The 57,340-nt window shown below is 61.8% G+C and carries 55 protein-coding genes and 1 tRNA gene (2 of these 56 only partly in view); 36 read left to right on the top strand and 20 right to left on the bottom strand.

Annotation, left to right across the window (positions count from 1 at the left end; translation table 11 throughout):
• A protein-coding gene (gene tsaD / locus AR689_RS20315; RefSeq protein ID WP_062073095.1) for a tRNA (adenosine(37)-N6)-threonylcarbamoyltransferase complex transferase subunit TsaD crosses the window boundary here: on the top strand, nt 1-541 show its 3' end. It extends 608 nt beyond the left edge of the window; only the last 541 of its 1,149 coding nucleotides appear in the window; the start codon falls outside the window, past its left edge; it ends in the stop codon at nt 539-541.
• A gap of 75 nt (nt 542-616) precedes the next feature.
• Here the strand turns inward: tsaD and AR689_RS20310 are convergent, their stop codons facing one another.
• The gene (locus AR689_RS20310) at nt 617-1,768 is read right to left on the bottom strand and encodes a glutamate--cysteine ligase (RefSeq protein WP_062073093.1); all 1,152 of its coding nucleotides are present in this window, start codon (nt 1,766-1,768) and stop codon (nt 617-619) included.
• A gap of 164 nt (nt 1,769-1,932) precedes the next feature.
• On the opposite strand from AR689_RS20310, the gene AR689_RS20305 reads away from it, so the two are divergent.
• The 3 genes from AR689_RS20305 to AR689_RS20295 all read left to right on the top strand — a co-directional run bounded on the left by AR689_RS20305 (nt 1,933) and on the right by AR689_RS20295 (nt 4,108).
• A complete protein-coding gene (locus AR689_RS20305; protein ID WP_062073091.1) occupies nt 1,933-3,084 on the top strand; it encodes a GTP-binding protein in 1,152 nt (383 codons plus the stop codon).
• Between the two features lie 63 nt (nt 3,085-3,147).
• Nucleotides 3,148-3,270: a type B 50S ribosomal protein L36 gene (gene ykgO / locus AR689_RS20300; RefSeq protein WP_011775528.1), complete on the top strand. Its 123-nt coding sequence runs from the start codon at nt 3,148-3,150 to the stop codon at nt 3,268-3,270.
• 25 nt (nt 3,271-3,295) lie between these two features.
• On the top strand, nt 3,296-4,108 hold the full coding sequence (locus tag AR689_RS20295) for a shikimate 5-dehydrogenase (RefSeq protein WP_082698094.1): 813 nt from the start codon (nt 3,296-3,298) through the stop codon (nt 4,106-4,108).
• Nucleotides 4,109-4,121: 13 nt separating this feature from the next.
• Here the strand turns inward: AR689_RS20295 and AR689_RS20290 are convergent, their stop codons facing one another.
• Nucleotides 4,122-5,351 carry a class I SAM-dependent methyltransferase gene (locus AR689_RS20290; protein WP_062073089.1) on the bottom strand — a complete coding sequence of 410 codons (1,230 nt, stop codon included), beginning with the start codon at nt 5,349-5,351 and terminating at the stop codon, nt 4,122-4,124.
• A gap of 67 nt (nt 5,352-5,418) precedes the next feature.
• Here AR689_RS20290 and AR689_RS20285 point away from each other — a divergent pair, with 67 nt between their 5' ends.
• The 9 genes from AR689_RS20285 (at nt 5,419) to AR689_RS20245 (ending at nt 19,086) form a co-directional block, all read left to right on the top strand.
• Nucleotides 5,419-5,781, top strand: coding sequence for a hypothetical protein (locus AR689_RS20285; protein WP_062073087.1), 363 nt, complete (start codon nt 5,419-5,421; stop codon nt 5,779-5,781).
• 191 nt (nt 5,782-5,972) lie between these two features.
• A complete protein-coding gene (gene groES, locus AR689_RS20280) occupies nt 5,973-6,269 on the top strand; it encodes a co-chaperone GroES (protein ID WP_011775524.1) in 297 nt (98 codons plus the stop codon).
• 84 nt (nt 6,270-6,353) lie between these two features.
• The gene (gene groL, locus AR689_RS20275; protein WP_062073085.1) at nt 6,354-7,967 is read left to right on the top strand and encodes a chaperonin GroEL; all 1,614 of its coding nucleotides are present in this window, start codon (nt 6,354-6,356) and stop codon (nt 7,965-7,967) included.
• A gap of 168 nt (nt 7,968-8,135) precedes the next feature.
• Nucleotides 8,136-9,770 carry a helix-turn-helix transcriptional regulator gene (locus tag AR689_RS20270; RefSeq protein WP_062073083.1) on the top strand — a complete coding sequence of 545 codons (1,635 nt, stop codon included), beginning with the start codon at nt 8,136-8,138 and terminating at the stop codon, nt 9,768-9,770.
• A 153-nt stretch (nt 9,771-9,923) separates the two neighbouring features.
• A complete protein-coding gene (locus AR689_RS20265) occupies nt 9,924-11,021 on the top strand; it encodes a flavin-containing monooxygenase (RefSeq protein ID WP_062073080.1) in 1,098 nt (365 codons plus the stop codon).
• 215 nt (nt 11,022-11,236) lie between these two features.
• Nucleotides 11,237-13,300, top strand: coding sequence for an acyltransferase family protein (locus tag AR689_RS20260; RefSeq protein ID WP_062073078.1), 2,064 nt, complete (start codon nt 11,237-11,239; stop codon nt 13,298-13,300).
• Nucleotides 13,297-15,381, top strand: a complete 2,085-nt coding sequence (locus tag AR689_RS20255; RefSeq protein WP_062073075.1) for an acyltransferase family protein — start codon at nt 13,297-13,299, stop codon at nt 15,379-15,381. Before AR689_RS20260 ends, AR689_RS20255 begins: the two co-directional genes overlap by 4 nt.
• 206 nt (nt 15,382-15,587) lie before the next feature.
• On the top strand, nt 15,588-17,099 hold the full coding sequence (gene guaB, locus AR689_RS20250) for an IMP dehydrogenase (RefSeq protein ID WP_011775516.1): 1,512 nt from the start codon (nt 15,588-15,590) through the stop codon (nt 17,097-17,099).
• 103 nt (nt 17,100-17,202) lie between these two features.
• Nucleotides 17,203-19,086: an ABC transporter ATP-binding protein gene (locus AR689_RS20245; RefSeq protein ID WP_062073073.1), complete on the top strand. Its 1,884-nt coding sequence runs from the start codon at nt 17,203-17,205 to the stop codon at nt 19,084-19,086.
• A gap of 3 nt (nt 19,087-19,089) precedes the next feature.
• Here AR689_RS20245 and AR689_RS20240 read toward each other — a convergent pair whose 3' ends face one another.
• Genes AR689_RS20240 through AR689_RS20230 form a run of 3 tightly spaced genes read right to left on the bottom strand, consistent with a single transcriptional unit; the run spans nt 19,090 to nt 21,309 of the window.
• Nucleotides 19,090-19,740, bottom strand: a complete 651-nt coding sequence (locus AR689_RS20240) for a hypothetical protein (protein WP_062073069.1) — start codon at nt 19,738-19,740, stop codon at nt 19,090-19,092.
• Nucleotides 19,737-20,375, bottom strand: coding sequence for a hypothetical protein (locus AR689_RS20235; RefSeq protein ID WP_062073067.1), 639 nt, complete (start codon nt 20,373-20,375; stop codon nt 19,737-19,739). The genes AR689_RS20240 and AR689_RS20235 overlap by 4 nt, the downstream gene beginning before the upstream one ends.
• Before the next feature lie 49 nt (nt 20,376-20,424).
• Nucleotides 20,425-21,309 (bottom strand): WXG100 family type VII secretion target, encoded by an 885-nt coding sequence (locus AR689_RS20230; RefSeq protein ID WP_062073065.1) that lies wholly within the window; start codon nt 21,307-21,309, stop codon nt 20,425-20,427.
• A 179-nt stretch (nt 21,310-21,488) separates the two neighbouring features.
• Between AR689_RS20230 and AR689_RS20225 the strand changes: the two genes are divergently transcribed.
• From AR689_RS20225 to AR689_RS20195, 7 genes are all read left to right on the top strand, one after another.
• Nucleotides 21,489-22,622: a GuaB3 family IMP dehydrogenase-related protein gene (locus AR689_RS20225; RefSeq protein ID WP_024817526.1), complete on the top strand. Its 1,134-nt coding sequence runs from the start codon at nt 21,489-21,491 to the stop codon at nt 22,620-22,622.
• A 153-nt stretch (nt 22,623-22,775) separates the two neighbouring features.
• Complete coding sequence (locus AR689_RS20220) at nt 22,776-24,530, top strand: glycerol-3-phosphate dehydrogenase/oxidase (RefSeq protein ID WP_062073063.1); 1,755 nt, start codon at nt 22,776-22,778, stop codon at nt 24,528-24,530.
• Nucleotides 24,531-24,577: 47 nt separating this feature from the next.
• A complete protein-coding gene (locus AR689_RS20215) occupies nt 24,578-25,066 on the top strand; it encodes a PTS sugar transporter subunit IIA (protein ID WP_062073061.1) in 489 nt (162 codons plus the stop codon).
• A gap of 55 nt (nt 25,067-25,121) precedes the next feature.
• On the top strand, nt 25,122-25,979 hold the full coding sequence (locus AR689_RS20210) for an SURF1 family protein (protein ID WP_062073059.1): 858 nt from the start codon (nt 25,122-25,124) through the stop codon (nt 25,977-25,979).
• A complete protein-coding gene (locus AR689_RS20205) occupies nt 25,976-26,476 on the top strand; it encodes a DUF3817 domain-containing protein (protein ID WP_017200326.1) in 501 nt (166 codons plus the stop codon). The genes AR689_RS20210 and AR689_RS20205 overlap by 4 nt, the downstream gene beginning before the upstream one ends.
• Before the next feature lie 105 nt (nt 26,477-26,581).
• Nucleotides 26,582-28,171: a glutamine-hydrolyzing GMP synthase gene (gene guaA / locus AR689_RS20200; RefSeq protein ID WP_062073057.1), complete on the top strand. Its 1,590-nt coding sequence runs from the start codon at nt 26,582-26,584 to the stop codon at nt 28,169-28,171.
• Between the two features lie 162 nt (nt 28,172-28,333).
• The gene (locus AR689_RS20195; protein WP_062073055.1) at nt 28,334-32,488 is read left to right on the top strand and encodes a DUF4011 domain-containing protein; all 4,155 of its coding nucleotides are present in this window, start codon (nt 28,334-28,336) and stop codon (nt 32,486-32,488) included.
• 25 nt (nt 32,489-32,513) lie between these two features.
• Here AR689_RS20195 and cpaB read toward each other — a convergent pair whose 3' ends face one another.
• The 3 genes from cpaB to AR689_RS20180 form a co-directional block, all read right to left on the bottom strand.
• Entirely contained in the window at nt 32,514-33,110 is a 597-nt protein-coding gene (gene cpaB, locus AR689_RS20190; RefSeq protein ID WP_231745611.1) for a Flp pilus assembly protein CpaB, read from the bottom strand.
• A gap of 277 nt (nt 33,111-33,387) precedes the next feature.
• Nucleotides 33,388-33,651, bottom strand: a complete 264-nt coding sequence (locus AR689_RS20185) for an FmdB family zinc ribbon protein (protein ID WP_062073051.1) — start codon at nt 33,649-33,651, stop codon at nt 33,388-33,390.
• Between the two features lie 153 nt (nt 33,652-33,804).
• A complete protein-coding gene (locus AR689_RS20180; RefSeq protein ID WP_062073050.1) occupies nt 33,805-34,419 on the bottom strand; it encodes a 5-formyltetrahydrofolate cyclo-ligase in 615 nt (204 codons plus the stop codon).
• 100 nt (nt 34,420-34,519) lie between these two features.
• Here AR689_RS20180 and galU point away from each other — a divergent pair, with 100 nt between their 5' ends.
• The 6 genes from galU (at nt 34,520) to AR689_RS20150 (ending at nt 40,746) form a co-directional block, all read left to right on the top strand.
• The gene (gene galU / locus AR689_RS20175) at nt 34,520-35,452 is read left to right on the top strand and encodes a UTP--glucose-1-phosphate uridylyltransferase GalU (protein WP_181151705.1); all 933 of its coding nucleotides are present in this window, start codon (nt 34,520-34,522) and stop codon (nt 35,450-35,452) included.
• An 11-nt stretch (nt 35,453-35,463) separates the two neighbouring features.
• On the top strand, nt 35,464-36,075 hold the full coding sequence (locus tag AR689_RS20170; protein ID WP_062073909.1) for a GNAT family N-acetyltransferase: 612 nt from the start codon (nt 35,464-35,466) through the stop codon (nt 36,073-36,075).
• A gap of 145 nt (nt 36,076-36,220) precedes the next feature.
• The gene (locus AR689_RS20165) at nt 36,221-37,111 is read left to right on the top strand and encodes a hypothetical protein (RefSeq protein ID WP_062073908.1); all 891 of its coding nucleotides are present in this window, start codon (nt 36,221-36,223) and stop codon (nt 37,109-37,111) included.
• A 9-nt stretch (nt 37,112-37,120) separates the two neighbouring features.
• Nucleotides 37,121-37,921: an SDR family oxidoreductase gene (locus tag AR689_RS20160; RefSeq protein WP_062073048.1), complete on the top strand. Its 801-nt coding sequence runs from the start codon at nt 37,121-37,123 to the stop codon at nt 37,919-37,921.
• A 37-nt stretch (nt 37,922-37,958) separates the two neighbouring features.
• A tRNA-Ala gene (locus tag AR689_RS20155) sits at nt 37,959-38,031 on the top strand.
• A gap of 579 nt (nt 38,032-38,610) precedes the next feature.
• Nucleotides 38,611-40,746 (top strand): acyltransferase family protein, encoded by a 2,136-nt coding sequence (locus AR689_RS20150; protein ID WP_231745610.1) that lies wholly within the window; start codon nt 38,611-38,613, stop codon nt 40,744-40,746.
• Nucleotides 40,747-40,961: 215 nt separating this feature from the next.
• Here the strand turns inward: AR689_RS20150 and AR689_RS20145 are convergent, their stop codons facing one another.
• Both AR689_RS20145 and AR689_RS23445 read right to left on the bottom strand, forming a co-directional pair.
• Entirely contained in the window at nt 40,962-41,369 is a 408-nt protein-coding gene (locus tag AR689_RS20145; RefSeq protein WP_062073044.1) for an Hpt domain-containing protein, read from the bottom strand.
• Nucleotides 41,353-41,628: a hypothetical protein gene (locus AR689_RS23445; RefSeq protein WP_062073042.1), complete on the bottom strand. Its 276-nt coding sequence runs from the start codon at nt 41,626-41,628 to the stop codon at nt 41,353-41,355. The genes AR689_RS20145 and AR689_RS23445 overlap by 17 nt, the downstream gene beginning before the upstream one ends.
• 268 nt (nt 41,629-41,896) lie before the next feature.
• Here AR689_RS23445 and arr point away from each other — a divergent pair, with 268 nt between their 5' ends.
• Nucleotides 41,897-42,310 carry an NAD(+)--rifampin ADP-ribosyltransferase gene (gene arr / locus AR689_RS20135; RefSeq protein ID WP_502686031.1) on the top strand — a complete coding sequence of 138 codons (414 nt, stop codon included), beginning with the start codon at nt 41,897-41,899 and terminating at the stop codon, nt 42,308-42,310.
• A gap of 55 nt (nt 42,311-42,365) precedes the next feature.
• On the opposite strand, the gene AR689_RS20130 is transcribed toward arr, so the two are convergent.
• Complete coding sequence (locus tag AR689_RS20130) at nt 42,366-42,893, bottom strand: hypothetical protein (RefSeq protein ID WP_062073038.1); 528 nt, start codon at nt 42,891-42,893, stop codon at nt 42,366-42,368.
• Nucleotides 42,890-43,204, bottom strand: a complete 315-nt coding sequence (locus AR689_RS20125; protein ID WP_231745609.1) for a PadR family transcriptional regulator — start codon at nt 43,202-43,204, stop codon at nt 42,890-42,892. Before AR689_RS20125 ends, AR689_RS20130 begins: the two co-directional genes overlap by 4 nt.
• 288 nt (nt 43,205-43,492) lie before the next feature.
• On the opposite strand from AR689_RS20125, the gene AR689_RS20120 reads away from it, so the two are divergent.
• The 6 genes from AR689_RS20120 (at nt 43,493) to AR689_RS20095 (ending at nt 47,656) form a co-directional block, all read left to right on the top strand.
• Nucleotides 43,493-43,999 carry a PadR family transcriptional regulator gene (locus AR689_RS20120; RefSeq protein ID WP_231745608.1) on the top strand — a complete coding sequence of 169 codons (507 nt, stop codon included), beginning with the start codon at nt 43,493-43,495 and terminating at the stop codon, nt 43,997-43,999.
• Nucleotides 44,000-44,004: 5 nt separating this feature from the next.
• Entirely contained in the window at nt 44,005-45,708 is a 1,704-nt protein-coding gene (locus AR689_RS20115) for an ABC1 kinase family protein (protein ID WP_082698090.1), read from the top strand.
• Between the two features lie 28 nt (nt 45,709-45,736).
• The gene (locus AR689_RS20110) at nt 45,737-46,258 is read left to right on the top strand and encodes a universal stress protein (protein ID WP_062073028.1); all 522 of its coding nucleotides are present in this window, start codon (nt 45,737-45,739) and stop codon (nt 46,256-46,258) included.
• On the top strand, nt 46,245-46,688 hold the full coding sequence (locus tag AR689_RS20105) for a fluoride efflux transporter FluC (RefSeq protein ID WP_062073026.1): 444 nt from the start codon (nt 46,245-46,247) through the stop codon (nt 46,686-46,688). The genes AR689_RS20110 and AR689_RS20105 overlap by 14 nt, the downstream gene beginning before the upstream one ends.
• On the top strand, nt 46,685-47,056 hold the full coding sequence (gene crcB, locus AR689_RS20100; RefSeq protein ID WP_062073025.1) for a fluoride efflux transporter CrcB: 372 nt from the start codon (nt 46,685-46,687) through the stop codon (nt 47,054-47,056). The genes AR689_RS20105 and crcB overlap by 4 nt, the downstream gene beginning before the upstream one ends.
• A gap of 69 nt (nt 47,057-47,125) precedes the next feature.
• Complete coding sequence (locus AR689_RS20095; RefSeq protein WP_062073023.1) at nt 47,126-47,656, top strand: ferritin; 531 nt, start codon at nt 47,126-47,128, stop codon at nt 47,654-47,656.
• A 41-nt stretch (nt 47,657-47,697) separates the two neighbouring features.
• Here the strand turns inward: AR689_RS20095 and zapE are convergent, their stop codons facing one another.
• The 4 genes from zapE to AR689_RS20075 are packed head-to-tail and all read right to left on the bottom strand — an operon-like array spanning nt 47,698 to nt 50,809.
• The gene (gene zapE, locus AR689_RS20090) at nt 47,698-48,852 is read right to left on the bottom strand and encodes a cell division protein ZapE (RefSeq protein WP_062073021.1); all 1,155 of its coding nucleotides are present in this window, start codon (nt 48,850-48,852) and stop codon (nt 47,698-47,700) included.
• On the bottom strand, nt 48,843-49,838 hold the full coding sequence (gene corA, locus AR689_RS20085) for a magnesium/cobalt transporter CorA (RefSeq protein ID WP_062073019.1): 996 nt from the start codon (nt 49,836-49,838) through the stop codon (nt 48,843-48,845). The genes zapE and corA overlap by 10 nt, the downstream gene beginning before the upstream one ends.
• Nucleotides 49,839-49,848: 10 nt before the next feature.
• On the bottom strand, nt 49,849-50,274 hold the full coding sequence (locus AR689_RS20080) for a DUF1761 domain-containing protein (protein WP_062073017.1): 426 nt from the start codon (nt 50,272-50,274) through the stop codon (nt 49,849-49,851).
• A 19-nt stretch (nt 50,275-50,293) separates the two neighbouring features.
• Nucleotides 50,294-50,809, bottom strand: coding sequence for an Lrp/AsnC family transcriptional regulator (locus AR689_RS20075; protein WP_082698088.1), 516 nt, complete (start codon nt 50,807-50,809; stop codon nt 50,294-50,296).
• A 173-nt stretch (nt 50,810-50,982) separates the two neighbouring features.
• Here AR689_RS20075 and AR689_RS20070 point away from each other — a divergent pair, with 173 nt between their 5' ends.
• Entirely contained in the window at nt 50,983-52,218 is a 1,236-nt protein-coding gene (locus AR689_RS20070) for an MFS transporter (RefSeq protein ID WP_062073015.1), read from the top strand.
• Nucleotides 52,219-52,225: 7 nt separating this feature from the next.
• On the opposite strand, the gene AR689_RS20065 is transcribed toward AR689_RS20070, so the two are convergent.
• From AR689_RS20065 to AR689_RS20055, 3 genes are read right to left on the bottom strand one after another with little or no spacing between them, the layout of a single operon-like run.
• On the bottom strand, nt 52,226-52,732 hold the full coding sequence (locus AR689_RS20065; RefSeq protein ID WP_062073013.1) for an Lrp/AsnC family transcriptional regulator: 507 nt from the start codon (nt 52,730-52,732) through the stop codon (nt 52,226-52,228).
• A 54-nt stretch (nt 52,733-52,786) separates the two neighbouring features.
• Entirely contained in the window at nt 52,787-53,428 is a 642-nt protein-coding gene (locus AR689_RS20060; RefSeq protein ID WP_062073011.1) for a TMEM175 family protein, read from the bottom strand.
• Nucleotides 53,429-53,459: 31 nt separating this feature from the next.
• Nucleotides 53,460-54,689, bottom strand: coding sequence for an MFS transporter (locus tag AR689_RS20055; protein ID WP_062073009.1), 1,230 nt, complete (start codon nt 54,687-54,689; stop codon nt 53,460-53,462).
• A gap of 94 nt (nt 54,690-54,783) precedes the next feature.
• Between AR689_RS20055 and AR689_RS20050 the strand changes: the two genes are divergently transcribed.
• Complete coding sequence (locus AR689_RS20050; RefSeq protein WP_062073007.1) at nt 54,784-55,758, top strand: LysR family transcriptional regulator; 975 nt, start codon at nt 54,784-54,786, stop codon at nt 55,756-55,758.
• Here the strand turns inward: AR689_RS20050 and AR689_RS20045 are convergent.
• Nucleotides 55,733-56,764, bottom strand: coding sequence for an NAD(P)H-dependent flavin oxidoreductase (locus AR689_RS20045; protein WP_197412931.1), 1,032 nt, complete (start codon nt 56,762-56,764; stop codon nt 55,733-55,735). The two genes, AR689_RS20050 and AR689_RS20045, sit on opposite strands and share 26 nt — an antisense overlap.
• 41 nt (nt 56,765-56,805) lie before the next feature.
• On the opposite strand from AR689_RS20045, the gene AR689_RS20040 reads away from it, so the two are divergent.
• A protein-coding gene (locus AR689_RS20040; RefSeq protein ID WP_062073003.1) for an N-acetylglucosamine kinase crosses the window boundary here: on the top strand, nt 56,806-57,340 show its 5' portion. It continues 401 nt past the right edge of the window; only the first 535 of its 936 coding nucleotides appear in the window; the start codon lies at nt 56,806-56,808; the stop codon falls past the right edge of the window.

Raw genomic sequence — 57,340 nt, 5'->3', positions numbered from 1 at the left:
CCCGGGTGGGCCCGCCATCGACAAACTGGCGCGCCAGGGCAATCCCAAATCCATCCGGTTCCCGCGCGGACTTAGCCAGCCCAAGTACATGGGGACCGCCGAAGACAAGGGCCCGCACCGCTATGACTGGTCGTTCAGCGGCCTGAAGACAGCGGTGGCCCGGTGCGTGGAACAGTTCGAGGCCCGCGGCGAGGAAGTACCGGTGGCGGACATCGCAGCGGCTTTCCAGGAAGCCGTGGTTGATGTCATCAGTTCAAAGGCTGTCCTGGCCTGCAAGGAAAACGGCATCACCGATGTCCTGCTGGGTGGTGGTGTCGCAGCGAATTCGCGGCTCCGGGAGTTGACCGGGCAGCGCTGTACCTCGGCCGGAATCAAGCTCCATGTCCCGCCGCTGGACCTTTGCACGGATAACGGCGCCATGGTGGCAGCGCTGGGAGCCCAACTGATCATGGCAGGCGTCGCTCCCAGCGGAATGACGTTCGCGCCGGATTCCTCCATGCCCGTCACTACAGTGTCCGTGCCTGCAAAATATCCGGAATGACAAGCAACGCGGGGTCACTTATGGCCCCTTAGGAAGGGATTTAGGGGCCATAAGTGACCCCGCGTTGCTCTGAAGTCAGGCGTCCGGGCCTTTGCGCATCTGCTGAACGAGGTCCATGACCACTGCCTGCAGATCGCCGTTGTGTTCGGCGGCGACGCGGCGTTGCCGCTGGTAACTGGCGCCTCGTTCAACGATCTTGAGGACGTCCGCCAACTCTTCGGAACACCCCAGCTTGGCGGCCACAGGCTGCAACCGTGCAACCGTTTCCGCGAGGTGTTCGGTGACCAGCTGCTCGTTGCCCTCGGCGTCGAGGATGATGATGGCTTCCATGCCGTAGCGGGCGGCGCGCCACTTGTTCTCCTGCACATGCCATGGCGGCATGGTGGGGATGGTGCCGCCTGCGTCCAGGATGGTGGAGAACTCGTCCACCAAGCACTGGGTCAGCGCAGCGATGGCGCCTACTTCTTCAAGGGTGGCCAGACCGTCGCAGATCCGCATCTCGATGGTGCCCAGGTTGGACACGGGCCGGATATCCCAACGGATCTCAGACGTGGCATCGATGACACCGGTGGTGAACATGTCCTGGACGTAGGATTCGTAGGCTTCCCACGAATCAAACTGGAAGGGAAGTCCCGCGGTGGGCAATTGCTGGAACATGAGCGCACGCTGGGACGCGTAGCCGGTTTCCTCGCCTGCCCAGTAGGGGCTGGAGGCGGACAATGCCTGGAAGTGCGGGAAGTAGTTGACCAGACCGTCCAGGACGGGGAGGACCTTTTCCTTGCGGTCGATGCCCACGTGGACGTGAACGCCGTAGATGACCATCTGGCGTCCCCACCATTGGGTCCGCTCGATCAGCTTGGCGTAGCGCTCTTTGTCGGTGACGGGCTGGAGCAGGGGAGGGCTGAAGGGGTGGCTGCCTGCGCAGAACACCTCAACGCCCATGGGGTCGGTGACTTCGCGGACTGCTGCCAGCGAGCGGCTGAGATCGTCTTTTGCGTCTTTGACAGTCTCACAAATACCGGTGACGAGCTCCACGGTGTTGAGGAGCAACTCGCGCTTGATATGGGGGTGTTCGTCGTCCTCGTTGAGGTCTGGGTGGTTCGCAGCGACGCCCTTGAGGACATCGTTGGCCACTGATACCAATTCCCCGGTGCGTGCATTGACGAGCGCCAACTCCCATTCCACACCCAGTGTCGATTGCCTGGATGGCGCAAAATCAATCTGCACGTAGTCCCCTCATTGTGTTGTCTCAGCCGGACGCGGTTCCCCGCTGCGGGGCCGCCAGCGGTCGGATCAAGTCTAATGCAGCCAGAACGCCGGTGATATCGACGCTTTACGTGGGCAATGAGCCGTCATTTGCTAATAAGAATGATTCTCAATAGAATCAAGGCATGCACCTCTCAGTCGTCAGTTCCCTGGACAGCCAATGCCGTGAGGCAGCCACCAGCAGGCTGGGCCGAACGCACTCCAACCCGGTGGTGGTCCTTCATGACCTCTTGGACGGTTCGCTGGTCCTTCGCCGTGTTTACCGTGGTGGCCGTTTGCTCGAACGTGAAACAACAGTCCTGGAACATGGTTGCCTCAGCTGCACGGTTCGGTTGGATGTGGTCCCGACGGCGGAACGCCTCGCCGCGTGCGGTTTCGACCACGTTGTCCTTGGCCTTCCACCAGGAGTGGCCGCCGGGATGGCAGTTGCGGAGCTTCGCGGTGGCCTCAGTCGCCCGGCGGTGATCGACAACGCGGTGTTGGCACTGGACCCGGCAGATCTGGAGGACCATATTTGGGACCGGCACACGCTGTTCGAATCCGGATTCACCTCAATGCCGCAGGATGACCGCACCAGCGGCGAGTTTCTCATCGGTGAGTTCGGTCAGGTGGACACCGTCATGGTGCATCCGGGCCTCGGAGCCGTGTTGACCGGGGAGCACCGTGAAGGATCTGCACCGTGGGGGACCGGAATGGAGTTGCTGGGCGAGTTGGCGCCCCACGCAGCAAGGGTCGGGGAAGCCGACGAGTTCCGGCCAGGGTGCTTTGATGATGCCGAAGCGGCGGCACGCAACCGGCCCGGCGTCGTGCGTGTGCCTGTCAGCGAGACGCCAGGTTCTTTCCGGACGGTGCTCCACAAAGCGGGTCGGCCGTTACACCCGGGGCGTTTCCGTGATGCGCTGCCGCAACTGGCCCTGGGCACGCACTGGCTGCGTGGCCGCCTCTGGATCGCCTCGGCACCGAAAACGCGGATCGCCGTCCAAGGAATCGGGCCGCGGGTGTGGCTTGAAAGCACGGGAAAGTGGTTGGCTGACTCCGCTGAACCAGCGCCCGGCCATGCGCGCCCTGAAACTACGGGCGCCGATGTCGACTCCCTTCTTGACTGGCACCCAAGCCATGGCGACCGCGGAACTGTCCTGGCCATCACTGGGCGGTCCGAGGATATTGACCCGCAGGAAATCAGTGATCTGTTGGAAGGTTGCCAACTGACGGAAGCAGAGATGGAACAGGATTTCGGCGTCTGGGACGACCCCCTGGAACTTAGCGACGCCCTCTAAGGCAGCAACAACCAGACCAGCAACAACAATCAGGCCTAACACCCAACCACAAGGAGAAACACCATGAAGGTCAGGAATTCGCTGCGTGCGCTCAAGAAGATCCCCGGCGCCCAGATTGTGCGCCGGCGCGGACGCACGTTCGTCATTAACAAGAACAACCCGCGAATGAAGGCGCGGCAAGGCTGAGCACGGGCCGTTGTTTAATGGGTGAATGCCAATCCTGAACAAAGACATGTCCTTGTGCATTTCGCTCGCGGCCCGGCCCAGCAACATCGGTACCCGGTTCCACAACTACCTGTACGATCTGCTCGGCTTGAACTTTGTCTACAAGGCATTCGCCCCTGCTGACATCACCCTAGCGGTGGCGGGCATCCGCGGCCTCCCGATCCGGGGCGCCGCGGTGTCCATGCCGTACAAGGAAGCAGTCATCCCGCTGGTTGACGTGATGGACCCGTCGGCCAAGGCCATTGATTCGGTCAACACCATCGTCAACAACAATGGCGTCCTCACCGCCTACAACACCGACTACATCGCCATTGCCCGGCTCCTGAAGGACCACCAGGTTCCCAGCGGCCACACCGTGCTGCTCCGTGGTGCCGGCGGCATGGCCAAGGCTGTCGCCGCAGCGTTGCGGGATGCCGGGTTCACCGCTGTCACCATCGTGGCCCGCAACGAGGACGCCGGCCGTGCCCTCGCGGACCTGTACGGCTTCGCATGGCAGAACGACGTCAATGGTTCCACCGCGGACCTCATCATCAATGTCACTCCGCTGGGAATGGCAGGCGCGGATGAGACGGCCCAGTCCTTCGACGACGCCACGATTGCCGCCGCGCAGGTGGTGTTCGACGTCGTGGCCTTGCCGTCTGAGACGCCGCTCATCAGCGCTGCCCGGAAGGCTGACAAAAAGGTGATCACAGGCGCTGAGGTCATTGCCATCCAGGCGGAAGAGCAGTTTGTGCTTTACACGGGTGTGCGCCCAACAGCCGGGCAGGTCCGCGAAGCGTCGGAATTCTCGCGTCGCTGACGGCAGGAGCGCGTTAGGACATCACAGGTTCCACAACAACAGTCACTCTCTCTTCGCCAATCCGGGTGAGGACAAGGGTGGCTGTTTTGGCGTCCTTGCCCTTCGCGGGCTTGGCGGGGAGCAACTGCTTCCGCAACTCTTCCGGAGTGACCGCCGTACCGCGCTTCTTGATGTCCAGGACCGTGATGCCGTTCGTTTTCACCCAGGCTTTGAGCGCCTTGACGTTGTACGGCATGACGTCAAGGACCTTGTAGGCGCGGGCAAAGGGTGTGTCGTGTAATTCCGGAGCGCAGATGTAGGCAATGTGCTCGTCCACCAAGTGCCCGCCCAGCCGTTCGGCGACGTCGGCCACCAGCCCGGCGCGGATCACCGCACCGTCCGGTTCGTAGAGGAAACCCTCAACAGGCCCGACGGCGGCAACCGGGCCGGCGTCGAAATCCGCACTGCTGGTGATTTCAGCGGCGCCCTGGCTGCCGATCACCAGTGCCGCGCGACGCACGCCGGGGCGGGACACGGCGTTGAACCACAGGGTCACTTCGGTGACGTCACCGCCGACCGAAACCCACTGGGCTTCGCAGCCTGAGGGCACGGAATCATGGGGAATGCCCGGACCCATTTTGACGCCGATGGCTCGGCCGGTAGCCGCCAGGCGCTCCACGAAGGACAACGGGGGAGAGAAGGCTTCAGGGTCCCAGATCCGTGTGGTTCCGGAGGTGGACGTGGTCCGCCGGGCGGGATCCAGCCACACGCCGTCCATCCCCTCCAGATCCACGGAGGTTGCGTCGGCGTGCACCACGGTTGCGTGGGGGAAGGGCATGAGGTTGATGGTGGCGCAGGCGGCAGTGGTTTCGTCCATCTCTACGGCGGTCACCGAAATGTCCATGGATGCCATGGCCATGGAATCGGCACCCAGGCCGCAGCCGAGGTCTGCCACATGGGCGATGCCGGCCTTCGCGAAACGCTCGGCGTGCCGGGCAGCGACGTTCAAGCGCGTGGCCTGTTCCAAGCCGGCTTGGGTGAACAGCATCTGCCGGGCAAACTCACCGAACTTTGCCTCTGCGCGTGTGCGAAGCCGGGACTGCGTGAGGACCGCTGCTACAAGTTCGGGGGAGTGCCCCGCCTTCCGGAGGTCGGCGTTGACGCTGAATGAGTCGGCCTCCCGGTAGGGTCCCAAAGAGGCAAGAAGTTCCCATCCTTCAGTAGTCAGCAAGGGTGCGATCTGTTCCTGCGGTGCGTGAGACATGGGATCAAGCCTAACGGCGCGGCGCTTGACGGTGTGACTGGCGAATCAGCCGGATAGGGTTGATTTCATGGAAGACAACGCTGCCCCGCACACCTCCGCCCTGACAAAGTTCGCGCGCCCCGCCCTGATAGCGGGTGTTGTGATCGCGGTGGTCTGCATCGGCCTGCTGATCATCATCTTCGCCTTGGATTCCTTTAACGCAGCTACCTATTCGGTGGCCGGCAAGAGCGTCAATGACGCCACCGATGAAGCGCGGGACATCCGCGAACTTTACAGCGGCGCCCGGACCGGTGGAATCATCACGCTGGTGATCTCCGGCGTCGTGGCTGTTGCCTCTGCCGTGGTGCTCTACCTGAACCGCGGCAATGCTCCCCTGGACGAGGATGACGACGGCGAAGACTACGATCTGGACGACCTCACGGGCAGGTGAAGGGCGTTCACCCATGACGAAATGCTGGCACTCACCTTGACCGAGTGCTAACGCTTACATAGAGTCGTATTAGCACTCTCCCCTGGAGGGTGCTAACCACGCCAAGCGTCTTCCGGCACCGCGACGACGGTTGAACGCCCAGGCACCCTAGTTCTTAGTCCATGAATCAGCTCATGAAAAGGAGAGTCCGAGTGTCGGTCTCGATTAAGCCTCTTGAGGATCGTATTGTTGTTCGCCCGCTCGAAGCAGAGCAGACCACGGCTTCCGGCCTGGTCATTCCGGACTCCGCGCAGGAGAAGCCGCAGGAAGGCGAAGTTGTTGCAATCGGCCCCGGCCGCTTCGATGACAACGGCAACCGCGTACCGGTTGACGTAGCTGTTGGCGACGTCGTCATCTACTCCAAGTACGGTGGAACCGAAGTCAAGACCGGCGGCAACGAGTACCTCGTTCTGTCCGCCCGCGACGTCCTTGCGATCGTCGTAAAGTAACTTCCCGGAGCCCCGCACCGCCGTCGCGTTGGAATCTTTCCAGCCGTCAGCGGTGCGGGTTTTCTGTCTTGAAAGGACACAACCATGGCAAAGCAGCTTGCTTTTAACGATGCTGCCCGCCGGTCTCTTGAGGCCGGTATCGACAAGCTCGCCAACACTGTCAAGGTGACGCTTGGCCCGCGCGGCCGCAACGTCGTGCTGGACAAGAAGTGGGGCGCTCCCACGATCACCAACGACGGCGTGACCATCGCCCGCGAAGTTGAGCTTGATGACCCCTACGAAAACCTTGGCGCACAGCTGGCCAAGGAAGTAGCCACCAAGACCAACGACGTTGCCGGCGACGGCACCACCACGGCTACCGTGCTGGCACAGGCCCTGGTCAAGGAAGGCCTGCGCAACGTTGCTGCCGGCGCCGCTCCTGGCGAGATCAAGCGCGGCATCGAGGTTTCCGTTGAAGCCGTCGCAGCCCGCCTCCTGGAGAATGCCCGCGAAGTCGAAGGCACCCAGGTTGCCAGCGTCGCAGCCATCTCCGCGCAGAGCGACGAGGTTGGCGAACTGCTGGCCGAAGCGTTCGGCAAGGTTGGCAAGGATGGTGTCATCACCATCGAAGAATCCTCCACCACCCAGACCGAACTGGTCCTCACCGAGGGCATGCAGTTCGACAAGGGCTACCTTTCCCCGTACTTCGTCACCGACGCTGAGCGCCAGGAAGCCGTCCTCGAGGACGCCCTCATCCTGATCAACCAGGGCAAGATCTCCTCGCTGCAGGACTTCCTGCCGCTGCTGGAGAAGGCCCTGCAGGCCAACAAGCCGCTCTTCATCATTGCTGAAGACATTGAAGGCGAAGCCCTGTCCACGCTGATCGTCAACCGCATCCGCGGCACGCTCAACGTTGTTGCCGTCAAGGCTCCGGGCTTCGGCGACCGCCGCAAGGCCATGCTCCAGGACATCGCAACGCTCACGGGCGCCCAGGTTGTTTCCCCGGATCTTGGCCTGAGCCTGGACACTGTTGGCCTGGAGGTACTTGGTACCGCTCGCCGTATCACGGTGACCAAGGACAACACCACCATTGTTGACGGTGCCGGCACGGCTGAGGACGTTGCGGACCGCGTTGCACAGCTGCGCGCTGAGCTCACCCGGACGGACTCCGACTGGGATAAGGAAAAGCTGCAGGAACGCCTGGCCAAGCTGGCCGGCGGCATCGGCGTGATCAAGGTTGGCGCAGCCACCGAGGTTGAGCTGAAGGAAAAGAAGCACCGCATCGAGGACGCCGTTTCCTCCACGCGTGCAGCCCTCGAAGAAGGCATCGTTTCCGGTGGCGGTTCCGCTCTCATCCACGCGCTCAAGGCACTGGACGAGTCCCCGGCCGTCAAGGCGCTGGAAGGTGACGCAGCAGCTGCTGTGGGCATCGTCCGCCGCGCCCTGGTCCAGCCGTTGCGCTGGATCGCCCAGAACGCCGGTTTCGACGGCTTCGTAGTTGTTGCCAAGGTTTCCGAGCTGGAAGCCAACCACGGCTTCAACGCAAAGTCCGGCGAGTACGAGGACCTGATCGCCGCTGGCGTGATCGACCCCGTCAAGGTCACCCGCTCGGCTCTCCGCAACGCCGCTTCCATCGCTGCCCTGGTTCTCACCACCGAGACCCTGGTTGCCGAGAAGCCGGCTGAGGAAGAAGACGCACACGCAGGCCACCAGCACTAAGCTGACCGCCTGAAAAGAACCCCGGCCACGTTGCTTCGTGGCCGGGGTTCTTTGTTGTCTGAGGCCGCTTCCGGGCGGCTCTTGTGAGCGTACGACGGCGGCGGTAACCTGACGCTACTAGGACGGCTTGGGTGCGCCAACGGGCTGTTCCCGGTCGCAAGGTGAACCATGACAGTTCCGGACACAGACTTGGATTTGGGGCGCTCGGCGTACCACGAGCGCCGTTGGCGCGAGGCGCTTGAGTGCCTCTCCCGCGCCGACTCAGAGGGCGGGCTCCCTCCACAGGACATTGAATTGGCGGCGTCCGTGGCGATGCTGCTTGGCTTGAATAGTCAGAGCATCGAGTACCTGGCCAGGGCTCATGACGAATTTCTGACGGTGGGAGACACGGACAGCGCCGCGAGGTGTGCGGCCTGGCTGGTCATGTTCCTGATGGACATGGGGGAGGCAGCCCGCGGCAATGGGTGGTTGTCCCGCGCCAAGCACTTGCTGGAGGGGATGCCTGGCCCTGGTGCGGCCGAGGGGTACCTCCTGATCCCGGTCGCCCTGGGGTTGTTGCGCAGCGGAGCCACGGAGGCCGGACAGGGCCTGTTCGCAAAAGCATTGGAGCTGGGTACCTCCTTCCACGATAAAGACCTCCAAGCCTTGGGCCGGCTTGGCATCGGAACGTCGCGCGTTTCCCTTGGACGCGTGGAAGAGGGGTTGCAGCTCCTGGATGAAGTGATGGTTTCGGTCACCGCAGGGGAAGTCTCACCCATCCCGGCGGGCATCATCTACTGCGCCGTCCTGGGCAGTTGCCGTCTTTCCAACGACGTCCGCCGCGCCCACGAGTGGACTGCGGCATTGGAACGCTGGTGCGGGGACCGTCCGGACATGGTGATGTTCAGCGGACAATGCCAGGCCTACCGCGCCGAACTCCTGATACTCCATGGAGCGTGGGACGATGCACTGGCTGTTGCCCGGGCAGCCGAAGGAAGGGTGCGGAAGGGCGATCCGGATGCAACGTTCGGATCCTGGTACCAGCAGGGTGAAGCCCTCCGCCTGCAGGGGTTCGTGGAGGAAGCGGCCGAGGCCTACGCCACAGCCGCCGGAACCGGTTTTGAGCCCGTTCCCGGCATCGCGCTCCTTCAGCTCGTCCAACGTAAAACGGCCCGGGCCCAAGCCACCATACGGCGCGCGATGGCGGGCGCCGACTCAGCCAACCGTCGTCGCTTGCTGCCCACCGTCGTCGAGATTGAACTTGCCGCTGGAGACGTGGCTGCGGCCAGGCTTGCACTGGACGAGTTGTCTGGGCCTCTTCAAGACAATGGCCGGCCTCTGGAGCTGGCCCTGGCCGCCCACGCCGCAGCGCAGGTTCTGCTGGCTGAAGGCCAACCCCAGGATGCCCTTCGTGAGTCCAGGCGTGCGTGGAGGACCTGGTACAGCCTCGAGGCTCCCTATCAGGCCGCCCGGTGCAGGGTACTCGCCGGGCGTGCGTGTGCCTTGTTGGGCGACCCCGACTCTGCCGCCATGGAGTTCGAAGCTGCCAGGGCCGAGTTTTCCGATCTTGGGGCGACCCCGGCAGTAGCCGACGTCCTGGAACTCACGGGCGAGAAGGGCAAGGGCAGCTCCCCTTTGACAAGCCGGGAAGTGGAGGTGCTCCGCCTCGTGGCTGGAGGGCACGCGAACCGGACCATCGCCCGGGAGCTGTATCTCAGTGAAAAGACGGTGGCCAGGCACGTGAGCAACATCCTTTCCAAGCTGGCCGTGCAGTCCCGGGCGGCGGCCACCGGTTACGCCTTCGAACACGGACTGATGCGCTGACGCCCTGCCGCACCCTGCGCAGAAATACCCATGCCTCTCTGGGCACGCGTGGCTCATTTGGCCGATGCGTCGCCACGGTCCGGGCACCTAGCGTGGCTCCTATCAGATCACTGCGAACTCAGTGATTCACGGCAAGCGAGATAGGAGTCGATGATGTCCACAAATCGGAATCCAGAGATTGACACCGTCATTGTGGGAGGTGGCCAGGCCGGGCTCGCCCTCGGATACTGGTTGGCCAAACAAGGCAGGAAGTTCCTCATCCTGGATCAGCATCAAAGGCCGGGGGATGCTTGGCGTCAGCGCTGGGATTCCTTGCGGCTGTTCACGCCGGCCAAATATGACGGCCTTCCAGGATCGCCTTTCCCCGGCGACCCCTTGGCCTTTCCCACCAAAGATCAACTGGCCGACTACCTGGAGGACTATGTACGCAGCTTCGACCTTCCCTTCGTTTCCGGCGTCAGAGTGGAGGACATCAGCCGTGACGGTGAGGCCTTCCTGCTCAAGGCGGGGAACCGTGAGTGGAGCAGCAGGAATGTGGTGATTGCCACCGGCGGGCATCGCATCCCCAAGGTGCCGGCGTTTGCAGGGGAGCTGGAGAGCGGCATCGTGCAACTGCACTCACAAGATTACAAAAACCCCGATCAGCTGAAGGATGGCCCTGTGCTGGTGGTGGGGCTGGGAAATTCCGGGGCAGAGATCGCCCTTGAAGTTGCCCGCTTCCGTCCCACGCTTCTTGCGGGCAAGCCAAGCGCCGAGATGCCCATGCGGCACGGCCGGGCCGCTGCACGTTTCGCCTTGCCAGTGGTCCGGTTCCTGGGCCTTTACGTCCTCAACCTCAACACCCCCATGGGACGAAAAGCCGCCCCCAAGTTCGTATCCATGGCTGCGCCGCTGATCCGTACCAAAACCAAGGACCTGGCTGCCGCTGGCGTCCGCCTCAACCCCAGGCTGGCTGGTGTTCAGGATGGACTCCCGGTGCTGGAAGACGGGACACGGGTGGAGGCCGCAAACGTCATCTGGTGCACGGGCTATCACGAGGATTACTCGTGGGTGAACCTGCCGGCCTTTGACGCCCACGGTGAACCGGAACAGACCAGGGGAGTGGCCAACAGCGTCCCGGGCCTGTACTTCATTGGCCAGGAGTTCCTGTTTGCGGCGGCCTCGGCAACGCTTCCGGGGGTGTGCCGGGACGCCCGCTACCTTGCCGGGCGGGTCACGGCGCCGCGTTCCAGCGGACTCGTCAACGTGTGATAGCTCACGATGTGGAGGGCAACGCCAAACCCCACGATTGACGGGCTTGGGAGTATCAGCACAGGTCACGCTCAGGTTTGGGTGGCAGAATGTATGGCTGGACCTGTGCTGATGGGGCATCGAATGGCGGCCAGGAACACTCTCCCACATGGGTTGCGCGACTGAAAACGCGTACTATTGATGCTTTGTGCCACAGCTTTGAGGAACTGCCTACCGTGACGACGCCAACGATTCCAGCCCCTGCCCACCGCGGTAGGCGAGCTTCCGGACCCGTTGCGAAGTCTAAGTTCCGCCCCGAAATCCAAGGGCTTCGATCCTTGGCCGTCCTCATGGTGGTGAGCTACCACGTCTGGATCGGCAGGGTCTCCGGAGGCGTTGACGTCTTCCTCCTGATCTCAGCCTTCCTCATGACACTCCAGTTCACGGGACGGTACAAACAGGGCCGCCCCATGGACCTGGTGCGTCACTGGCTGCACCTCTTCAGGCGGCTGCTGCCCGCCGTCGTTGTGGTTCTCGTGGCAACACTCGCAGCAACCTTCATTTTCCTGCCGGCCACACGCTGGTTTGAGATCGTCCAGCAAACCTGGGCCTCGCTGTTCTACTTTGAAAACCGGTTGTTGCAGGACCTGGCGGTTGATTATTACGCCACTGACCACAGCATGGCCAGCCCGGTGCAGCACTTCTGGTCGCTGTCCATCCAAGGCCAGGTGTTCATTCTGTGGCCCGTCATCTTTGCCACTGCAGCGCTGGTGTGCCGCCGTTTTGCCCTCCGCTACCGCGCCACGCTGGTGTACGTGTTCGCGATCATCTTCCTGGTCTCGTTCGTTTACTCCATCATCTTCACTGCCAACAACCAGGCAGTGGCGTACTTCGATACCTTTGCCCGTTTGTGGGAGTTCGCCCTGGGCACCCTGGTGGCCTTGATCCTGCCCGCCCTGAACTTCTCCAAACCTGTCCGTATTGTGATGGGCTGGCTGGGGGTTGCCGCGATGCTGACTTGCGGCATTCTGCTGCAGGTACAGACGGCGTTCCCCGGATTCGTTGCCTTGTGGCCGACGCTGGCTGCGGTGGCAGTGATCGCTGCCGGGCAGACCGGGAGCCGTTTCGGTGTGGACCGGATCCTGAGTTCCAGATTCCTGGTCCGGCTTGGTGACAATTCCTACGCCCTCTACCTCTGGCACTGGCCCATTCTGGTGATTGCCCTGGCATGGAGCGGCAAGGACCACGCAGGCTGGCTCTCTGGTGCGGCCATCATTGCGCTGTCACTCATCCTTGCTTTCCTGACCACCAAATACGTGGAGAAGCCGTTCCGGGAATGGAAGTGGCCCGAGGTGAAGCGGCGCCGCTCGATCATCGCGATTGTGGCGTGCCTGGCCGTTGTTTCTGCACCGCTCATGGCTTTCCAGTACCGCTTGGACCTGGACCAGCAGGCGGCCGAGGCGCGGATGGTGTTCGATAACCCCGGCGCCAAGGCCCTGCTGCCCACCTATGTCAATGAAGCGGCTCCGAATGCGCTCACTCAACCCACCGCGGAAAGAATTGGCCGTGACTGGGCCAATCTGCCCGACGGGTGCTCCGGTGACACGAAACCTGAATCGCAGCTGCTGCAGGACAACTGCAAACAGAACGGCGTCGGATCCGATGCCACCAAAACAGTCCTGGTAGTAGGTAACTCCCATTCCCAACAGTGGCTTGGCGCCCTGGAAGTGCTGGCGGAGCAACACCATTGGCGCCTCTACTCCTTGCTGTACGGGGCGTGCCCGTTCATGACCGAAGACCCCGAGTCCGAGCCGGCCTGTAACGAGTTCAACAGTGAAGTGCGAAACCACATCCGGGAACACACTCCGGACGCCATTTTCATGGTGGGGACAGCGGCTGTCTCTTCCCTGCCTGATGAAAGACTGACGCATGGTTTTGAGGACCTCATTCCCGAGGTCACAGGGCTGGGCATCCAGGTGGTGGCAGTGCGGGACAACCCAAGGTTTACGTACAGCCTGACGGACTGCACCCTCTCCAAGGGTGTGGACAGCCCGGATTGTCGCCCGCTGAAGGCCGATGTCCTGGCTGAACCCAGCCCCTTTGAGGCGGTGGAGGGTAAATACCAAAACCTGTCCCTCTTGGATATGACAGACCTGATCTGCCTGGGAGTCTATTGCCCGCCGATCATCGGTAACACGTTCGTCTACCTGGATGACAACCACTTGACCAAAACCTACGTCAAGAGCATGGCAGGCATGCTGGATGAAAGGTGGTTTGCCGCGACAGGGTGGCAGCAATGATGGAGACACGCACCGCCGCAGCGGCCGCTTCTGAAGAAAAGCCCGCGACCCGGGCAAAACCCGGCTTCCGCCCTGAAGTCCAAGGCCTGCGTGCACTTGCTGTGCTCATGGTTGCTGCCTACCACATCTGGCTCGGCAAGGTCTCTGGCGGCGTGGACGTTTTCCTGCTGATCTCGGCCTTCCTGCTGACATTGTCCTTCACGCGAAAGCTCGAAAACGGCAAGCCACTTCGGCTTTTGCGGCACTGGCTCCACGTGTTCAAGCGTCTGTTGCCCGCTGTCGTCGTTGTCCTGCTGGCGATCCTCGCCGGGACCTGGGCGCTCATCCCGCAGAGCCGGTGGCCCGATGTCCTGACCGAAGCGTGGGCATCGCTGATGTACCGGCAAAACTGGCAGCTTGCCGCTTTCGCGGTGGACTACTACGCCCAGCAGCACGTGGACGCCAGCCCCCTCCAACACTTCTGGTCCCTGTCAGTACAAGGCCAGGTGTTCATTCTGTGGCCGTTGATCTTCGCCGGAGTCGCCCTGATCCAGCCGCTGTCGGCCAGGCTGTTTCCGCAGCGTAAAGCCATGGGTCACCGGCAACTACTGTTCATCGCCTTCGGTGCGGTGTTCCTGGCATCGCTCGTGTTTTCCATTGAGCAAACAGCCACAAACCAGGCCTACGCCTACTTTGATACCCGTGCCCGCCTGTGGGAGTTCGCCCTGGGATCCCTCCTCGCCTTGGCCATCCCGTACCTGAAACCCGGGCGCAGGCTCCGTGTTTTCCTGGGCTGGGCCGGCATTGCAGCAATGCTTGCCTGCGGACTGGTGCTCCCCGTTGACCGATCCTTCCCTGGGTTCGTGGCTCTTTGGCCTACCCTTGCTGCGGCTGCCGTGATCATCGCCGGGCACAGCGGAAGCCGCTTCGGCGCCGACCGTCTCCTGAGTTCGCGCCCGCTGGTCATGCTGGGAGATAACTCCTACGCCTTGTACTTGTGGCACTGGCCGGTCTTGGTGTTCTTCCTCCTGGCATCTGGCACCACTGCGCCCAGCCTTGTTCAAGGCCTGGGAATCATGGCGGTTTCCCTGCTGCTGGCTGTCGCCACCACGAGGTATGTGGAAGTGCCGCTGCGCAGCTGGAAGTGGCCGGACGTGCGGTCCTGGCGGGCCGCCGTCGTGATTGTCTCCTGCGGTGCGCTTCTGGCGTTACCAGTCACGGCGTGGCAAAGCGCCATCACGGCGGAAGCGGCAGCCATTGCGGATCAGCCCCACGAGCTGACGCCTGGCGCTGCTGCGCTGTCCCCGGAATACGCCGGCAAGCCCAGCGAAGAAGCCCTCATTATCCCGGCGCCGGCGGCCATGAAAGACGAGTGGGCCAACGTGGACGGGGCCTGCACCGGGGACAACGTGCCCACCGACCCGGTGCTGGAGGGATGCCTGCAGAACGAGGAACCCGAGGTGGTTACCAAGAGGATTGTTGTGTTGGGTGACTCCCACTCCCAGCAGTACATGGCTGCCCTCGGCCCGATTGCCAAGCAGCACGGCTGGGAAGTGGTGACCCTGCTCAAGGGTGGGTGCCGCTTCGGCGCTCAATCCGAGGAGCGGGCAGATTTCTGCAACGAGTTCAACAAGGCAAGTTCTGCTTACGTTCTGGAGCACAAGCCCGACGCCGTGTTCACCGTTGCGTCGCTGACGCACGTGGACGCACCCTTTGAAACTGAAGTGCCCGGGTACCTTGAAGGCATCAAACCTTTCACTGACCTGGGGATCGAAGTGGTGGGTGTCCGGGACAACCCGCGTTTCAGTTTCAACATGCCGGAATGCGTCCAGAAGAAGGGCAAAGATTCTCCGGACTGCAATGTGCCGCTTGAAGAATCCCTGGCGGAGTCCTCACCACTGGACGATTACATCGGAAAGGTGGAGGGGCTTTACCTGATGGACATGAGCGACTTCATCTGCGAGCAGGGGACGTGTCCGGCCGTGGTGGGGAATGTCTATGTCTATAAGGACGACAACCACCTGTCCAAGACCTATGTGCAGACCATGATCCCGATGTTTGAAGAGCGGCTGCTGGCCGCCACCGGATGGTCCGCCAACTAGTTTCCTGGCGTGCTGTTACTCACACTCAGGCCTCCCGGAATATGGCGATCGCCGCGAAGGTTCTAGTATTTATCCAATACCTTCTGCGCAGGTAATTCCTGCACAGGTACCTTAATGCACAGGCCAGTCCCGTAATGACGGGCTGGTCATCAGTTGCAACCCCTACCAGTTAAGCCCCCGGAAACCCAGGTAAGAGGCGCACACTCATGACCCAGCCCGAACACGACCCCTTTGGCTTTGTTGGCCTGACCTACGACGACGTCCTGTTGCTTCCCGGCCACACGGACGTCATCCCGTCCGACGCTGACACATCGTCCCGTATCTCCAAGCGCATCTCCGTTCAGACTCCGTTGCTTTCAGCAGCCATGGACACCGTCACGGAGTCCCGGATGGCCATCGCCATGGCACGCCAAGGTGGTCTGGGCGTGGTTCACCGCAACCTGTCCATCGATGACCAGGCCGAGCATGTTGATCGCGTTAAGCGCAGCGAATCCGGCATGATCACCAACCCGTTGACCATTGGCCCGCAGGCAACGTTGCAGGAACTGGACGAGTTGTGTTCCCGCTACCGTGTCTCCGGCCTTCCCGTGGTGGACACCGACGGACGTCTGTTGGGTATTGTCACCAACCGCGACACCCGCTTCATTCCGGAATCGGAATTCCCGTTGCGCAGCGTCAGCGACGCCATGACCAAAATGCCGCTCATCACCGGTCATGTGGGCATCAGCCGTGAGGAAGCCTCACACAAGCTGGCCACCAACAAGATCGAGAAGCTTCCCCTCGTTGACGAACAGGGCCGCTTGATGGGCCTCATCACCACCAAAGACTTCACCAAGGCCGAGCAGTACCCGTTGGCCACAAAGGATGACGAGGGCCGCCTTCGCGTGGGTGCCGCAATCGGCTTCTTCGGTGACGGCTGGGAACGCGCCATGAAGCTCATCGACGCCGGTGTGGACGCATTGTTCGTTGATACGGCCAATGGTCACTCCCAGGGCGTGCTGGACATGATCCGCCGCCTCAAGTCCGATCCCATTGCCGCGCACGTGGACATCATCGGCGGCCAGGCTGCCACCCGTGAAGGTGCCCAGGCTTTGATCGACGCCGGAGCTGACGGCATCAAGGTGGGTGTGGGTCCGGGATCCATCTGCACCACCCGAGTGGTTGCCGGTGTTGGCGTTCCGCAGATCACCGCCATCTACGAATCTGCCAAGGCGGCAATCCCTGCCGGCGTTCCGCTGATTGCCGACGGCGGCCTCCAGTACTCGGGCGACATCGGCAAGGCACTAGTCGCCGGCGCTGACACCGTGATGCTGGGCTCCCTCCTTGCCGGCTGCGAGGAGTCTCCGGGCGAGCTCATCTTCGTCAATGGCAAGCAGTTCAAGAGCTACCGCGGCATGGGCTCCCTGGGCGCAATGCAGTCCCGCGGCAAGAACACGTCCTACTCCAAGGACCGCTACTTCCAAGCTGACGTCTCCGGAGATGACAAGCTCATCCCCGAAGGCATTGAGGGCCGGGTTGCGTTCCGGGGCCCGCTGGCTTCTGTGGCTTACCAGCTGGTCGGCGGCCTCCGCCAGACCATGTTCTACACCGGCGCCCCCACCATTCCGGAGCTGAAAGCACGCGGCAAGTTCGTCCGCATCACCCCGGCCGGGCTCAAGGAATCGCACCCGCATGACATCCAGATGACAGTGGAAGCGCCCAACTACGGTTCCCGCTGATCCGCCACCTTTTCTACAGTTGTTCCCCGTGGAAGTTTCCACGGGGAACGCCTGTTTAACAGGACGCGGCAGAATTGTCGGTCCCTAAGAATAGGCTGAGCACATGTCAGAAATGCCCGCGCAACCGCGGCACCCGGAGTCTGTCCGGCTGAACTCCGGCAAGCCACCGCCCCGCAAGCTGGCCTTGCGGCCGTACGCACGCGCCGTCGGGCAGGTCCTGAAGGTGAGCTTCAAAGCCTCACCCGGCGCGGTCATCATGAAGGTGGCAGGCTCGTTGATCTCGGCCACCCTTCCGCTGGTGACCACCTACTTCGCCGCTTTGACCACCACGGCGTTGGCGGCCGGATACGCGGGGGACCCCGACGCCGGCCCACGGGCCATTCTGTACGTCATCATCACTGCCGCACTGGGATTGCTTTGGGGAGCCTTCAACAGTGTTGACCGGTACATCCAGCAGCTGATGAGCTTCAAGGTAGGTGCCATCGTGGGGGACATGATGTACCAGCGGTTCCTGGCGCTGGAGTTCTGGCGCTATGACGACAAGGAAACGGTGGATCTTTACGACCGCGCCAAGCGGTTCTCCGATTCCTACGCCCGCGTGCTGGACCGGATAGCTGCCATATTTACGCAGTTCGTTTCCGTGGTCCTGGCCATCGGAGCTTTGCTTCTGGTGAGCTGGTGGATCGCGGTCATTGTGTTGGTGGCCATCGTGCCCAGTGTGTACCTGCAGTTCAAACTGTCCCGTGAACAGATTGCCCACTGGAATACGCAAGTGGATTCGCGGCGCCAACGCCGGATGATCGAACAAAATCTGCTCCGTCCCCAGCACATCGCGGAAATGCGACTTTATGGGATTGTTGGGTACCTCATGGACCTGCGGTCGAGGTTGCGCGACGCCGACGAGCGCAGACGTTTGGACTTCCAAAAGCGTTATATCCCCAAGCAGCTTGCCGCTGATTCCCTACAGTACGGAGCCGAGGTGGTGTCCTTGGTGTGGGTGGTTGGACAAATCATCGCAAGGGCGCAGCCGGTGGGACAGTTCCTCTACGTCCAGCAGATTGTGAGCCGTGCGCTTTCCACCGCCAACAGCCTGGTCTCCTCGCTGAGTTCCATAGATGAGGACCTGGCCAACCTCAAGGACTATGAGCTTTTCATGGCCCTGCCCGTCCCCAGCGGAAAAGAGGAGCCCCTCCCAACATCGCCAACCACCGTGGAAATGCGGGACATCCGTTTCAGTTACACGGGGAGCGACATCGAGGTCATCAAGGGCATCTCCATGACCATTAGAGCCGGTCAGCACATCGCGATTGTAGGGGAGAACGGCGCCGGCAAGTCCACGCTGATCCGAATCCTGGCCGGGCTGTACCGGCCGGATTCCGGCCAAGTTCTGCTGGACGGTGTGGACCTCGCCGGGGTTGAGGTGACCAGCTGGCACCGGCACCTTGCTGTTCTGAGCCAGGAGTTCCTGAAGTACGAGTTCGCCACGGCCGCGGAGAACATCTATCTGGGAGATGTGGACCAGCCCCGGGACGATGACCGCATCCGGCGGGCGGCCGCTGACGCCGAAGCCATGGAATTCATCAACAAGTTGCCTAACGGCCTGGAGAACCACGTCAGCAACTGGATGGAAGACCCTCGGGGGCGCAAGGGAAGCGGGCTATCAGGTGGCCAATGGCAGCGGCTGGCCATGGCGCGGAACTTCTATCGCGACGCCTCGTTCATGGTCATGGATGAGCCCACATCCGCCATTGATGCTTTGGCCGAGCACCGGATCTTCACCAGGCTGTTCGCGGACCGGAGCAGCACCATCATTGCCATCAGTCATCGCCTGGCCACCATAGAGAAGGCTGACATTGTGTACATGCTGGAGGATGGGCGCATTGCGGAGCAAGGCACACACAAAGAACTCGTGGCGTTGAGGGGACGGTACTTCCGGATGTTCGAATCCCAGCTCTCCGTGGATGAGAGCAGTCAGAACACACCCTGAGGCTTAGAGCGGGCCGTATCCTGCGTTGCCGTAGGGATCACGCCACGTGGCGAGGTCCTGCTCCAGCAGCGCCCGGAAACGGGGATCAGTTGCAGCCTTGCGGCGAAGCGACTCCCTCGAACGGCCTGCGATGGTGGCCGGGATGATGATGCCAACCACGAGGAGGCAAACGATGAACCCAAGAATTGTGGCCAGTGTCAGCAGCGCCGCAGGATCCTGCCAGGTGGACGGTTTGGCAGTGAACGCGAACAGTCCCGTGAAGACGAGCAGGACGAACGCCACGAAAGAAAGCGCCCCCCGCAAACTCCCGGGCCCACGATTGACCAGCGCCCGGCCCGTTCGCGGCAACCGGTCCCGTGCCCGCACATAGAAGACGGAGCAGAGCACGGCGATGGTCGCACCGGGAAGGCCGAGGGCAGGAATCAGTGCGAACGTGCCGACTCGAACAGCCAGTACTACACCCAGGAGGACGAGGCTTGCGCCGATCCCGATTCCGGCAGCCCAGGCTCCCATGTAGGAGCCGCGCGCGCTGGCGATTTCGCGCAGGCGGGAGCGCGCATTCGCCGGAGTAACGGCGGAAAGCTCTGTCGAAAGCCAATATTCCAGGGGGCGGGCAGGATAGGACAGCGGAGTGGGGCCTGACTGGTAGCTCACCCGGGATACTGCTCCAACCCTGCGCGGATGCGGTCGTTGAAGTGCTCAGGGGACAAGGGTGACGCCTTCAGGTTCTCGCCTTCACCTGCTGCAATCGACAGGGAGCCGCCAGCCTCCGCCTTAACGTGAACTGCACGGGAGGTTCCGTCAATGAAGTGCTGGCGGGTTGTGGCGGCGGCAGGGAATCCGTCCGGCGCTTGGTTGAGATAATAATCGGCCATCTGCACTGCCGTGGCGATCATGCCTTCGGAGCCCGTCAGGGGATGCAGTTCGTGAACGCCGTACTTGTTCAGGTTGAGCAGCAGCGCACCCTGTTCTGCGCCGAACATAAAGGACACGTGCTCGGAGGAGGGGGTCACAAGAGCTGTTTCCAGCCACGAGGTGGCGTCCGCCAGGACAGCCGTCACCGTTGCGGCCGGACCGACCGGCTGGAGTGAGTCGTTGTCAATCTTCATCAACCCACGCTCCAGCAGCGTGGAGACACCGGCCTGTTCCAGTGGGGCGCCGGCGGCATGGTCGAGGCGGAACAAGGTCTGGCATCTCAAGGCGGCATCCGTGCCAGCTAGAGCAATGAGAGCGATGAGCTCATGCTCGGTGATGAGCAAAGCCGGGATTTCTTCGGTCTGGGTGGTCATTTCTGCCTTCTGTTCAGCGGTTCTGTATCCAGTCTAGGAAGTGGCGCCATTATGTGAGCCATCCCCAGACCTTCTTTGCACCGTCGGCTACAGCCTCGCCAACATCCTGGGCGCCTTCCCACACGTGCTTGGCGCCGTCAGCCACCATGGAAGAAGCGGAGTCATAGCCCATGTTGGTGGCCAAAAGGCCCAGCCCGCCCCAAGCGATGCCGGCGATGGCGCAGGCGGGGCCAATAACCGGCACAAAGCTGCCTACGGCCAAGGCAGCGGAGATGCCGCCGTCCACCGCGACCCCGGGATGTCCTGTCTGGATGCCCTGATAGACCTGCAACCCACCAGTGACAAGACCCAGGGCTCCGGAGAGACGCCCAAGCATCGCGCTGCCGTTGAGTACTTGGGTGCCCTTGACGTAACCGGCACCGGCGCTTTGACCGTATTGGGCGCTCAGCCACGGCCATTTAGTCAGCTCCGTGACCAATCCGCCCCTGGCCATCTGTGCCAGGAGCGAATCTGCCAGCACGCCGTTCGCGGTCACGAGGGCGTTTCCGGCCCACCATTCCGTGCTGCCGGTGACGTTGAAGAGTCCTTCAAGTCCGGTGGCAGGAGTGTCCTGGCTTCCATTGCTGCCAGGAACCTGTGAACTATTCGGTCCGCCAGGGCCTCCTTGGGCGCTGGCCTTGTGCTGTTCGTCGGCTTGGGTGCGGAGCGTCTTGGATACGTCATCCAGGGAACGTGACGCCTTGTGCAGCATGGGCCGCAGTGTGCCGCTCCATTCGCGGCGGAAACGCTCGCCGTCTGTTCCTTTCCATGCAACGCTGGAGATCAGCCCATTAATTTGGAGCTCCTGGTTGTGGAGCTGGCTTCCGGCCTGTCCCATTTGTTTGGATAACGACCGGAGCTGTTCAATATCGGCTCCGAATAATCCAGGCGCCATGGGTCCCCCTTGCATGGTTTGTGTGTCGTGGCAGGCTATCGGATACGTCCGGGGATCTGCCATGGGCACCCCTGCCCATGGGGAAAGCTGCGCGGCACACGCGCGGATGCCTCCCTCGCCGGGGACATACTTCAGCTGTCGAATCGGGGTTACGGGAGGGGTCCAGTAAAGTAAGAGCCGTGACTTATGAGATTGAGATTGGCCGTGGCAAGCGTGGGCGTCGTGCCTACTCCCTGGATGACATCGCGATCGTTCCGAACCGCCGGACCCGTGACCCGAAGGACGTCTCTGTCTCCTGGCAGATTGACGCCTACAAATTCGACATGCCTGTCATCGCTGCGCCGATGGATTCGGTGATGTCCCCGGAGTCCGCCATCGCCTTGGGGCGCCTGGGTGGCCTCGGCGTCCTTGACCTCGAAGGGCTGTGGACCCGGTACGAGGATCCGCAGAAGGTCCTTGACGAGATCGCCGCCCTCGCGGACGAGACCAGCAGCCCTGCCGTGACGCGGCGCATGCAGGACCTGTACCAGGCTCCCGTGCAGCCCGAACTCATCAGCTCCCGCTTGGCCGAGATCCGCGCCGCGGGCGTGACCGTCGCTGGGTCCCTCACGCCGCAGCGCACCCAAGAGCACTACAAGACCGTGGTGGCAGCCGGCGTCGATATCTTTGTTATCCGCGGAACCACTGTTTCGGCAGAGCACGTGTCCAAGAACCACGAACCGCTGAACCTCAAGCAGTTCATCTATGAACTCGATGTTCCCGTGATCGTTGGCGGCGCAGCCGGTTACACCCCTGCCCTCCACTTGATGCGAACGGGCGCCGCCGGCGTCCTGGTCGGATTCGGTGGTGGCGCCACGTCCACCACACGCCGTGCCCTGGGCATCCACTCGCCCATGGCTTCGGCCATCTCGGACGTCGCTGCCGCGCGCCGCGACTACATGGATGAGTCCGGCGGACGTTACGTCCACGTCATTGCCGACGGCGGCATGGGCAGCTCCGGCGACATCGTCAAGGCTATCGCCATGGGTGCCGACGCCGTCATGCTGGGCAGCGCCCTTGCCCGCGCCGAAGAAGCCCCTGGCCGTGGCTGGCACTGGGGTCCCGAAGCCCACCACCTGGAGTCCCCGCGTGGTGACCGCGTCAACGTAGGTACCGTTGGTCCGCTGGAAGAGGTCCTCTTCGGACCAGGCCACCACACCGACGGAACGTCGAACCTGATCGGTGCCCTGCGCCGCTCGATGGCAACCACCGGCTACTCGGACCTGAAGGAATTCCAACGGGTAGACGTGGTCGTCTCGCCGTACCTCGGCTAAACCTCAACCAGGTCCGGCCCGGGAGGAGACCACTCCACCTTCCGGGCACCCTGAGAGTCTGTGCTCACGATCCAGCAGTTCGAGCCCTGCCCAACGAGGCAAGCAGCAAGTAGGGTAGGGGACTACCAGCTGTTGCGTTTGAGGAGGGGTCCGATGAGCAATGTCGCAGGCGGTCCGCAGGTAAATTCACCGGGAGCACTCAGCCCGGAATCCCGCGCCGCATCAATCGAAGTCCTGAAGGCTACTGCTCAGGCGGGTAAAGAGCTCGACATCCTGATAGTCGGAGGCGGCGTCGTCGGTGCCGGCGCGGCCCTGGATGCCGTCACCCGTGGCCTCACTGTGGGCATTGTTGAGGCCCGGGATTGGTCCTCCGGAACGTCATCCCGGTCGTCAAAGCTCATCCACGGTGGACTCCGGTACTTGGAGATGCTGGATTTTGGCCTGGTCCAGGAAGCCCTCCAAGAGCGGGGCCTGCTGATCCAACGCATCGCCCCACACCTGGTGCGTCCGGTCCCTTTCCTCTACCCGCTGACACGCCGTATCTGGGAGCGCCCCTATGTGGGCGCGGGAATCATGCTCTATGACACGTTGGGTCTGACGTCCGGCAACAGCCGTGGCGTCCCCATGCATAAGCACCTGTTCCGGCGCGGAACCCTCCGCGCAGCTCCAAGCCTCAAAGAAGATGCCTTCGTGGGCTCCATCCGCTACTACGACGCCCAGGTGGATGATGCCCGTCTGGTGGTCAACCTTGTCAGGACCGCCGCTCACTACGGAGCCCATGCGGCCAATCGGGTCCGTGTGGTGGATTTCCTGCGTGAAGGGGAACGCGTTGTCGGGGCCAAAGTGGAGAACCAAGAGGACGGCAGCGTCTTCGAAGTAAGGGCGAAGCAGGTGGTCAACGCCACCGGCGTGTGGACCGATGAAACGCAGGCCATGGTGACGGACCGCGGCCAGCTCAAGGTCCGTGCCTCCAAAGGAATCCACCTGGTAGTTCCACGGGACAGGTTCCAGTCCACCGTCGGTCTGATTCTTCGCACCGAAAAGTCGGTGCTCTTTGTGATCCCCTGGGGCCGGCATTGGATTATCGGCACTACTGATACCGACTGGACCTTGGACAAGGCTCACCCGGCGGCTTCCAGCAAGGACATCGACTATGTTCTGGAGCATGTGAACAAGGTCCTCAAACGCCCGCTGACCCGCGAGGACGTAGAAGGCGTGTATGCAGGGCTTCGGCCTCTGCTGGCCGGGGACAACGACTCCACTGCCAAGTTGTCCAGGGAACATGTGGTGGCACATCCGGTGCCGGGACTCGTTGTGGTGGCCGGCGGGAAGTACACCACCTACCGCGTTATGGCCAAAGACGCCGTTGACGAAGCAACCAGGGCCATGGACGAACGCGTGCCATCCAGCTGTACGGAAACCATTCCGCTGCTCGGAGCAGAGGGATTCAAAGCTGCTTGGAACCGACGGGGCAGATCAGCAGAACAGTCCGGGGTTCACGTGGCCCGGGTGGAACACCTGCTCAACCGCTTCGGGTCCATGACCCCGGAAGTCCTGGAGATCATCGCTGCCCGGCCGGAATTAGGAGAACCCCTTCCCGGAGCAGACGACTATTTGGCCGCCGAAGTTGTTTATGCAACAACCCACGAGGGCGCCAGGCACGTTGACGACGTCCTGACCCGCCGCACCCGGATCTCCATCGAAGCCTGGGACCGGGGTGTGTCTGCGGCGCCCGTAGTAGCTAAGCTGATGGGAGAAATCCTTGGCTGGAGCGAGACTCAGCGCGAAAGCGAAATCAAGCACTACCTGGCGCGTGTGGAAGCTGAACGGCTTAGTCAGCAGCAACCCGATGACGAATCGGCAGATGCTGCGCGTATGGGAGTGGATGACATCGTTCCCCTTCGCTGACCAGTTCAAGGGACTGAGGCCGGCAGGCCACACGAAGGGAACACAACTTGGCTGAACCACTCGACCGGTACGACGCGGAACTGACAACCCCGGATACGGTCATCCTTGAACTTGTCGCCCGGGACAAGATCGATGCCGCAGCTCAACTGGCGCACAGGCTCTCCGCAGCCGGCAGGATTTCCAACCTTGAGGGCTTCCTGGGACAAGTGCATTCGAGGGAGCACCAACTTGCCACCGGTCTGCCCGGCGGGATCGGTCTTCCGCATGCCCGCAGTGAGTTCGTGGACAGGATCTCCATAGCGGTAGGCGTGACCAAGTTTGGCCACGCCCTGGACTTCGGCGCCACCGACGGTCCGGCAACCTTGATCCTGCTCATTGCCACGCCCGCCAGTTCCTTCTCCGACCACCTGGAGGTTCTGGCCACGTTGGCCCGTTCCCTGTCCAAGGAGTCGTTCCGGGAGTCCCTGCGCCGGGCCCACGATACCGAGGTTATTTCCGAACTCATCAACTCCAGCCTGGTGTTCTTCGACCACTAAGAGTGGGGGAGGCCTCGTTTCGTTGTTCTACAGCCGGACGAAGTACGGTTAAGGGGTGTTGAAAACCGCGTTGAAACCCCGCTGGATCGCAGGACTGGTCTTTGCGCTTCTGTTGTCCGGGGTGTTTGTGCTGCTCAGCCAGTGGCAGCTCAGCCGGTCTGCCCAACATGAGCCCCCGGCGCCGTCCAGCATCGAAGAAGTAAAACCACTGGTGGATGTCCTCCAGCCGGGCCAGTTCTTCCCCGGTTCGGTCTCGGACCAGATGGTCACGGCCACAGGAAGCTACGATCCCCGGAAGCAGGTTCTTGTTGAGGGGCGTCTCTACGACGACCAAAAAGGCTTCTGGATCGTCTCCGCTTTCGCGGTCACCAACGCCCCGGCCCTGAAAGGTGTCGGCGCCTCGCCGCAGACCTGGATCCCTGTGGCCCGCGGCTGGGTGGCTGAGGCCGACCAAGCCGGCCCGCCGCCGTCGGGAACCATCACGCTGACCGGTCGCCTCATCCCCTCTGAAGCTCCGGTTCCAAACGTCGACGCCGGTCCAGGCCGGGCGTCTGCAGTCTCCGCGGCGGAACTCATCAACACGTGGGAAGTGTCCAGTTATCAAGGCTTCATCGCCGCGACGTCTGAAGTTTCGGGCGGCGTCGCGATTCCCCTCGGAGACGACGTCAAGGCACTGAACATCCCGCCGCAGCCCCCTGCGGAGCAGGTCAACTGGCTGAACCTCTTCTATGCAGTGGAATGGGTTGTTTTCGCTGGGTTCTCGATCTTCATCTGGTGGCGGCTGGTGAAGGACGACTACCGGCGCGACCTTGAAGAAGACGAGGACGAGGATGACGAGTTCGACGACGACGGCCATCCCGGGGCAACCACAGAACCCACCAGCCCAGAGCCAGAACAAAAGGTGCAGCAATGATTGAGCCAAAACCGGCCATCCAGCCCGAACAATCCGGACCCAAGCCCAAGAAGCGGCGCTTCGGTGGGACAGAAGCGCAAATCCGTTCGGCGTTGAAGTTCTACAAAGTCATGGCGTACCTTACCGGTGCCATGCTTCTCCTGCTGTGCGCCGAACTGATCGCCCGCTACGGCTTCGGCGTCTCGCTCTTCGCTGGCGGCACGAATGCAGTTACGGGCCAGCCGTTCGGCTTTGGCTTTGCCGAATCCGAACCCAAGGGAGTCATTGGCGGCTTCAACATCTCAACCTCGGTGCTGATTGTGCACGGTTGGATGTACGTGGTCTACCTGGTGTCCAACTTCCGCTTGTGGTCGCTCATGCGCTGGCCTTTCTCCAAGATGGTCCTTTTGGCGCTTGGTGGAGTCATCCCGCTGCTGTCCTTCATCGTGGAGAAGAAATTCCATGCGCAGGTGGAAGCGGAACTCGCAGCCAATCCGCAGGCGTCCAAGCGCTACTAGCACCTGCGGCATCCACATGTGAGATGCCTAACGGCGGGGCCTTTTTGGGCCCTGGACGCCTTCGTCAACGTGCGTCCGGGCAGCCCGGCAAAGTAGTCTTGTCTGGTGACTACTCCCACCGCACCCCAAACTTCCCAGAAGCCGGTGCTGGTTGTTGACTACGGTGCCCAGTACGCGCAGCTGATTGCCCGCCGCGTCCGCGAAGCGAATGTGTATTCGGAAATTGTTCCGCATACCTTCACCACCGAGCAGCTTCTGGCCAAGAACCCGGCAGCCATCATTCTCTCCGGAGGGCCCTCAAGCGTTTACGCAGAGGGCGCCCCGAGCGTTGGCGCTGACCTCTTCGAAGCCGGGGTGCCCGTTTTTGGCATCTGCTACGGCTTCCAGGCCATGGCCAACGCCTTGGGTGGCAAGGTGGCGCAGACCGGTCTCCGGGAGTACGGCGCAACCGAAGCGCTGGTTGTAGGCGACGCGCGCTCCATCCTGGACGGCGTTCCTTCTTCCCAGAACACCTGGATGAGCCACGGTGACTCCGTTCACGAAGCCCCTGAGGGCTTCGAAGTGCTTGCCTCCACGGCCGGTGCGCCGGTAGCGGCTTTTGCCAATGAAGAGAAGCGCCTTTACGGTGTCCAGTGGCACCCTGAGGTCAAGCACTCCGTGCACGGCCAGCACGTCCTGGAGAACTTCCTGTTCAAGGGTGCGGGCCTGAGCCCCAACTGGACTACGGGCAATATCCTCGAAGAACAGGTGGACCGGATCCGCCAGCAAATCGGCGATTCCAAGGTTATCTGTGGCCTGTCGGGTGGCGTTGACTCCGCTGTAGCTGCAGCTCTTGTGCAGCGCGCCGTCGGTGACCAGCTGACCTGTGTCTTCGTCGATCACGGTCTCCTGCGTGAAGGTGAAGCCGAGCAGGTTGAACGCGACTTCGTGGCAGCCACCGGTGTCAACCTGTACGTTGCCAACGAGCAGGAACGCTTCCAGTCAGCATTGGCCGGCGTCAGCGATCCCGAGACCAAACGCAAGATCATCGGCCGGGAGTTCATTCGCGCCTTCGAGGAAGCGGAGAGGGCCATCATCGCCCAGGCCGCTGCCGAGGGTGAAAAGATCAAGTTCCTCGTCCAAGGAACCCTGTACCCGGACGTCGTTGAATCAGGCGGCGGCGAAGGTGCAGCAAACATCAAGAGCCACCACAATGTGGGTGGCCTTCCCGAGGATCTGCAGTTCGAGCTCGTCGAGCCACTGCGCGCCCTGTTCAAGGACGAAGTCCGCGCCGTGGGGGCCCAGCTCGGCCTGCCTCAGGAAATCGTCGGCCGCCAACCGTTCCCTGGCCCCGGCCTCGGAATCCGCATCGTGGGCGAAGTGACCAAGGAGCGCCTGGACCTGCTGCGCAAGGCTGACGCTATTGCCCGTGCAGAGCTCACGGCCGCAGGTTTGGACAACGACGTCTGGCAGATGCCGGTGGTCCTCTTGGCCGATGTCCGCAGTGTTGGTGTTCAGGGAGACGGCCGTACCTACGGTCACCCGATCGTGCTGCGTCCGGTGTCTTCCGAAGACGCCATGACAGCGGACTGGTCGCGGTTGCCGTATGACCTGCTTGCCCGGATCTCCAACAGGATCACCAATGAGGTGGACGGAGTTAACCGCGTGGTGCTGGATGTCACCAGCAAGCCACCGGGAACCATCGAGTGGGAATAGCATTCTGAGTGGCCGGCCTCCTCCGGGAGGCTGGCCACTTTCTTTGAACCCGGTGGCGTCGTCATCCCGGTTATGGCCCGCACGTGCGAAATGGCCGCTAATTTCGCAATGGAACAGCGTTGCGGAGCGAGCTGTCCGAGGATTCCCGCTACCCTCGAAAGTATGCCGGTATGGTCCAAGGCGTCTAAAGCTAGTACAGAAAAGAAGGCAGAAGTCGTGTCAGTAGGTCAAGGCCAGGAAGAGGGCTCCGAAGAGCTCCGCAAATGGCTGTCTGGTCTCAAACCCGTTACCGGGGCAGACACAATGCTGCGCTTCGTCAAGACGCCTGAAGGCGCCATCGATCTCAGCAACGCTCATCCCTCCGGGCTGGCGCAGTTGCTCGCAGGCCGGCGAACACGGCTGTCTACGCTCATCAGGGATCGCCAGCAGTATTTGGTGGCGGCCAGGGCTGCCCGCAACATCCGATCCAAAATCTTCGAGCTCAGCAACGACCGCGGCATCGAGGCAGGTTACCTGTCCGCCGGGACCGTGGTGTGGACCTCTGCCGTTGGCGGCAAGCCCCAGCGCGTTTCTGCACCAGTGATGCTGACCTCCATCGTCCTTACCGTCAGGCCGGGCGAAGACGACTTCGAACTTCAGCTCACCGAGCAGGCACGAATGAACCCGGCCCTGGTGCGCCATCTGAAGTCAGTTCATGGCATCGTCTTTGACGTTAATGCTGTGGCACGCATGGCCTACAACACTGCCCGGTTTGATCCTCAGCCGGTATTGGATCGTTTGTCCACGCTGATTCAGCCGATTCATGGTGCAGAGGTTGAGTTCAACCTGCTGGTCACCACCTTGGCTGACCTCTCGGGCAACCTTGATGATCCATGGATCAATATGAACAACCCCACGGTGGCGGCGCTCTCTACTGCAGCCAACGGTGGCGACATCGAGCCGGAGCCGATCAAGGCGGGCCGGTTCCCCAGCCTGGACCTGCGGGATCCAGCTGATGAGCTTCTTTTGCTCGATGCCGATACGGATCAGCAGTATGTGGTGGATGCCGTCCGTGCCGGCGACTCTCTTGTTGTCAGCACCCCGCCTGGAAGTGGCCAGACGCAGACCGCAATCAACGCGATCGGTGCGTTGGTCAGCGAAGGCAAGTCCGTGCTGGTGGTGGGGGACAGGCAATCCAGTCTTGGAGGACTTTCCGGGCACCTTGAATCGCTGGGCCTCGAGTCAATGCTTTTCCGGCCCGGCAACGGCACCACCCCCCAGCAGCTCAAGGGCCAGCTGGTGAGGGCCATCATGCGCAATGAGAAGGCGCTTGAGCCACAGCTTGGCAATCTGCACCAGACACTGACCGGCCACCGTCATGCCCTGATGGACCATGTTGCCTCTCTGCATAATGTCCGTGAACGTTGGGGTTGCTCGCCCTACCAGGCGATGCAGTCACTTGCTGAGCTGACGTCCATACACCCGGCACCCTCCACCACGGTGCGCCTGAAGCGAAGCGTCCTGGACAACATTAAGGACCGTGAAGAGCTCGCCGGCCGGCTGCGTCGTGCTGCCGAGCTTGGCAGCTTCAGCCGGTCGTCCACCTCCAGCCCTTGGTATGGCGCCCGCTTGGTGACCCGCAAGGAGACCGAAGAAGCACAGCAGCTTGCCCGCTTGGCCGAAGAGAAACTTCCTGCCCTTCGGGAGCGCATGAAGAAGGTCTCCGATCACGCGGAGATTCGTCTGGGCGAGACTTTTACAGAGTGGGGTGCCCAGCTTGAACTGCTGATCGCCGTGCGGGAAAGCCTGGATAAGTTCACTCCGGACATCTTTGATCGGCCGGTTCATGATCTCATCTCCGCCACCGCCAGCTCTGCTTGGCGCCGTGAACGCAATCTTGAGATGCCCTCAATGCAGCGTTCGCGCCTGCGCCGGGTGGCCAAGGAGTATGTGCGGCCCGGCGTCCACATCGCGGATCTTCACAGCTCCCTGGTTCTGGTCCAGGAGCAGCGGGCATTGTGGGCTGGCTATGCAACAACCCAGAGGCACCCGGCGGTTCCCTCCGGCCTTGCCGATCTCGGGTCCCTCTACCGGGAACTCGACGGCGAGTTGCGTCGCCTTGGTGATGCGCTCAAGCACACATCCGATGGCGGCTCCCTCCACGGGACGCCGTATCTGCAGCTCATGGAACGCCTGGAGCGGCTTGTCGCAGACACGGCCACGTTGGAGACACTTCCCGAGCGGACGCTCCTCATTGAGGAAATGCGCGAGCACGGCCTCGGTGAGCTGTTGGCGGACCTTGCTGCCCGCGAAGTCCCAGCGGAGTCCGTAGCCGCTGAGCTGGATCTGGCTTGGTGGCAGTCCGCTTTGGAAGCCATGATCAGCGGTGACGATTACCTTGCCATGTCTGACGGTGACTCGTTGCGCCGCCTCGAAGCCGAATACCGGCTGGCAGACCAAGCTCATATTGCCAGTGGTGCAGCCCGCCTCAGGTGGCAGTTGGCCCAGAAATGGCGTCAGGGGCTTCTTGAACATCCACGGCAGGCGGAGTTGCTCCGTGCCCTGTTGAAGGACGGCCGGGTGACGTTGCCGGCCCTGAGCGCCCAAGCACCGGATCTGGTGCCCCTGCTGGTCCCGGTGTGGTCCGTCAGTCCTTACTTGCTCACCGGTGTGCTGCCTGCGGAGCAGAAGTTCGACGCCGTGGTGATCATCGACGCCGAATCCACTTCTCTGCAGGCCGTTCTCCCGGCCATCGCGAGGGCGGGGCAGGTAGTTGCCTTCGGTGATGCCAAGATTGCGCACGCACGTACGTTCAGTGTCGCCGTGGAGCCGCCGGTTGCCGGGGTGGCCAGCCATGAGAACGTGGACAGCGCCTTCAAGGCACTGGCCAGAGTCCTTCCGACGTGGCAACTGAACTGGGTCTACCGCGCGGTAGACGAGGACCTGATCCTTCAGCTGAGCAAGAACTACTACGACGGCGGTCTGCGTCGTTTGCCCGACGGCAATTCGGTCACCGGCCTGGACCGATCCATCCACGTGGAGTACATCCCCGACGGCACCGGGCTGCCCGGCGCGGACCACGAGGGCGTCGAGTCTGTCACTGCCGAGGTCAACCGTGTGGTGGATCTCGTCTTCGAACATGCCAGGCTCCGGCCCCGCACCTCCCTGGCGGTGGTGACCGCAAGTTTGCGCCATGCGGCCAGGATTGGCGAGGCCATTAGGCTCCAATTGCCTAATCACGCTCTGTTGTCCAGCTTCTTCGGCGCAGGCTCTGAGTCCTTCCGAGTGGTGGACCTTGAGCGCGCGCAGGGCTTGGTGCGCGACCACGTCATCTTCTCGCTGGGCTATGGGCGCACACCGCATGGCCGTGCGCTCCATTCCTTCGGTCCGCTGTCCACCGAGGGTGGTCGGAACCGTTTCGCCTTGGCAATGACCCGGGCCCGCCGTTCCATGCATGTTCTGTCGTGCTTCCGGCCCGAGGACCTTGACTTGGACCGCCTCGCCCATGGTGCAGTGGACTTCTATGAACTGCTGGACCGTGAGCTCTCCGGAAACAGTAACCTCGGAACACCTGCCTCGCGCGCTGTAGCCAGTGAGCAGGCATTGGGCGAAGATCCGCTGGTGGCCGACCTTGGCGAACGCCTGCGCGCCCGTGGAGCCCGGGTATGGCATCTTTACGATGGCGTGCTGGATATCGCTGCAGCTGCCGACCCCGTCCACACCATTGGCCGGGAGGGTGCCGAAATCCCCACCCCTGTTGCCATCGAATCCGATGGCACCGAACGGTACCGACGGATGAGCGTCCGTGAACGGAGCCGGTTGCGGCCGCAACTGTTGGAGCGCATGGGATGGCGTTACATGTCGCTCTGGACCATCGAGGTCTTCACTGATCCCTCGTCGTGCGCGGACCGGATCGGCTCGTACCTGGGGCTTGAGAACCACATCGCCCAGTCGGCGTTGGCCCACCAGGGTTTCCTGCACGCCGATGGGGAACACCTGAATCCGGGGAATGACCAGCCATTGCTGGCTGCCGGTGCTGATGAGGATGCTGGCAGGGAACCTCAACACGACGTTCATGAGGCAGAGAATGCGAAAGAAGCACCATTGATGGATCAGGAAACAGGCACTGAGGATACCGCTGCTGAGGAATCCGGCGAGACGGTCACCAGCAGTTCTGCTGAGGATGGCGCGGATCCGAAGTCCGCCGCAACCAAGACTGGGTCCACCGGGATCCTTCCCACCAAGGCCGCTGAGGATGATCCCCGGCGGTGGGGCGATGATTCCGGCTATGACCATGAACAGTGGCTGAAGGAACAGAGGCCCCCACACTGGGGTTGAGCAGCCAGAGATAGTTGTGCATCCACTATGGGCTGACCAAAACAAAGAAAAGCTTGCCTTGCGTTGATGCGCCGGCAAGCTTTTCTACTTGTTGAGGATTGGCCGCCACCACCACCAGACCATCAGTGTCGCCTGTGCCCAACCATTCGCCTGGCTTGCCGCCCAGGGCTGACGTCCAGAGGACTGGTACCGGACCTGCAAGGACCTGGCTTGGCCTTGCCTCGTCATAGGACCCCGCTGATGTAAGGACCACAGTTACCAGTTGGCCGGGGGAGAGTAGCTGGATGGACGAGGCATCGGCCATCCTGAGGGGGACCGCTGCCGATCCCGGTGGTGATCCCGTCAGAAGGCCCGGGCCCAGCAGGCTCGACTCCGAAGGAATCTGCCCCTTGGCAAGTGGCGATGCGAGCTGACGGCCAACCAAAGTGCTGATGCTGTTCGAAGATCCACTGATGGCGAGGTCGGGCGGCACTTCCATAGTGGTGAAATCAGATGCAGCAAGGCCGGTACCCGGTGGAAGGTCGCGTGCTGCCACAAGGACGCTGACGCGCTTCTCCGGCGCAGGGGTGAGTTGCTGGACTGCGATGCCCGTAGCCACACACAAGAGGAGCGCTACGGCCAAGCGCCGGTTGCGTGCAACCCAAGAGCCTATTTTTGTCCGCTGCCCCCGTTGACCAGAGCGACCTCTTGGACGATTCCCGCTCAACCGCGAACTGGTACGGGCGCCGGAAGAACGTGGCGTGGACGGCGGATGGTTCAGCGGTGGCCAATTACTGGCGGGTCCTGATGAGCGTTCGGCGCGGGCGAGGAGGGCGCTGCGTGACATGTGTGGCATGTCGCCACGTTAGCCAGCTTCAAGGGCCGCAAACAGCGCCCTGATGTCCTATGTGGAAAACCGCTTAGCTGCTTGCAGCTGCGGTTGCCGGTGCCGCAGCGGGGGCCGGCGAAGGCGCTGCAGGAGCCGCTGAAACGGTGCTGCCCTTAGCATCCCGGGAATCAGTCCGGTAGAATCCGGAGCCCTTGAACACGACGCCCACGCTATTGAACTTCTTCCGCAGCGCGCCCTTGCACTCGGGGCATTCCGTCAGGGAGCTGTCAGAAAAGGACTGGACGATGTCAAAGGCATGGTCACAGTCTTTGCAGGCGTATGCGTAAGTGGGCACTGAGTTCCTCCTTTAGGACAAAATTCAGGTCCTGTGCGCCATCGGTGGAAAATCCGCCTTAGCAGTCGCAGGGCCTGAGTGCCAATTCTATCATCGGTCCAGGCCGGGTGTACCAGTGGTTGTGCCGGACCTCACCCGATAAGCCAGCCTGGGTCAGGCGTGCTCGACAGCGTCGTGGAGCTGCACTACGCCGGAAGGGGTAAGGACCTGACGCACGGGGCGATCAAATGCCTCGGCGGGTATGGAGCCTGAAGGCAACAAATCGTCGTCGAACACCACTGCAATGGTGGGCGGCTGACTGCTGGCAGCATCGAGGCCCTGAAGCAGCCGATCGTAGTAGCCGCCGCCTTGGCCGATCCGGTTGCCATCCCGGTCCACCGCAGTGGCGGGCATGAAGATACCGGCGGCTCCGGCTACCACCGAGCTTTCAAGGCGTTCCCCTTCCGGTTCGTCTATGGGCGCATACGAGGATCGTACAAAGGCCGTTTCAGGTGTCCAATACACCCAGCTCAAGAGGTGCCCCGGTTCGCAAACGGGCAGAAGAATTCGGTGCCCGGCCTCGTACAGTGACCTGATCAAGGGGCTGGTGGGTGGTTCGAAGGCTACGCCCAGGTACACGGCAAAGGTAGCGGAGGCGCCGGAGGAAACCTTGGCTGCCCACGCTGTCCCGTGCTGTGCAAGTGACTCGCCTGCGCGTGCCAAGTATTCGGGAGTGAGGGTCCGCCTGTGCAGCCGCCGGCTGCTGCGGATGTTTTCCTTGGATGCCATGAGTGTCCGATCGTATGGTTTTCGGGTGCGTGGAAAGCAACAGGGTTATCCACTCCGGAACCCAAATGTGCTAATGACGCGGCGAGGGGTTTAGCCGTTGATGTGTTCTGTCCGTTACATTAGTCCGGTGACTCTAGAAAACAACGCAGTCCGTAAGGCCGTCATTCCCGCAGCAGGCCTTGGCACCCGGTTCCTTCCCGCAACGAAGGCGATGCCTAAGGAAATGCTGCCCGTGGTGGACAAGCCTGCCATCCAGTATGTTGTCGAAGAGGCAGTCAAGGTGGGCCTGCATGACGTCCTGATGATCACGGGGCGCAGCAAGCGGGCTCTGGAAGACCACTTCGACCGTGTGCCGGCTCTTGAAGCCACTTTGGCCGAGAAGGGCGACACCGCCAAGCTTGAAGCCATTCAGTCCGCCACCAACCTCGGTGATATTCACTATGTTCGCCAAGGCGACCCGAACGGCCTCGGTCACGCCGTCCTCCGTGCAAAGCAGCACGTTGGCTACGAGCCCTTCGCCGTGCTGCTTGGCGATGACCTCATCGATGCTCGTGAGGACCTTTTGAGCGAAATGATCGCCGTTCAGCAGAAGACCGGCGGTTCCGTGGTTGCCCTCATCGAAGTGGAGCCTTCCAAGATCAGCGCTTATGGCTGCGCCGATGTTGAAGATATTGGCGAGGATGGCTACGTGCGCATCAAGCAGCTCGTTGAAAAGCCCTCCCCGGAAGAGGCGCCGTCAAACCTTGCCGTGATTGGACGTTACGTCCTTCACCCGGCCGTGTTCGACGTCCTGGAGAAGACAGCCCCCGGGCGGGGTGGAGAAATCCAGCTGACGGACGCCCTGGAGGTGCTGGCCGCCGGTGAAGGCGAAGGCTACGGGGTTTACGGCGTTGTCTTCCGCGGCCGCCGCTACGACACCGGTGACAAGCTCAGCTACCTCAAGGCGTGCATCGAGCTTGCTTGCGAACGCGAAGACCTTGGTCCTGAGCTTCGTGAGTGGTTGCCCAACTTCACAGCCACACTGCCCAAATAGACAAATTCATGATGTACGGCTCTGCGATCTGGCCGGTAACGCTGGAGAGCGGAGACCTGCTGCTTCGGCCCATCCGTTACCGTGACAAACGGGAATGGTCCGAAGTCCGTTCGCGGAACAGCGAATGGCTGGCGCCGTGGGAGGCGTCCAACCCTGCGCCGGGTGGTCGCCTGCCCAGCTACCGCCAAATGGTGGGTTCCCTGAATGACCAAGCCCGTCAGTCAACAGCTTTGCCGTTTCTCATTGTTGAGCGAACCTCAGGCTTCCGCGAGCCGCAGATTGTTGGCCAACTGACGGTCTCGTCCATCGTGTGGGGATCGGCCATGATGGCTACCCTCGGCTATTGGGTGGATAAGGACCGCGCCGGGCGGGGTATTGCGCCCACAGCGGTTGCGATGGCAACCGACCACTGCTTCCGGGTGCTGGGTTTGCACCGTATGGAAATCAACATCCGGCCGGAGAACTCTCCGAGTTTGAGGGTTGTGGAGAAGCTCGGATTCCGCGATGAGGGGTATCGGGAGCGCTACCTGCACATCAATGGCGAATGGGCCGATCACCGGTCCTTTGCGTTGACGGCTGATGAAGTGCCGGAGGGACTCCTGCGCCGATGGCTCAGGGGATAAACGAGCAGGTCATCGGCCTTTTCGTCCATATCTCCAGTCATTTGTGGACTCGGCCACGACACACCGGCCGCAATGCCGCCGCACCCGGCGATTTGCTTCTACGGTTTTGAATGTGGACTTCCCTCTCAGCAGCTCAGTGATACTCGTGGTCACTGTTGCGCTGTGGATGGTCTGGGTGGCGCCGTACGTTCTGCGGAACAGGCGGCAACAAGTCCAAACAGCCGCTGGTCCAGCAGAGGCATTTGATGACGAACCAGACGAAACGCAGGCAGGGGTGGTACTGACTTTGGCACCTCAGCAGGAGAAACCGATGGAGACCATGCACAGCAAAGCACCGGCGTCGCCCCAGGAATCCCCAGCGGCTGAACCCGTCCTCCGGAAGGCTCCCACTACGCCCTTCACTATCCGTTATGCCCGGCTCACGCTGGCCTTGGCGGGCCTTACCCTGCTGGTAACGGCAGCGGTTTCCGGGGTTCTAAGAATTCTTGGTATCGGTTCTGTGTGGTTGCCGCTCGTGTCGCTTATTGGCGCGGTGCTCGCCGTCGTGACCTTGCGGAAGCTCGCTCTTCGGGACCTTCGTGAACGGAGGGCGCGCCGTGCGGCGCAGGCCTCGCCCATTCCAACACCGGCGCGGTACCTGCCCAAGGAACCGGTTGCCGACACGAAGGAAACCAAGGTTTTCGACGCCGAAGCCACTAGCCGTGAAGCTGCCCGGTTGTCCGCGGTGGAACTGCGGCAGGCAGCGCTTGCTGTTGCTGTTGCAGCCGGTGATGAATCCGCTCAGGTTGCCACAGACTCCAAGGGTGCCAGCTGGCAGCCTGTGGAGGTACCGAAGCCCACATACGTTGCTGCCGCCAAAGCGCCGCGTCCGGCTCCTGAGCCCTTGGATCTACCCGAGGCGCCAAAGCCGGTTGGCAAGCCTGTGCTGAAGCAGAACGTTGAACAGGCTGAGGCCTCAGCTGCTGTAGCTGCAAGTGCCAAGGGCCACAGTGCCCTGAGCAACTTGGACGACGTTCTGCAGCGTCGCCGCGCCTAAGACGAACCCATGGCAACCATGTGCGTTGCGGGCGGAACCGGTCACGTGGGTCGTGAGGTTGTCCGGCTCGCACTGGCAACCGGCCACAAAGTTTCGGTCTTAAGCCGCCACGTCCCGCCTGTTGGCTCGCCTCAGTACCACGACGGCGCCACGTACGTCGCGGGCGACGTCACCACGGGGAACGGATTATCGGACGCCATGGCGGGTGCCGACGTCGTTATTGATTGCCTTGAGGGGCAGTTCGGTAAAGCCCAAAAGCAGTTCGCCGACGGCGGCGGCCGGCTACTTGCCGCCGCTCACCTGGCCGGTGTTCGCAAAGCGGTGGCACTGTCCATCATCAACTGTGATCTCAGCTCTTACGCCTACTACGCCTCAAAGGCTGCCAAAGAACGGAAGTACGCCGGTTCTCCTCTGCAGACCGAGGTGGTCCGGGCCACCCAATTCCATGGTTTAGTTGCGACGATCTTCGCCGCTGGTGCCAAAGTGCGGCTGATCCCGACATTCAAAGGGGTCAGCTTTCAGTCCATTTCTCCCGTGGACGTTGCATCTGCAGTGATTCAAGCAGCTCTGGATGATTCGCAGCGGGAGAGGCACCGTGTGGTGACAATAGCGGGGCCGCAGGCTCTGACCATGCGGGAGATGGCAGAGTCTTGGAAGTCAGCTACGGGCGCGCGGGGCAGAATTGTTCAGCTGCCACTACCCGGACCGATGGGTGACTTTCTTCGTGCCGGACACAACCTGACTCCGGAGCAGCCGTACGGCCAGGAGACGTTCGTGTCGTGGTTGGAAAAGCGTCGGGAAAGTTTGTAGCCTAAGGACACTGGCCGGGCAGTTGAGGCTCGGTCCAGGGGCTATAGCTCAGTTGGTAGAGCGCTTCGTTCGCATCGAAGAGGTCAGGAGTTCGAATCTCCTTAGCTCCACAACGAAAAGGCCCGCCTGACCCGCGTTTGCGCTGGTCAGGCGGGCTTTACTTAAGTTGCTTGCTTCACCGCATACTGCAAACATACCGCAACGATTCTCGTTGCCAGTTAGAACACTTGAATCCTGGTAGCCTTGACTTCCGCCTTTCCGTACAAGCCCTGCCGCTTGGCGGCTTCCCGGAGATGGCGAGTGCCATTGACTTCCTTCCAGACGGAAGTCGAGTACTCGCGCAGAATTGTCCAGTTCAGGTCTTCCTAGGCGCGCAATAGAGTGAGTACGACGAAGGTTTGGACCCTGTCTGAATAGAACCATTTACAGTCTTCGTACTCAGTCTCCTCGCTAGCAGCATTAACAATCCTGACCGGCATATGGCCCCCTTCTAAATGCGTGCCATACCCTGCAGCGCTGCCATTGGTCAGAGTACCTAAGCATGGAGATAAAGGGAAAAGAGTTCAGTGAGCGCCAACTCATCCCGGATGGCTTCCGCGCGGTTGTTACCCGCACGGCGAACTGAAAATCCTTGGGAGGATAAACCGTCCCATAGAATGTGGCTAGTTTGTTCAAATAATGGGGGAATCATGGGGCAACCGACGCTGACTACAACCAGGGCGTCACGGTCCAGCGCTACCGACCATTCAGGTAAGCGATTGGACATTCAAGGACTAAGGGCAATTGCCGTTCTGGCCGTTGTCGCCGACCATCTTGCATCATGGCCTCGAGGTGGGTTCGTCGGCGTCGACATATTCTTCGTCATCTCAGGGTTCCTCATCACCGGGCAGCTAATCAGGGCGCGGGAAAGGAACCCGCTCGAATTGGCGAGTTCCTTCTTTAGGAGTTTCTACGTAAATCGCATCCGGAGAATTCTTCCGGCGTCTCTGGCCGCCCTGCTTGTCACAATCGGCGTCGGATGGGTTCTGTTCCGCAACGAGCGGGCTTGGTCCACGACGGTGGACGGCGCCTGGTCCGCACTGTTCTCAGGGAACTGGCGCTTCGCCCTGAACGGCACAGATTACTGGGCGCAGGACCAGGCCACTTCACCTCTCCAACATTTCTGGTCCCTTGGCGTTGAAGAGCAGTTCTACTTCGTGTGGCCGTTTGTTATCTTCGCCGGGATTGCCGTTTTCAAGAGCAGGCGGGCCCTTGGATGGATCATGGGTGCAATTGTTGTCGCCTCGTTGGCGTGGGCGCTGATGGAGACAGTGTCGAATGCGAGCATTGCTTACTTTTCAACTTTCACGCGTGCGTGGGAGCTTGGAATTGGAGCGTTGCTGGCCATCGTCGCTCCTGTTTTCCAACACATCACTAGGCTTGTCCGTACTATTCTTGCCTGGGTCGGCCTTACGGGCATTGCCGCGTCTATAGCCCTGATCAACCCGGACATGCCGTTCCCTGGGCCTTGGGCAATCTCGCCGGTCCTCGCAACAGCCCTGGTCATTGCGGCCGGCACAGGGGGTAGCGGACGTTTCCTCGCACCCCTGACCAACCCTGCAATGTCCTACATCGGAGACCTATCCTTCTCGCTATATCTGTGGCATTTCCCTGTGATCATCTTCCTCGAAGAGTTCATATCGGAGTGGCACTGGACCTACTACCCAATTGTTTTCGGGCTGATGCTGCTACTCTCTGTGGCCAGCTATCATCTGATTGAAGAGCCCATTCGTCATTCACGACTGCTACTCAATGACAAGGGGCGCGAACGTAAGAAGCTCATTGTCTTCACCGAAAGGACCCAGCTCACGGCTGTGGCCGCGCTGGTGGTCACATTTGCGGGGGCGCTGTTGACAACCTTTACCGGGCCGCCACTGAAGTACGAGGCATCCGCGCCCTCCGTAGTTCGCCCCTCCATGGGCTCATCCGGCACGAATCCTGTGCCCGCGTCCGCAGACCGTCCAGCCCTCGGCGCACTACAGGCCCAGATCCTCACAGCCTCACAAGCAGCTGCATGGCCTGTGCTTTCGCCCTCACTCGATGAAGTGGCCTCCAAGGGATCCCCTGATGAGCGCCGATCCGGCTGTGCTGAACCTCGGATTGGACCTGATGTTTGTAACTTTGACTCTGGCAAAGACAAAACTGCTGTGGTGTTCTCCGACTCCACGGGCGTTGCGCTCATATCGACCATTCGCGCAGCTATCGGGGATCAATACAACGTCCGAGGATTCTCCATGGCTGGTTGCGTCAGCATTGACCTCACCACGAAAGATGACCGCGAGCAGCTGCAGCGTGACTGCGCAAACTACAAGGCGAGCGCCGTGGAAGAGATAAACCGGATGCAGCCGGACTTGGTCTTCATTACCAACACCACGGCCGTCCTAGGGGACGTCATACCGGCCGCTGATGGGCTGACCGGAGAGCCTGCCTGGAAGGCGGCGACACAGCGCACCGTTGATAAGCTCCAACCCTCAGGATCGCGCATTGTGCTTGTTACAAGCGCCCCTGTTGGCAAAACCATCACAGCATGCGCCACGCGAGTGAGCGTGCCCTCGAACTGCGCCTCCAAGATCGACCCCAACTACAACACTCTGGCCGTCCTGGGCTCTCAGATCGCCGGTGCTGAGGCTATAGACACGCGCCTCATGTTCTGCACTGAGTCAGGTTATTGTCCGGCGTTTATCGATGGTGCACCCATCAAAATGGACACGGTTCACGTGACCGAGGAATTCAGTAGGAAAATGGCTCCCGCTTTCAGGGAGTCCGTGACCGCGCTTCTGGGTTAACCCACCGCGAAAAAGCGCCCCACATCCTTAAGAGATGTGCGGGCGCTTTTGTCTGCAACTGCTGCCTTAGACAACCGTTCCGGACACGTGCCGTTGGACCATAGTGGCTTCTTGAGGCCCTGCATTGCGCGTTCCGTCCCCGTTGTGTGGTTGTTCCGTGATCCAGTGTGCCCAACCGGCTTCAGGAAGAACCTTGGTGAACACTCAAGGTCCGCTCAAGAACGGAAGAAGCCACCACGGCGGGTCAGGCAGGTGTGGGCTGCGTGGACGAGCTCGGACCGTGAAGCTACGCAACGGTCCGTGGACCGCCGCAGGGCAGGGAGGGCGTGGGTGGCGTCCTCGAAGAGGTTTGCCCGGATCATTGATTCGATGGCCCGGCACTGATGCTCTGTCTCCACAGCGCCCACCATGGCGGAGCTGATCTTCAGGCTAAGGAGGGCTGTGGTGGTCTCTTTGGCGTCGTGGTCATCCAAGGCATGGACGATCCGTTCGACCCGGGTGGGGAGCATGGCGAGGTACTTGGTGAGGAACCGCAGTGCCGGTTCCGGGCTTCCGAGTTCCTCGGCGAGGGATTGGAGCCGGCTCAGGTCCAGTTCGCCTCCGGGGTTACGCTGAGGCTTCATCGCGAGTCTCCACGGCAGCTCCCGGCGTGGTCCTGGCAGGGTTTTTGTTCCAGATGGGGGCGAGCATTCCAATGACCTGGATGGCGGGCGCGCCATCCATGAGGGTGTTCATGACGATGGGTTCGCGGAGGGCGCGGATTGCGTTGCTGATGCCGCCTGCTTCGACGTCGAAGAGAGCGGGGACGGTGACGACGGCGGTACTAGCTGCCCGGGCGGAACGCCGGCCGTGGACTGCGGGGGTGGTGATCAGTGAGCTCATGCCGGGCGTTCCTTTCAACTCTTGCTCAGGAATTGGGCCGGGGACCGGCCTGAAGGGCAAACAGGGCCGGCCCCCGGGGCCTTGGGGAGAGCCTTGAGCTCCCTCTGTTCAGCCTGTGTGGCTGACGAGAACTACTGTGCCGGGCCTGGATCAAGAACGAATCCTGTGTACCGTCAACACTTCCTCAGGAAAACCTCAAGACTCCCGCATCGCAGGAATAAGGGCCCTGATTCTCCCCGACAAGTAGGCTGTATCCGTGAGTCAACCGCTGGTCAGCCCGTTGCCGGACGAGGGCCCCTTTTATCACGGCACCAAAGCCACTCTTCGCGTGGGTGATCTCCTGACCCCGGGCTTCAGGTCGAACTACCGTCCTGAAGTGGTGATGAACCACATCTACTTCACGGCTCTTCGGGACGGTGCGGGTCTGGCCGCGGAACTGGCGGCCGGTGATAGCGAACCGCGTGTCTACGCTGTTGAGCCCACAGGCGCATTCGAGAACGACCCCAACGTGACCGACAAGAAGTTTCCTGGCAACCCCACCCGGTCGTTTCGCAGCAGCTCCCCGCTCAAGGTTATTAGCGAAGTGAAGGAGTGGGCGCGCCTGACTCCCGAGGCGTTGCAGGAGTGGCGGGCACGTTTGGCGGCAATGGTTGCGGACGAACGCGGAGAAATCATCAATTAGGGACGCGATGTCCTGGGTGGCGTGCTGTGGAAGCGGCTCTTTGACATCCTCGCGATCATCGGGAAGTGGTGATCCGCCAGGATCGTGCACCCAGAAGAAACGCGACGGCGCTTATGACGGCGGGGACTGCCAGCCAAGCCCAACTGCTTGTCCACCCCAAACCTATGGAGTCGGCCGAAGAGAATGCGGTGACCTTGACGAACAGGAATGTGGCGTGGGCCTCCATGGGGGTGTTTGAGTCGACGGCGGCAACCATGCCGAAGCTGAAGGTCAGGAAGAGTGCCCAGTAGAGGAGCAGTGCCAACCCTGCGGTGATGACGCCGATGGACCATGGCGGCCGGAGGTCGTCGTCGCTGCCGTACTGCCGGGCGAGCGTTCTGGGCGACCCTAGGTCTCGTAGACTCGACGTTGTATCCCGGGGGTCGCTGGCTAGTGCTTGCCGCAATTCCTTGACCGTTGCCCGACGTTCCTTGCCGGTTAGTACGGCTTCAAGGTGCCATTGGAGCCTGGTGAGGTACAAGTCGGTGAGTAGCCGGTCCTTAAGTGACCTGCGGGGCGATGCTGCCGGTTCTACGATGTTCATGGCTTGGGGGAGTCCTTTTCTGTGGCGTTCCGGACGGCAGAGGCTACGAGTCGCCACTGTTCCATGGCAGTTGCTTTCGCTGTTTCTCCGGCCGTTGTCAGGGCGAAGTATTTTCGTGGCGGACCGTTGGGTGATGAAACCATCCGCGTGCTGACCAGACCGTCGCGTTCAAGCCTGCTGAGGACGGGATAGACCAGGCCTGTTGTGACATCAAGGCCCATGGCGGCAAGACGCTCCACCAGGTGGTATCCGTAGGATTCCTCCTCCGCGATCAAGGTGAGTGTCAGCAACGGCAGCACTGAACGAATCATCTGTGCATCCTGCTGCGCCTGAATTCTGGACATAGTATTAATGAAACATTAATAGTGGTGCTTCGCAAGCAACGAGTCCTGCCTCAACGCCGGTAGTGCACGCTTCGCGGGCAGCAGGACGTCGAGTGACGGTTACTCGTGCGACCGTTCGTCCGCCCATCTCCGGACTCGGCGCACGCGAGCCATTGTCTCCGCGCCCAAGCGTGTATATCGTTAACTATCGTTCAGTATCGTTCGCGACCTACCGAGGTGAGCTTGATGCACAATTCATTCCCTGCAAATGGTTTTATGGGAAACAACTTGGACGGCATGTGGCAGGCCGTGGAGGAGTTTCGATCCCGGTTCGAAAAGCGCTCGGGTACCCGGGCAGGCCGCGGAGAGTTGAGGACGGCCATTCTGGCTCTCCTCGCTGAGCGCCCCATGCACGGCTATCAGATCATCCGTGAAATCGAAGAGCGCAGCGGTGGAAGTTGGAAGCCAAGCGCCGGTTCGGTGTACCCAACCCTTCAGCTGCTGGCCGATGAGGGGTTTGTGAGTACTGAAGAATCCAATGGCCGAAAAATATATTCGCTCACCGAAGCGGGGCGCGAAGACGTTGCCAGCGCTGAAACGTCGGCGCCGTGGGAATCAACTGGTAGCTCCTCAGGTTTCGCCGCCCTGCCCAAAGCCGGGGTGGAGCTGGCCCAGGCCGCGGCGCAAGTGGGGCGGACCGGAACTCCAAAGCAGGTGCAAGAGGCTGTGACGGTGCTGGAAGAAGCTCGTCGTCGGCTGTATTCGATCCTCGCCCAGGACTGAAGGGAGTGACGTCGCCTCGACGCGACCAGATGGATCCCATGGCCGGGGAAGCCCGTGCCCGCTATCGTCGAATCCTCAGGTTTGCCGCATGGCACTTGGTGGTGACCTGGTGGTTCGAGTTGTTCCTGCCTCGTGTAGGCCTCCGGAGACTGACAGAGCGTAACCGCTCACAAAGGATGCGGCGATTTGCCCGCCGGTTCCACGGACTTGCTGTTGAGCTCGGTGGCTTAATGATCAAGGTGGGCCAGTTCATGTCCTCCAGGCTGGACGTGCTCCCGCCTGAGATTACGGCTGAGCTGGAGGGTCTCCAGGACGAAGTGCCGCCGGTTCCGTTCCCTGCAATCAGGGCCCTTGCCGAGGCGGAGCTGGGCGCGCCCTTGGAATCCGTGTTCGCTTCGATCGAGGAGGTGCCCATAGCCGCGGCTTCCCTCGGGCAGGCGCACCGGGCGAAACTCCTCGCCGGCAATGCGGAGGACACTGGCCTCAGCAGCGTGGTTTTCAAAGTGCAAAGGCCGGGCATCGACACGATCGTGGATGTCGATCTGGCCGCACTGCGTCGCGTAGGAGGCTGGCTCAGCCGTATCCGCATCGTCTCAAACCGTGCTGATGTTCCGGCGCTGATCAAGGAGTTTGCCCAGACCAGCCTTGAGGAGATCGACTACCTGAACGAGGCCGCAAACTCAGAGCGTTTCGCAGCCGACTTCGATGATGACAACCGGGTGACGGTGCCGGGGGTTGTCTGGGAACGGACCACGCGCCGGGTGCTCACCCTCGAAGACGTCACTGCCATCAAGATCACCGATGCCGAGTCGCTTCGAATGGCTGGGATTAACCCGGCATCGGTTGCCCCCGTCTTCGCTTCGGTGATGTTTGACCAGTTGTTCACCAAGGGTTTCTTCCACGCCGATCCACACCCGGGCAATATCTTTGTCACTCCCGATTCCGCCTCGGCGGAACGGCCATGGAAGCTGACGTTCATCGATTTCGGCATGATGGGGGAGGTGCCGGCGAAGACCAGAAGCGGATTGCGCAAGCTCCTGATTGCGGCTGCCTCGCGGGATGGAAAGGGTCTTGTTGCCGCTATCAGCGATGTGGGTGTTCTCATGCCGTCGGCTGACACGGCCGAGCTGGAGCGGGCCATGACGCAGCTCTTCGCACGCTTTGGCGGCATGGGCTTTGCAGAGCTTCGCGAAGTGGACCCGCGGGAGTTCCGTGATTTTGGTGCGGAGTTCGGCAACGTCATCAGATCGCTTCCGTTTCAGTTGCCGGAGAATTTCCTGCTCATCATCCGTGCCATGTCACTGACGTCGGGAGTTTGTAGTTCCTTGGATGCCAGATTCAACTTGTGGGACTCTGTGGAACCGTACGCAGCACAGTTGCTTCGGGATGAACGCGGCAACCTCGTCAATGACGTCGCGGGGCAGGCCTTCGACGTAGTTTCGGTCGCCTTGCGTTTACCGAAACGGCTGGACGGGCTGATCACCAGATTCGAAGACGGAACGCTCCAAGTATCCAACCGGCGGCTCGAACGCCAAATGAGCAGGCTCATCGTCTTGGCCCGGCGGGCTGTGGCTGCGGTGATCTTCGCAGCATTGTTAGTGGCTGGCTCGGTGATCCGATCCGAGGACCTCGTGTTCGGCAACCTGGTGATGATCGCGTCGGCAGTTCCGCTTCTCTACGGTCTATGGCCCGGCCGCGGCAATCTGTGAGCGCACCCCGTCGTCGTAGAATGGCGCTGTGACTGAGACCCCCGCATTACATCCCGAGGCCTCCGGCAAGACGTCCGGGCCCATCCTGGTAGGCGTAATGCCCGGGCAGCAGCCCGCGGTCCTGGAGCAGGCAGCGCAGGTTGCTGTACGTGCGGGACTCCCACTTGTTTGCGCGTATGCCGATGCCACGGTGTATCCGGTCGATGGAACCACCGGTGGGCCGGCTGCGCCGATCGACCCGGATGGTATTGCAGGAGCCCAGGGGATCCCGGAATTACTGTCGTCAACCATTGCCGAACAATTGGCTGGTTGGGACGTTGAATGGTCCCTCGTGCCGCTTGCCGGTGAACCGGCGCACGCTTTGGCCCGCGAAGCCGCGAGCATCGGCGCTTTCATGATTGTGGTGGGAACACGTGAGCATAAGGTGACGGCCGCGCTCAAAGAGCTGACGGCGGGTTCCGTGGCCCGGCGCCTTTTCCATCGCCAAGACGTGCCGGTCCTCGTGGTTCCCGTGAACCCCCGTGTCCCGGACGACGATGACGACGACTGAGGCGAACAGGCCACTTCACCGTCATTGGGGCTTCATCGGCATAGTGGCGGCTGGCGGCGTGTTCGGAGCGCTCGCCCGGTACGGCCTCGGATTGGTGATCCCAGCCCCGGAGGCTTGGCCGCTACCTACCTTGGTCATCAATCTGTCAGGCGCGTTGGCGCTGGGGGCACTGTTGGAGGGGCTCTCCCGCAGGGGGCCCGACGTCGGCAGTCGCCGGGTTGTGAGGCTCGCCCTGGGTACGGGGTTCTTGGGCGCTTACACGACGTACAGCACTCTGGCTTTGGACGCAGTCCACCTGTTCATGGCGGAGGCTGCACCCGGAGCTGCCGGGTACCTCGCAGCGAGCTTGTTTGGCGGGGCTGTGGCCACTACGGCAGGCATCTGGTTGGGTGCGTGGCATCACCGTCGCGTTACCGGGCGTGTGCAGTGACGGTGATATTTCTTGCCCTTGCTGGTGGAGTCGGTGCAGCGGTCAGGTTCATGGTGGATGGTTTGATCCGGCAGCGCATCAAGACGGCCTTTCCCTGGGGAACCGCGCTGATCAACGTCACGGGTTCGTTTGCTCTGGGGTTCCTTGCCGGATTGGTGATGCGGGGCCATGCGCCTGAGTCACTGTTCCTGATCCTGGGGACAGGTTTCTTGGGCGGGTACACCACCTTCAGTACGGCGAGCCTGGAGACCATCCGGCTGATCCAGAGTGGAAGGACGGGCCTGGCGCTCGTCAATGGATTGGGTTCCATGGCAGCGAGCGTTCTTTCTGCTGCGGCCGGCGTGGGTATCAGCCTGGTGCTGCCCTGACCTCGTGGCCCTTCAGTAGTGGCCAATCTCACCAACAAGAGTGTCTTGGCCCGCCTGTAGGATCGTGCCATGGCTAAGAAGACTTTCAATGAGCTGTTGTCCGCCCAGGTCGCCAATGAGTTTGCGGCCTCCCAGCAATACATCGCAGTAGCTGTGTACTTTGATGGCGAAGACTTGCCGCAGCTGGCCCGTCACTTCTATCGCCAGTCCCTCGAGGAGCGCAATCACGCCATGATGATGGTCCAGTACATGCTGGACCGTAACGTGCACGTGGAGATTCCGGGTATCGCCCCGGTTCGTAACAACTTCAACAACGCCAAGGAACCCATCGCGCTCGCCTTGGAGCAGGAGAAGGAAGTTACCCGCAACATCGAGGAGATGTTCCGTGTTGCCCGTGCAGAGGGGGATGCCTTGGGTGAGCAGTTCATGCTGTGGTTCCTGAAGGAGCAGGTTGAGGAAGTTGCCTCGATGACCACGCTGCTGAACATCACCGAACGTGCCGAGAACCTTTTCGACATCGAGAATTACGTGGCCCGCGAGACTGTAGGCGACGGCGGAAACGACGCCAGTGCTCCCTCCGCTGCCGGCGGCGTCATCTAGCACACTGCCACGGGTACGTGCTTCAGGAGGCCGTTGGAAGCTTAGCTTCCAGCGGCCTCTTCGCGTTTCAGGTCTTCGTCCGGATGGGAACGGCTGAGCAGGGATAAACGGCTGGCGATGCGTGCGAGATCCACGGGCAACACGTTCCCGCTCCCCTCAACGTCGAAGTCGAGGGGCACGCTGCCGATCAGGAACAAGGTGATGTCCTGGTCGTAGAGCACATCCACCACGTTGCTGAACCGTTGCCAGGCAGGTGCGGAGGCAGCATCAGCGTCTGTTGGCGATGGAACGTCGTCAATGACCCACGTCCTGAACATTCCGCCCAGGACCAGAAAGTCCGACGTCGAGGACAACCCGCCGCACAGTTCCTCAAATCCAACCCACAGAAGGTCCGGGTCGGAGTTCTTGACGACTATCGGCTGGGTTGTCGGCTGCAAGACGCGGCCTTGGGATGGCGTTGGCCGGAAGAGACCGAGGCGCCCCAACTGTCCGGGTGCGCCGGGGGAGATGATGCGTCCTGATCGGAAGGCCCCGGCCCCGGTGGAGGGGTGTGTTCCCGCCGCCGGATAGCGGCGAAAATCCGAGCCGCCGTTGATTTCCACCACGTCCATCATGTCCTTGATGGCCTCGATGGTGGGCAGGAAATGCTCATGCCACAGGGGATTGGGCAGAAGGTCATCCGGCGCGTAATTGGAGGTGACCACCAGAGCAACCCGGCGCTGCGCGGCTGTCCGGAGCAGGCGGGAAATGAACATGCCGTCGCCGATGTCGTGGACGTGGAACTCGTCAAAGAACAACACGTCAACATCGTTCAGGACGGCGTCCACCGACTGCTGGATCGCCGTGCCGTTGCCTGAGTCCAACCCATGGGTGCCGCCATGAAGCCTGCGGAAAAAATCGTGGAAGTGGACACGCCGTTTCCGTGCTTCAAGCCGTCCGTAGAAGCTGTCCATCAGCCACGTTTTGCCGCGGCCCACCGGTCCGTGAAGGTAGAGGCTTCGTGTCGGCTTTCGTGGAAGCGCCCGACGGCGGCCGGTCAGCTGGGCACCAAAGGTGGCCAACCGCTGGGCTGCTTGCCACTGACTGGGTTCAAGCTCAAAACCGGACCGAACGGCGTCGTGCGCCATGGCCTCAAGCAGGGTCCTTGCGGTGTCCCGCTGTTTACGGGGAGGTCCCAAGGACGGCGTCACAGCCATCCTTTGCGTTTGAAGATGAGGTACATGAGCAAGGCAGCGCCAAACATCAGACCCACGGCAAGGGGATAACCGAAGTCCCAGTGCAGTTCAGGCATATGGTCGAAGTTCATGCCGTAGACGCCCGCTACGAAGGACGGGGCGAAAAGGATGGCAGCCCAGGATGAGATCTTCTTGACCTGCTCGTTCTGGGCAGCGCTGGCCTCGTTCTGCCGGTTGGCTGTCAGCGTGCCATCAAGGGTGAGGGCATTTTGCAACAGATCCCGGAAGGAGTTCACACGGGAGATGACGCGCTGCACGTGGTCCTCGACGTCGCGGAGGGAGCGCTGCAATTCAATATCCACGCCATACTTCTCAAAGCCCCTCTCCAGAAGTGCCATCATGTCCGGGAGGGGCTGGATGGCCCGCTGAAACTGGATCACCTCACGGGCGAGCTCGTAAATGCGGCGCGACACAGTGCTGTCGCCGCTGAAGAGCTGGTCTTCGATTTCATCAATGTCGTTCTCAAGCCCGGCCACAACGGGAGCGTAATCATCCACCACTTGGTCCAGGAGAGCGTAGAGCACGGCTTCAGGCCCGTGGCAGAGGAGGTCAGGACGTGTTTCCAGCCGGTGGCGGACCCTGGCAACCCCACCGGTTTCAGCGTGCCGGATGGTCACCACAAAGTTTGGTCCGGTGAAGACGTGGAGTTCGCCGAATTCCACCGTCTCGGTCTCATCGAGGTATCGGGCCGGCCGGAGGACCGTGAAGAGGTTGTGGTCGTAGCGTTCCAGTTTGGGCCGCTGGTGCGCGGAGACGGCGTCCTCCACGGCGAGATCGTGAAGCCCGAATTCCTGGGCAACGGCGGCCATCTCGTCCTTGGTGGGACGATACAGCCCGATCCACGCCATGCCGCCGTGTTCTGACAACGTCTCAAACGTCTGTTCGAGGTTTTGAGGGGTGGCAGTGCGGACGCCGTCCACGTATACGGCGTTATCGATGATAGTCACTGGTTGAACGCTACTGCATGGCTCCGATGATGGCGCCCGCAATGACCATGGCCACGAGGTCGTGGCCGGAGTCGATGAGGGTCACTGCGAATGGCCGCCCGGCGAAACCATTGTGAATGACATGGCCGCCGGCACGGAATACCAGGGCAACAATGAGTGCGAAGAAGCCACCGGCAAGGAAGGTATTGAGTTCCAGAGCGCTGATGAGGACAGCCAGGAGGATGCTGGTCACGGCCGCTGCAACCATCATGGGGACCCAGATACCTGCTCCGCCTTCTATGTTCTTGAGGTCGTCTTCGGTTTTGCCGATCGCCTGCATCCATCTGCGGCCCAGGACGGCCGGCATGTACCAGACGAAGCCGATCACCATGCTTGAAACGAAAGCCAGAAGTACGGCGAGCCAGTTGATCTGGGAGATGTGTGAGAGCCAATCCATGCATGAAATCCTAGTGCGTTCAGGCCCCGGGACCGGCGCTCCGGACCTCCTGCCTGGACCGTGTTGGTGTGGCCGCCATCCTGCCGATGAGCGGCTCAGTGCGGTAGGGGATATGGGTGTGCAGTGCCAGCACGGTTTCGGTCCTGATGACTCCCTTGGTGCGTAGCACTGCGCGCAAGGCTGACTGCAGGTTGTGGGTATCCGTTGCCACCACCCGGCACCACAGGTCGCCGCGACCGGAAATTTCATGGACCTCCAGCACTTGGGGGATCAGGCGCAAGGCGCCGATGACGCCGTCGAGTTCCCGGTGGGTGACTTCAATCGTGACGAAGGCTACGACGTCGTAACCCACCTTTTCGAGGTCCACTTCCCGTCCCGCAGCGTGAAGCACCCCGGACCGGAGAAGGCGCTTGACCCTGCTTTGGGCCGTGTTGCGCGCGATGCCCAGTTCGTCGCTCAACTCGGCGATCTGGATGCGGGGATCCTTGATGAGTTCCAGGAGGATCTTCAGGTCCATGGGGTCAAGGGTGTTCAAATGGTCACTCCAGCTCACTTGGCTCGCAATACTTTGAGTATTTTGCTCAATTCTTGCATCTCTATGGCCCTTTGAGATCAGCTCCATTGCATTCTGTTGCCATCAATAATGAGCGGGGTTGCGTTTCCCACAAGGAAATCTGCAGCCCGGCCACCTAGCCCGAAGGCAATGAAATGACTGTCTTGAGCGAACTCCGCATGCGTCCGGCTACCGCCGATCGCTGGGGATGGGATGCCTCCACCACCGCCCGGCTGGTCCTGGCCGGAATGGTGATCTTCACACTGTTGGTCGGCGCCAATCTCGCCACACCGCTGTATCCCTTGCTCCAGTCCCGCCTTGGCATGTCCTCGCTGGGCGTCACTGTTGCCTTCTCGAGCTACGTCCTTGCTTTGATAGCGGTCCTCATGGTGGCAGGTCATTGGTCGGACCACATCGGGCGGAGGGCAGCGCTGGTCCTTGCTGTGTTGGTCGGCCTGGCAGGTGGGGTGATCTTCGCGAACGCGGATTCTCTGGTCTCGTTGTCCCTGGGCCGGGCGCTGCAGGGCGTGGCCGTTGGGCTGGCCACGGGAGCCAGCTCCGCGGCACTTCGCGAACTGCTTCCCCAACGGCCCGACTGGGCTTCCCGTTTTACGCTGCTTTCTTCAGCCGGAGGCGTAGCGGCCGGACCCGCTATCGGTGGCGTCTTGTCGCTTTTGCCGGACCCCACGCGTACCCCTTACTACGTCCATTCGGCGGTGTTGGTAGCGGCCCTTATTCCCCTGTGGCTCCTCAAGGCCAGGCCTGCCATCGCTCCGGCGGAAGGCCCGAAACCCCTCAAGGTCCTTGCTCCCAGAAGGCCGTCCATCTCACGGGACGCCCGCGGAGCATTCTGGATGGCTGCCGCCACCGGATTCCTCAGCTTTTCGGTGTTCGGCTTCTGCCTTTCCTTGGCGCCGGGCTATTTCGCCGGCGTGGTCCACGCAGATTCCAGGCCTCTCATTGGCCTCCTTGCCGGCCTCACGTTGGGGGCCTCAGCCTTGAGCCAGCTACTGGGTGCCCGCGGGCGCTTCGTTGTCCCTGTGTCCCTGGGCGTGCTGGGCGTCTCCGTAATTCTGGTGGGAGCCGCGGCAGCGTGGTCCAGCCCTTGGCTGCTGGTGACGGCCAGCATCACGGCAGGGGCAGGTCAGGGGATTGCCTTCCGGCAGGTCTTCAACGAGGTTGCCGGCAAAGTGGAAGCGGCACGGCACGCCCAAGTCATCAGCACCGTCTACGTCATCACCTATTTGGGCAGTGCTGTTCCGGTGATTGGGCTGGGACTGGCTGTGACGGCACTCGGCCTGCAGACCGCCGTCGTGGTTTTCACCGCTTTGTGCGGTGGGGGAGCCCTGGCGCTCGCGGCAGTGTCTCTTCGGAAGTCCGTGCGGGACTGAAAGCCGCTTACTCGGGCAACGGTCCCCGGTTGCCGGGGATGTGCTGGAAGACCATTGTGGTTTCGGTGTGACCCACCACGGGGTCGGTGGCGAGGTTGTCCAGAAGCCAGTTACGGAGGTCGTCCGTGTTGGCCACTGCAATATGGAGAAGGTAATCCACGGAGCCGGTGGTGTGGAACGTGGAAATGACCGCCGGAAGCTTGGGGACGCGCGCCGTGAAACGGTCAATCTGGTCCCGGTCATGGGCGCGCAGGCGTACAGCGATGAGGGCCTGAACAGAGCGGCCGATGGCCGGCAGACTCAACACGGCCTCGAAGCCTTCAATGATTCCGCGTTCGGAGAGCGCCCTGGTGCGCATCAGGGCCGTGGAGGGGGCGATCCCCACGAGTTCAGCCAGTTGCTTGTTGGATATGCGGGCGTCGTCCACCAACGCTGCGAGAATGCGTTCATCGATCGCGTCCAGGGGCTCTGCGTTGCCCGTGGTTGACCGAACATTCTTCGTGGGGTTGCTCACGGATCCTCCTGAAATTGCCTTCCCACCATCTTATGCGGTCAATTCTTCAGGTGACTATCGCTTCGCGGGCGAGCGGCTACCTCGTCGCCGGTCCAACCGTTGAAGCGGTTCGCTGAGGAGCATCAACAACAGGGGCCAGTTTCCTGCACCGGGAATGACAACGGCCAGAACGAGTGCAGCAAGGAAGAGGCCGGAAACGATCCAACTCGCTCGAATACCCAGCACGGCGTCATTGTCAGCCATGTCGTGGAGGTCAGCGTGGGACCGGAGATAGATGCGGGCCAGCAGAAGCATCAGGCTGGTGGCGAACAAGGTGCCTATATAGACGAGGGGCTGTGCCCAGTCGGACGTCATCTGGGTGGAGAGTGATGTGGCCACGGGCATCACCACAATGGTGAACATCCATGCCACCGTCAACCACAGCAGGCCCGCATCAACACGCTTGACGCTGCGAAACAGCTTGTGGTGGTGCACCCAAAACACTGCGATGAGGATGAAGCTGAGGACGAAGCCGAGCAAGGCGTACTGTTCCTCAGCCAACCACTCAGCCGTTGTGCCGTCATGGTCGGCAAGTTCTCCCACGCTTTCCATGAGCGGCAGGATCAACAACGTCAAAGCAATCGCCACCACGGCATCCGTAAACGCTTGCAAACGCTCCGGCGACGACAGCTCCCGGTTTTTCGTGACCTGTGTCATGCCTCCGATTGTAGGGGCAGTCAGGGTGAAATCAGCGGGGGTGACGCGGTGATCGGTGAACTATCAAGGTAACTGCCGCCGTCGTGCATGACAGCGCGATCACGCTCAACGCCAATGCCGGCCAGCCATAAGCCTGAAAGGCGAGACCGCCCGCCCAGCCAATGACGCTGGAACCCAGGTAGTAGGACAGGTTGTACAAGGACGCTGCTTGCGCCCGGCCTGTTGTGGCGATGGCTCCGGTCCACCCTGAGCCAACGCTATGGGCAGCGAAGAAACCGCCGGTGAAGATCACCAGCCCCACTAAGGTGGCTGCCAGATTTTCCACCAACGTCATTGCCAAACCAGCCGACATAATGGCGATCCCTGCCACCAGGACGTTCCGGCGGCCAAATCTGGTGGTCAGCCCCGCTGCCCAGCGCGAACTGACCGTTCCGGACAAGTACGCCAGGAAAATCAGGCTGACAACGGTCGCAGGAAGCCCAAAGGGTTCTGCGTGCAAACGGAAGCCGAGGTAGTTATAGACGGCCACGAAGCCACCCATGAGCAGGAACGCCTGCAAGTAGAGGGACAGCAGCTTGGGATTGCTGGAGTGCCCACCCAGGGTCCGGAGAGCTCCCCGAAATCCCAAAGCAGGGGCAGGGCTGAACCTGCGTTGCTTCGGAACAAGCACCAGGAACAAGACAGCTGAGACCGTGGCCAGCAGGGATACCGCCAGGGCTGCGGCGCGCCATCCCCATAGTTCTCCAACAGGCCCGGCCACAAGGCGCCCGGCCAATCCGCCCAGGGTGGTTCCGGCAACGTAGGTGCCCGCTGCGAGGGCTGTGTGGACTTTGGTGACTTCCTCGTTGAGGTAGGCGATGGCGATCGCGGGGATACCGCCCAAGGCCATGCCTTCCAAGGTCCGCAGACCCAACAGCACGGGCACGGTGGGCGCAAGGGGCACCAGTAATCCCAACAATGTGGCGATGGCGATGCCAAGGGCCATGGCGCGGACCCGGCCAATCCTGTCCGCCAGGAAGGACCATGGAAGTACGGTGGCAGCCAGGCCCACAGTGGCAAGGGAAATGCTCAGCGCGGCTTCGGCTGCCGTGATCTGCAGGTCAGTTGCCATGAGTGGAAGCACGGCTTGGGTGGAGTACAACTGCGCGAAAGTCGCAACGCCGGCAAGGGCCAGCGCTGCCAGGACGCGGCTGTAGCCTCTGGAGCCTTTGGCATGTCCATCCCAGGATTCGGTGCTGGCTACGGAAATTGCTTTGCTCACCGAGTCAGATTAGGACGGAGCAAACTCCTGATTCCAATGCATAGGTCATCTAGGATTGATGCAGGAATGCATGAATCACCAGCGAAGGAATGCAGTGGAGCCGGATCATCACCAACTCGTTCAACTCCTCCCGTTGCTGCCCGTCCTCGCCGAACTTGGCCGCACGGAACACATGACAGAAACCGCGGAAATCCTCGGCGTTCCACAGTCAACAGTGAGCCGTGCCGTGGCAAGGGCAAGCGCCATAGTGGGTATGGACCTGCTCATCCGGGACGGCCGGGGCATCCGGCTGACCCCTGCAGCCAGGACCCTGCTGCCCTACATCGAGGCAGCACTGCAGGATTTCCAGGCCGGGTTGGACCGGGTGCGGCACGAATCGGACGTGGTCCGGGGGCGCATCGGGGTCTCCTTCCAACACACCTTCGGTGAAGCGACACTGCCCCTGCTCATCAGCGCCTTCCGCGGCCGCCACCCACACACTGTATTCGAACTCTGGCAGGGTCCTCGCGACGATTGCCTGACGCAACTGGCCAACGGGGACATGGACTTCGCTTTGACAGCACCCATCGCCCCGGAAGGGCGTGGCATTCACGCCATGCCGCTCTACCGGGAACCCCTGCGAGCCGTGCTGCACTACAGGCATCCCTTGGCGGAACGGAACAGCGTGCGCCTCTCCGAGCTCCGGCACGAGCCCTACATCACCCTTCCCGAGGGAGTGGGGCTCCGGGCGCTGGGTGAGGCGCTGCTGCGGGAAGCCGGCTTTCGTCCGCGGATTGCCTTTGAAGTCCAGGAGTCAACCTCGGCCCGTGGCCTGGTCTCGGCCGGACTGGGGTTCAGCATCCTGCCCCCGGCAGGACCCGGGTCCGGGACAGGGCAGTTCCTTCCGAAGGCCGAACTCGGGCTCGTGGAAGTCGCCATCGAATCGGACCTGGCGTTCCGGCAGATCGGTCTTGCCTGGCGGGAGCGAAGCTTTGAGCCGGACGCCGTCAGGCTGTTCCGCGAACTCGTGGTCAATGAGGGCGGGGAACTGCTCGCCGAACTCGTCAGAGCCCGGTCAGGAACTCCCTGACCACGTCCGCAGCGGATCCTCCTCTGGCCTGCTGCCAGCCCGTCCCGGCCCATAAGTTGAGGCGGTGGGGATCTCCGGCAGCAGATGCTGCGCCCCGGACAGGGCTGGTGAGATGGTGGATCGCGGGATATCCTTCCGGCGCGTCCCGGTGGTCCCGGACGAAGTCGTTAACCAAGGAACGGGCCCATCGTCCCGTGAAAGCCCGGGTCATTGCCGTCTCCGTAAATGCAGGATCACCCAACGCGTCCTTAAGTGGCTTCCGCGCACCGCTCTCTTCAGTGCGCACCAAAGCGGTGCCCACCTGCGCGGCCTCCGCACCCGCTGCCAGTACTTCACGCAGGCCGGAATTGTCCATGATGGCGCCTGCCGCAATGAGCGGAAGTCCGACGGCGCCACGCACCTGGGCCACCAGCTCCGCCGTCGTGCGGGCTACTGATCCGGGCCGGCCAAGGAGGAAAGCTGCCGTGTGCCCGCCCGCGGAACTGTGCTGCACCACCAGGGCGTCAGGCCCCTCCTCCGCAGCAGCCAAAGCTTCTTCAACACTGGTGACGCTGGCAATAACCCGGCTGCCCGCCTTCTGTAGTGCATGGACCACCGGCTTTCCCGGGAGGCCAAAGGCGAAGCTCACAAACTCCACGGGGTCGGCCAGCAGGGCGTCGATCTTGTCCTGCCACGCGTCGTCATCATCAAGCCGCAGGGGAGGAAGGGACACGCCGTAGCGGGCCGCCTCAGGTTCCAATTCGGCCCGGTAGGCCTCAATCTGCGCCCGGGCCTCAGGACGTGGCGGGAGCTGACGTGCATCCGGTACAAACACATTCATGCCAAAGGGGACCTTGAGTTCCCGCGTGGCAGCTATTTCGGCAATCATGGCGTCGGGGCTCTTGTAGCCGGCGGCTATGAATCCCAGCCCGCCACCCTCATGAACTGCCTTCACCAACGCCGGCGTGGACGTTCCTCCGGCCATGGGAGCTGCAATAAACGGTGTACCAAAAAAGGATTCGGGCATGTGCGGTTTCTCCTCCGGACGCTCCAAGCTAGTCTTTCACGGTGAACAATCCTGACTCTGTCCAGCATTCCCACGCCCCTCTGAAAGTCGTGAGCGGCACCGTCATAGGGCTCGACATCGGCGGCACCAAAACCCGCGGCGTGCGGTTCGAAGACGGGTCTCCGGTGAGTGACCAGAGCGCTGGCAGCTCCAATGTCCAGAACGTGAGCCGTGAGGTGGCCGCAGCCAACCTTGCTGAGTTGTTCGGGAAAATCGGTGGCGGCCACATTGACCAGGTGTACGCCGGTGCCGGTGGGATCGATACCGACGAGGACGCCCAGGCGCTCGCAGACCTCATAGCACCCCATGCGCCCGGCGCGCGCATCACCGTGGTCCACGATTCACGCCTTCTGTTGGCAGCCGGGGGAGCGAGCACGGGCGTCGCAGTCATCGCCGGCACCGGCTCAGCCGCGTGGGGCAGGAACGACGCCGGCGAGGAAGCCCGCGCGGGCGGCTGGGGCTACCTCCTGGGCGACGAAGGAAGCGGTTACTGGTTGGGGCGCGAAGCGGTGCGCCACAGCCTGCGCCGGATGAACC

It is taken from the genome of Arthrobacter sp. EpRS71, from assembly GCF_001512285.1.
Taxonomy (GTDB): Bacteria; Actinomycetota; Actinomycetes; order Actinomycetales; family Micrococcaceae; genus Arthrobacter.
The sequence above is the reverse complement of the archived record's forward strand: the minus strand, read 5'-3'. Positions and strand labels throughout refer to the sequence as shown.

Bases quoted from the DNA above. Each gene is read 5' to 3' on its own strand.
- AR689_RS20230 (WP_062073065.1), bottom strand. From the start codon at position 21,309: ATGGCGCCTGGATTATTCGGAGCCGATATTGAACAGCTCCGGTCGTTA.
- AR689_RS20095 (WP_062073023.1), top strand. From the start codon at position 47,126: ATGGCTAAGAAGACTTTCAATGAGCTGTTGTCCGCCCAGGTCGCCAAT.
- AR689_RS20045 (WP_197412931.1), bottom strand. From the start codon at position 56,764: ATGCCCGAATCCTTTTTTGGTACACCGTTTATTGCAGCTCCCATGGCC.
- AR689_RS20285 (WP_062073087.1), top strand. From the start codon at position 5,419: ATGGAAGACAACGCTGCCCCGCACACCTCCGCCCTGACAAAGTTCGCG.
- AR689_RS20195 (WP_062073055.1), top strand. From the start codon at position 28,334: ATGCCGGTATGGTCCAAGGCGTCTAAAGCTAGTACAGAAAAGAAGGCA.
- AR689_RS20150 (WP_231745610.1), top strand. From the start codon at position 38,611: ATGGGGCAACCGACGCTGACTACAACCAGGGCGTCACGGTCCAGCGCT.
- AR689_RS20130 (WP_062073038.1), bottom strand. From the start codon at position 42,893: ATGAACATCGTAGAACCGGCAGCATCGCCCCGCAGGTCACTTAAGGAC.
- AR689_RS20290 (WP_062073089.1), bottom strand. From the start codon at position 5,351: ATGTCTCACGCACCGCAGGAACAGATCGCACCCTTGCTGACTACTGAA.
- ykgO (WP_011775528.1), top strand. From the start codon at position 3,148: ATGAAGGTCAGGAATTCGCTGCGTGCGCTCAAGAAGATCCCCGGCGCC.
- AR689_RS20145 (WP_062073044.1), bottom strand. From the start codon at position 41,369: ATGAAGCCTCAGCGTAACCCCGGAGGCGAACTGGACCTGAGCCGGCTC.
- groL (WP_062073085.1), top strand. From the start codon at position 6,354: ATGGCAAAGCAGCTTGCTTTTAACGATGCTGCCCGCCGGTCTCTTGAG.
- AR689_RS20205 (WP_017200326.1), top strand. From the start codon at position 25,976: ATGATTGAGCCAAAACCGGCCATCCAGCCCGAACAATCCGGACCCAAG.
- AR689_RS20265 (WP_062073080.1), top strand. From the start codon at position 9,924: ATGTCCACAAATCGGAATCCAGAGATTGACACCGTCATTGTGGGAGGT.
- AR689_RS20060 (WP_062073011.1), bottom strand. From the start codon at position 53,428: ATGACACAGGTCACGAAAAACCGGGAGCTGTCGTCGCCGGAGCGTTTG.
- AR689_RS20235 (WP_062073067.1), bottom strand. From the start codon at position 20,375: ATGACCACCCAGACCGAAGAAATCCCGGCTTTGCTCATCACCGAGCAT.
- AR689_RS23445 (WP_062073042.1), bottom strand. From the start codon at position 41,628: ATGAGCTCACTGATCACCACCCCCGCAGTCCACGGCCGGCGTTCCGCC.
- AR689_RS20170 (WP_062073909.1), top strand. From the start codon at position 35,464: ATGTACGGCTCTGCGATCTGGCCGGTAACGCTGGAGAGCGGAGACCTG.
- AR689_RS20080 (WP_062073017.1), bottom strand. From the start codon at position 50,274: ATGGATTGGCTCTCACACATCTCCCAGATCAACTGGCTCGCCGTACTT.
- AR689_RS20125 (WP_231745609.1), bottom strand. From the start codon at position 43,204: ATGATTCGTTCAGTGCTGCCGTTGCTGACACTCACCTTGATCGCGGAG.
- AR689_RS20305 (WP_062073091.1), top strand. From the start codon at position 1,933: ATGCACCTCTCAGTCGTCAGTTCCCTGGACAGCCAATGCCGTGAGGCA.
- AR689_RS20220 (WP_062073063.1), top strand. From the start codon at position 22,776: ATGAGCAATGTCGCAGGCGGTCCGCAGGTAAATTCACCGGGAGCACTC.
- AR689_RS20295 (WP_082698094.1), top strand. From the start codon at position 3,296: ATGCCAATCCTGAACAAAGACATGTCCTTGTGCATTTCGCTCGCGGCC.
- AR689_RS20105 (WP_062073026.1), top strand. From the start codon at position 46,245: ATGACGACGACTGAGGCGAACAGGCCACTTCACCGTCATTGGGGCTTC.
- guaB (WP_011775516.1), top strand. From the start codon at position 15,588: ATGACCCAGCCCGAACACGACCCCTTTGGCTTTGTTGGCCTGACCTAC.
- AR689_RS20070 (WP_062073015.1), top strand. From the start codon at position 50,983: ATGACTGTCTTGAGCGAACTCCGCATGCGTCCGGCTACCGCCGATCGC.
- AR689_RS20245 (WP_062073073.1), top strand. From the start codon at position 17,203: ATGTCAGAAATGCCCGCGCAACCGCGGCACCCGGAGTCTGTCCGGCTG.
- zapE (WP_062073021.1), bottom strand. From the start codon at position 48,852: ATGGCTGTGACGCCGTCCTTGGGACCTCCCCGTAAACAGCGGGACACC.
- AR689_RS20255 (WP_062073075.1), top strand. From the start codon at position 13,297: ATGATGGAGACACGCACCGCCGCAGCGGCCGCTTCTGAAGAAAAGCCC.
- AR689_RS20180 (WP_062073050.1), bottom strand. From the start codon at position 34,419: ATGGCATCCAAGGAAAACATCCGCAGCAGCCGGCGGCTGCACAGGCGG.
- AR689_RS20160 (WP_062073048.1), top strand. From the start codon at position 37,121: ATGGCAACCATGTGCGTTGCGGGCGGAACCGGTCACGTGGGTCGTGAG.
- galU (WP_181151705.1), top strand. From the start codon at position 34,520: ATGTGTTCTGTCCGTTACATTAGTCCGGTGACTCTAGAAAACAACGCA.
- AR689_RS20270 (WP_062073083.1), top strand. From the start codon at position 8,136: ATGACAGTTCCGGACACAGACTTGGATTTGGGGCGCTCGGCGTACCAC.
- AR689_RS20120 (WP_231745608.1), top strand. From the start codon at position 43,493: ATGGGAAACAACTTGGACGGCATGTGGCAGGCCGTGGAGGAGTTTCGA.